The sequence below is a fragment of the Erythrobacter sp. A6_0 genome, from assembly GCF_017744235.1.
Taxonomy (GTDB): Bacteria; Pseudomonadota; Alphaproteobacteria; order Sphingomonadales; family Sphingomonadaceae; genus Qipengyuania.
In genome coordinates, this window is the sequence record NZ_JAGHQR010000002.1 from 395,129 (window position 1) to 452,291 (window position 57,163).

Annotated in this window: 51 protein-coding genes, 3 tRNA genes, 1 other RNA gene, 2 pseudogenes and 1 riboswitch (2 of these 58 cut by a window edge); of the genes and pseudogenes, 22 read left to right on the forward strand and 35 right to left on the reverse strand. The window is 63.7% G+C overall.

The genetic code is table 11. The features are described 5' to 3' along the window. The 3 genes in view from J7347_RS07590 to J7347_RS13435 are tightly spaced (at most 40 nt apart) and all read left to right on the forward strand, a layout consistent with a single transcriptional unit that may run on beyond the window. Positions 1-524: the end of an O-antigen ligase family protein gene (locus J7347_RS07590; protein WP_209161540.1), read on the forward strand. Its footprint begins 610 nt before the window's first position; 524 of the gene's 1,134 nt are visible here — the last part of the coding sequence; the start codon falls outside the window, past its left edge; the stop codon is at positions 522-524. A 40-nt stretch (positions 525-564) separates the two neighbouring features. After that, positions 565-1,455, forward strand: coding sequence for a glycosyltransferase family A protein (locus tag J7347_RS07595; protein WP_209161541.1), 891 nt, complete (start codon positions 565-567; stop codon positions 1,453-1,455). Positions 1,456-1,482: 27 nt separating this feature from the next. Then, complete coding sequence (locus J7347_RS13435) at positions 1,483-2,934, forward strand: oligosaccharide flippase family protein (RefSeq protein ID WP_280635694.1); 1,452 nt, start codon at positions 1,483-1,485, stop codon at positions 2,932-2,934. A gap of 64 nt (positions 2,935-2,998) precedes the next feature. On the opposite strand, the gene J7347_RS07605 is transcribed toward J7347_RS13435, so the two are convergent. From J7347_RS07605 to J7347_RS07630, 6 genes are all read right to left on the reverse strand, one after another. Next, positions 2,999-4,504 (reverse strand): SGNH/GDSL hydrolase family protein, encoded by a 1,506-nt coding sequence (locus tag J7347_RS07605; protein WP_209161543.1) that lies wholly within the window; start codon positions 4,502-4,504, stop codon positions 2,999-3,001. Continuing rightward, positions 4,504-4,908 (reverse strand): hypothetical protein, encoded by a 405-nt coding sequence (locus J7347_RS07610; RefSeq protein ID WP_233999306.1) that lies wholly within the window; start codon positions 4,906-4,908, stop codon positions 4,504-4,506. The genes J7347_RS07605 and J7347_RS07610 overlap by 1 nt, the downstream gene beginning before the upstream one ends. 179 nt (positions 4,909-5,087) lie before the next feature. Further along, positions 5,088-5,927 (reverse strand): hypothetical protein, encoded by an 840-nt coding sequence (locus tag J7347_RS07615; protein WP_209161544.1) that lies wholly within the window; start codon positions 5,925-5,927, stop codon positions 5,088-5,090. Then, complete coding sequence (locus J7347_RS07620; RefSeq protein ID WP_067681168.1) at positions 5,924-6,424, reverse strand: acyltransferase; 501 nt, start codon at positions 6,422-6,424, stop codon at positions 5,924-5,926. The genes J7347_RS07615 and J7347_RS07620 overlap by 4 nt, the downstream gene beginning before the upstream one ends. After that, positions 6,417-6,887 carry a glycosyltransferase gene (locus J7347_RS13475; protein WP_067681171.1) on the reverse strand — a complete coding sequence of 157 codons (471 nt, stop codon included), beginning with the start codon at positions 6,885-6,887 and terminating at the stop codon, positions 6,417-6,419. Before J7347_RS13475 ends, J7347_RS07620 begins: the two co-directional genes overlap by 8 nt. Then, positions 6,884-7,312, reverse strand: a complete 429-nt coding sequence (locus tag J7347_RS07630; RefSeq protein WP_348521585.1) for a UDP-N-acetylglucosamine--LPS N-acetylglucosamine transferase — start codon at positions 7,310-7,312, stop codon at positions 6,884-6,886. Before J7347_RS07630 ends, J7347_RS13475 begins: the two co-directional genes overlap by 4 nt. 410 nt (positions 7,313-7,722) lie before the next feature. Here J7347_RS07630 and J7347_RS07635 point away from each other — a divergent pair. Then, positions 7,723-8,542: pseudogene (locus J7347_RS07635) on the forward strand (NAD-dependent epimerase/dehydratase family protein). 91 nt (positions 8,543-8,633) lie between these two features. Here the strand turns inward: J7347_RS07635 and J7347_RS07640 are convergent. Both J7347_RS07640 and J7347_RS07645 read right to left on the reverse strand, forming a co-directional pair. After that, positions 8,634-8,828 carry a hypothetical protein gene (locus J7347_RS07640; protein ID WP_156502035.1) on the reverse strand — a complete coding sequence of 65 codons (195 nt, stop codon included), beginning with the start codon at positions 8,826-8,828 and terminating at the stop codon, positions 8,634-8,636. A gap of 337 nt (positions 8,829-9,165) precedes the next feature. Beyond that, positions 9,166-9,239: transfer RNA gene (locus J7347_RS07645), tRNA-Gly, on the reverse strand. Between the two features lie 169 nt (positions 9,240-9,408). Here J7347_RS07645 and J7347_RS07650 point away from each other — a divergent pair. From J7347_RS07650 to mmsB, 6 genes are all read left to right on the forward strand, one after another. After that, positions 9,409-10,932 carry a CoA-acylating methylmalonate-semialdehyde dehydrogenase gene (locus J7347_RS07650; RefSeq protein WP_209161545.1) on the forward strand — a complete coding sequence of 508 codons (1,524 nt, stop codon included), beginning with the start codon at positions 9,409-9,411 and terminating at the stop codon, positions 10,930-10,932. A gap of 5 nt (positions 10,933-10,937) precedes the next feature. Next, the gene (locus J7347_RS07655; RefSeq protein ID WP_209161546.1) at positions 10,938-11,258 is read left to right on the forward strand and encodes an I78 family peptidase inhibitor; all 321 of its coding nucleotides are present in this window, start codon (positions 10,938-10,940) and stop codon (positions 11,256-11,258) included. A 51-nt stretch (positions 11,259-11,309) separates the two neighbouring features. Next, entirely contained in the window at positions 11,310-12,455 is a 1,146-nt protein-coding gene (locus J7347_RS07660; protein ID WP_209161547.1) for an acyl-CoA dehydrogenase family protein, read from the forward strand. Positions 12,456-12,460: 5 nt separating this feature from the next. Beyond that, positions 12,461-13,510 (forward strand): enoyl-CoA hydratase/isomerase family protein, encoded by a 1,050-nt coding sequence (locus J7347_RS07665; RefSeq protein ID WP_209161548.1) that lies wholly within the window; start codon positions 12,461-12,463, stop codon positions 13,508-13,510. A 92-nt stretch (positions 13,511-13,602) separates the two neighbouring features. Further along, positions 13,603-14,400 (forward strand): enoyl-CoA hydratase-related protein, encoded by a 798-nt coding sequence (locus tag J7347_RS07670; protein WP_209161549.1) that lies wholly within the window; start codon positions 13,603-13,605, stop codon positions 14,398-14,400. A 259-nt stretch (positions 14,401-14,659) separates the two neighbouring features. After that, positions 14,660-15,532, forward strand: a complete 873-nt coding sequence (gene mmsB, locus J7347_RS07675; protein WP_067681342.1) for a 3-hydroxyisobutyrate dehydrogenase — start codon at positions 14,660-14,662, stop codon at positions 15,530-15,532. Here mmsB and J7347_RS07680 read toward each other — a convergent pair. The 11 genes from J7347_RS07680 to J7347_RS07730 all read right to left on the reverse strand — a co-directional run bounded on the left by J7347_RS07680 (position 15,523) and on the right by J7347_RS07730 (position 28,337). Continuing rightward, positions 15,523-16,263, reverse strand: a complete 741-nt coding sequence (locus J7347_RS07680) for a hypothetical protein (RefSeq protein ID WP_209161550.1) — start codon at positions 16,261-16,263, stop codon at positions 15,523-15,525. The genes mmsB and J7347_RS07680 overlap by 10 nt on opposite strands. 13 nt (positions 16,264-16,276) lie before the next feature. Then, entirely contained in the window at positions 16,277-17,953 is a 1,677-nt protein-coding gene (gcvPB, locus tag J7347_RS07685; RefSeq protein ID WP_209161551.1) for an aminomethyl-transferring glycine dehydrogenase subunit GcvPB, read from the reverse strand. Beyond that, a complete protein-coding gene (gene gcvPA / locus J7347_RS07690) occupies positions 17,950-19,311 on the reverse strand; it encodes an aminomethyl-transferring glycine dehydrogenase subunit GcvPA (protein WP_209161552.1) in 1,362 nt (453 codons plus the stop codon). Before gcvPA ends, gcvPB begins: the two co-directional genes overlap by 4 nt. Before the next feature lie 62 nt (positions 19,312-19,373). Next, positions 19,374-19,745 (reverse strand): glycine cleavage system protein GcvH, encoded by a 372-nt coding sequence (gcvH, locus tag J7347_RS07695; protein WP_209161553.1) that lies wholly within the window; start codon positions 19,743-19,745, stop codon positions 19,374-19,376. A 3-nt stretch (positions 19,746-19,748) separates the two neighbouring features. After that, entirely contained in the window at positions 19,749-20,939 is a 1,191-nt protein-coding gene (gene gcvT, locus J7347_RS07700) for a glycine cleavage system aminomethyltransferase GcvT (protein ID WP_209161554.1), read from the reverse strand. A 166-nt stretch (positions 20,940-21,105) separates the two neighbouring features. Next, a riboswitch (glycine riboswitch) is annotated at positions 21,106-21,214 on the reverse strand. A 104-nt stretch (positions 21,215-21,318) separates the two neighbouring features. Further along, entirely contained in the window at positions 21,319-22,257 is a 939-nt protein-coding gene (locus tag J7347_RS07705) for a sulfite exporter TauE/SafE family protein (protein WP_209161555.1), read from the reverse strand. Further along, a complete protein-coding gene (gene metH, locus J7347_RS07710; RefSeq protein ID WP_209161556.1) occupies positions 22,233-24,842 on the reverse strand; it encodes a methionine synthase in 2,610 nt (869 codons plus the stop codon). The genes J7347_RS07705 and metH overlap by 25 nt, the downstream gene beginning before the upstream one ends. Positions 24,843-24,855: 13 nt before the next feature. Next, positions 24,856-25,377 (reverse strand): GNAT family N-acetyltransferase, encoded by a 522-nt coding sequence (locus tag J7347_RS07715; RefSeq protein WP_209161557.1) that lies wholly within the window; start codon positions 25,375-25,377, stop codon positions 24,856-24,858. A gap of 10 nt (positions 25,378-25,387) precedes the next feature. Next, a complete protein-coding gene (locus J7347_RS07720; protein ID WP_067684626.1) occupies positions 25,388-26,434 on the reverse strand; it encodes a homocysteine S-methyltransferase family protein in 1,047 nt (348 codons plus the stop codon). After that, positions 26,431-27,357: a methylenetetrahydrofolate reductase [NAD(P)H] gene (gene metF / locus J7347_RS07725; protein WP_197465628.1), complete on the reverse strand. Its 927-nt coding sequence runs from the start codon at positions 27,355-27,357 to the stop codon at positions 26,431-26,433. Before metF ends, J7347_RS07720 begins: the two co-directional genes overlap by 4 nt. Continuing rightward, a complete protein-coding gene (locus tag J7347_RS07730; protein ID WP_067684624.1) occupies positions 27,354-28,337 on the reverse strand; it encodes a metalloregulator ArsR/SmtB family transcription factor in 984 nt (327 codons plus the stop codon). Before J7347_RS07730 ends, metF begins: the two co-directional genes overlap by 4 nt. Positions 28,338-28,613: 276 nt before the next feature. On the opposite strand from J7347_RS07730, the gene J7347_RS07735 reads away from it, so the two are divergent. Continuing rightward, positions 28,614-30,419, forward strand: coding sequence for a fibronectin type III-like domain-contianing protein (locus J7347_RS07735; protein WP_209161558.1), 1,806 nt, complete (start codon positions 28,614-28,616; stop codon positions 30,417-30,419). Position 30,420: 1 nt separating this feature from the next. Here the strand turns inward: J7347_RS07735 and J7347_RS07740 are convergent, their stop codons facing one another. Genes J7347_RS07740 through J7347_RS07755 form a run of 4 tightly spaced genes read right to left on the reverse strand, consistent with a single transcriptional unit; the run spans position 30,421 to position 35,132 of the window. After that, complete coding sequence (locus J7347_RS07740; RefSeq protein WP_067684644.1) at positions 30,421-31,620, reverse strand: ABC transporter permease; 1,200 nt, start codon at positions 31,618-31,620, stop codon at positions 30,421-30,423. 8 nt (positions 31,621-31,628) lie between these two features. Then, positions 31,629-32,345 carry an ABC transporter ATP-binding protein gene (locus J7347_RS07745; RefSeq protein WP_209161559.1) on the reverse strand — a complete coding sequence of 239 codons (717 nt, stop codon included), beginning with the start codon at positions 32,343-32,345 and terminating at the stop codon, positions 31,629-31,631. A gap of 19 nt (positions 32,346-32,364) precedes the next feature. Next, the gene (locus J7347_RS07750; protein ID WP_209161560.1) at positions 32,365-33,669 is read right to left on the reverse strand and encodes an efflux RND transporter periplasmic adaptor subunit; all 1,305 of its coding nucleotides are present in this window, start codon (positions 33,667-33,669) and stop codon (positions 32,365-32,367) included. Then, positions 33,666-35,132, reverse strand: a complete 1,467-nt coding sequence (locus tag J7347_RS07755) for an efflux transporter outer membrane subunit (protein WP_245173899.1) — start codon at positions 35,130-35,132, stop codon at positions 33,666-33,668. Before J7347_RS07755 ends, J7347_RS07750 begins: the two co-directional genes overlap by 4 nt. Before the next feature lie 207 nt (positions 35,133-35,339). Here J7347_RS07755 and rnpB point away from each other — a divergent pair. Continuing rightward, positions 35,340-35,761: RNase P RNA component class A (rnpB, locus tag J7347_RS07760), an RNA gene on the forward strand. 22 nt (positions 35,762-35,783) lie between these two features. On the opposite strand, the gene J7347_RS07765 is transcribed toward rnpB, so the two are convergent. Continuing rightward, complete coding sequence (locus J7347_RS07765; protein WP_209161561.1) at positions 35,784-36,563, reverse strand: thioesterase family protein; 780 nt, start codon at positions 36,561-36,563, stop codon at positions 35,784-35,786. A 161-nt stretch (positions 36,564-36,724) separates the two neighbouring features. Here J7347_RS07765 and J7347_RS07770 point away from each other — a divergent pair. Both J7347_RS07770 and J7347_RS07775 read left to right on the forward strand, forming a co-directional pair. Continuing rightward, positions 36,725-36,798 (forward strand) — tRNA-Cys (locus J7347_RS07770). Between the two features lie 29 nt (positions 36,799-36,827). Beyond that, positions 36,828-36,903 (forward strand) — tRNA-Thr (locus J7347_RS07775). Between the two features lie 233 nt (positions 36,904-37,136). On the opposite strand, the gene J7347_RS07780 is transcribed toward J7347_RS07775, so the two are convergent. Further along, positions 37,137-37,793, reverse strand: coding sequence for a TetR/AcrR family transcriptional regulator (locus J7347_RS07780; RefSeq protein ID WP_209161562.1), 657 nt, complete (start codon positions 37,791-37,793; stop codon positions 37,137-37,139). A 69-nt stretch (positions 37,794-37,862) separates the two neighbouring features. On the opposite strand from J7347_RS07780, the gene J7347_RS07785 reads away from it, so the two are divergent. Next, positions 37,863-39,299, forward strand: a complete 1,437-nt coding sequence (locus tag J7347_RS07785; RefSeq protein WP_209161563.1) for a DUF1254 domain-containing protein — start codon at positions 37,863-37,865, stop codon at positions 39,297-39,299. A 346-nt stretch (positions 39,300-39,645) separates the two neighbouring features. Here the strand turns inward: J7347_RS07785 and J7347_RS07790 are convergent, their stop codons facing one another. From J7347_RS07790 to J7347_RS07825, 8 genes and pseudogenes are all read right to left on the reverse strand, one after another. Next, complete coding sequence (locus tag J7347_RS07790; RefSeq protein WP_209161564.1) at positions 39,646-41,424, reverse strand: hypothetical protein; 1,779 nt, start codon at positions 41,422-41,424, stop codon at positions 39,646-39,648. Beyond that, entirely contained in the window at positions 41,421-42,503 is a 1,083-nt protein-coding gene (locus J7347_RS07795; RefSeq protein ID WP_209161565.1) for a chemotaxis response regulator protein-glutamate methylesterase, read from the reverse strand. The genes J7347_RS07790 and J7347_RS07795 overlap by 4 nt, the downstream gene beginning before the upstream one ends. A gap of 5 nt (positions 42,504-42,508) precedes the next feature. Further along, positions 42,509-43,366 carry a CheR family methyltransferase gene (locus J7347_RS07800; RefSeq protein ID WP_245173900.1) on the reverse strand — a complete coding sequence of 286 codons (858 nt, stop codon included), beginning with the start codon at positions 43,364-43,366 and terminating at the stop codon, positions 42,509-42,511. Positions 43,367-43,457: 91 nt separating this feature from the next. Further along, a complete protein-coding gene (locus J7347_RS07805) occupies positions 43,458-43,937 on the reverse strand; it encodes a chemotaxis protein CheW (RefSeq protein ID WP_209161566.1) in 480 nt (159 codons plus the stop codon). Continuing rightward, a complete protein-coding gene (locus J7347_RS07810; RefSeq protein WP_209161567.1) occupies positions 43,934-45,634 on the reverse strand; it encodes a methyl-accepting chemotaxis protein in 1,701 nt (566 codons plus the stop codon). Before J7347_RS07810 ends, J7347_RS07805 begins: the two co-directional genes overlap by 4 nt. A gap of 58 nt (positions 45,635-45,692) precedes the next feature. Beyond that, entirely contained in the window at positions 45,693-46,193 is a 501-nt protein-coding gene (locus J7347_RS07815) for a chemotaxis protein CheW (protein ID WP_209161568.1), read from the reverse strand. 4 nt (positions 46,194-46,197) lie between these two features. Beyond that, the gene (locus tag J7347_RS07820; protein ID WP_209161569.1) at positions 46,198-48,222 is read right to left on the reverse strand and encodes a chemotaxis protein CheA; all 2,025 of its coding nucleotides are present in this window, start codon (positions 48,220-48,222) and stop codon (positions 46,198-46,200) included. Next, positions 48,219-48,587 (reverse strand): annotated as a pseudogene (locus J7347_RS07825) (response regulator). Before J7347_RS07825 ends, J7347_RS07820 begins: the two are co-directional and overlap by 4 nt. Before the next feature lie 14 nt (positions 48,588-48,601). On the opposite strand from J7347_RS07825, the gene J7347_RS13290 reads away from it, so the two are divergent. Beyond that, on the forward strand, positions 48,602-48,910 hold the full coding sequence (locus J7347_RS13290) for a hypothetical protein (RefSeq protein ID WP_245173901.1): 309 nt from the start codon (positions 48,602-48,604) through the stop codon (positions 48,908-48,910). 425 nt (positions 48,911-49,335) lie between these two features. Here J7347_RS13290 and J7347_RS07835 read toward each other — a convergent pair whose 3' ends face one another. Next, complete coding sequence (locus J7347_RS07835) at positions 49,336-49,554, reverse strand: hypothetical protein (RefSeq protein WP_067677988.1); 219 nt, start codon at positions 49,552-49,554, stop codon at positions 49,336-49,338. A gap of 59 nt (positions 49,555-49,613) precedes the next feature. Beyond that, positions 49,614-50,828, reverse strand: coding sequence for a sulfotransferase (locus J7347_RS07840; protein ID WP_209161571.1), 1,215 nt, complete (start codon positions 50,826-50,828; stop codon positions 49,614-49,616). A 241-nt stretch (positions 50,829-51,069) separates the two neighbouring features. Here J7347_RS07840 and serS point away from each other — a divergent pair, with 241 nt between their 5' ends. The 6 genes from serS to J7347_RS07870 form a co-directional block, all read left to right on the forward strand. After that, positions 51,070-52,353 carry a serine--tRNA ligase gene (gene serS / locus J7347_RS07845; protein WP_209161572.1) on the forward strand — a complete coding sequence of 428 codons (1,284 nt, stop codon included), beginning with the start codon at positions 51,070-51,072 and terminating at the stop codon, positions 52,351-52,353. Next, positions 52,350-53,123, forward strand: a complete 774-nt coding sequence (gene surE, locus J7347_RS07850) for a 5'/3'-nucleotidase SurE (RefSeq protein WP_209161573.1) — start codon at positions 52,350-52,352, stop codon at positions 53,121-53,123. Before serS ends, surE begins: the two co-directional genes overlap by 4 nt. Continuing rightward, on the forward strand, positions 53,123-54,220 hold the full coding sequence (locus J7347_RS07855) for a potassium channel family protein (protein WP_209161574.1): 1,098 nt from the start codon (positions 53,123-53,125) through the stop codon (positions 54,218-54,220). Before surE ends, J7347_RS07855 begins: the two co-directional genes overlap by 1 nt. Positions 54,221-54,299: 79 nt before the next feature. After that, entirely contained in the window at positions 54,300-55,721 is a 1,422-nt protein-coding gene (gene rimO / locus J7347_RS07860) for a 30S ribosomal protein S12 methylthiotransferase RimO (RefSeq protein ID WP_209161575.1), read from the forward strand. A 55-nt stretch (positions 55,722-55,776) separates the two neighbouring features. Continuing rightward, complete coding sequence (locus J7347_RS07865) at positions 55,777-56,862, forward strand: serine hydrolase (RefSeq protein WP_197465429.1); 1,086 nt, start codon at positions 55,777-55,779, stop codon at positions 56,860-56,862. Between the two features lie 5 nt (positions 56,863-56,867). After that, positions 56,868-57,163, forward strand: partial view of a secondary thiamine-phosphate synthase enzyme YjbQ gene (locus J7347_RS07870; protein WP_067677976.1) — the 5' portion only. The gene runs 142 nt beyond the window's last position; the window shows 296 of its 438 coding nt (coding positions 1-296); it begins with the start codon at positions 56,868-56,870; its stop codon lies beyond the right edge, outside the window.

Consider the following 57,163-nt stretch of genomic DNA (forward strand, 5'->3'; position numbering starts at 1 on the left):
CGATGGCTGCATTTACCCGATCTGGAGACGTAAGCGAATTAGTCACCCTGACTGGACGAACGGTGGTATGGGACTACTCATGGAAGCTGATCGATAAATCGCCCCTCCTTGGCTATGGCTATGGCTCCACATGGTACATATTCAATGAAGCTGCGAATTTTCTGTCCCTATATACCCATGGGTATATCTTTCCTCATTCCCACAACCTTTACATCCAACTAATGTTGAATGGGGGTTACCCCGCACTCGCATTATTTTTTGTATTTATCTTCGTAAGTTTGAGGGCCTGTATTTTATACAAGAGTCCTTTTTCGTTTGCCCTCATTATTATGTATATCTCATTTTCATTTTCCGAGGCGGGCGGATTCTTCATGTATTATGACTTTTATTTAATGCCGCTCGGCCTCGCGATTGCCGAATTGGGTTATAGGCAGGCGTTTGCACGGAAGCTGAAAGCGTCCTCCCGGCGACGTCTGATTCGGGTTAATCCGGCTAAAACGCACAGGCGCATTGCGCGAGCCTGACGGGGCGCGATGTGTGTTACTTCATCTGAGGGGGCATTCCGTGATTACAGTATCGGTTATCATACCAGTAAAGAATCGGCCCAATTTATTGAGCAAAGCCGTTCACAGTTGCTTTTCACAAACTCATAAACCGGATGAAATAATTATTGTCGATGATGGGTCGACTGATACAACGGAAGAAATTATTGCGTTACTGAAGACGGAGTCGGATAGCGTTCGCTCGCTTCATAACGAAACGAGTGTCGGTGCAGCGAAGGCTAGAAATCAAGGCGCAGCGGCGGCTACCGGCGAATACTTGGCGTTCCTCGACTCTGATGATGTTTGGCATCCGACTAAAATCGCAAGACAGCTCGATCTCGCGCTCACTCACAGAGAGTCACCGCTAATTTGTTCAGGCGTGACCTACGTTTACGCTAATAGACCGCCCAAGGTCGTGAGGGCGAAAAGCCTTATCACAAGAAGTGATCTCGAGTACGAAAATAGAGTAGTTACATCTACTGCATTCGTCCACGCGGAGAATTTCGCAAAAGTAGGAGGGTTTGACGAATTCCTTCCGAACTGTGAAGATTGGGATCTTTGGCTTAGACTTGCTAATCTGGGTGATATTCGAGGTGTACCGGACACCCTGTGCGATTTTACGTTTGTGGCGCCGAATAAATTGTCACGGAACGTAGAGAAATTGACAGATGGCCATAAGCAGGTCTTTGCTAGAATTGCGGAATCAGTTACCCCGGATCGAGAGAGAGACGTCAAAGCTAATCATGCTCTGACTCAAGCTTCGAACGAAATACTTATTGGACAGAACTATCTTGCGGGGTTTCGCTCCATAGCTAACGCGCTTCGTTTGCGCATTTCGTTCTCGATACTGAAAAGGACTGCTCGTTTGTTCGTACTCACGCTCTTGCAGGTCAGCCACCTTCGCAAGGAGTAGTGGTTTCCGTAAATTGGATATTTCTTTCTGAAACTCGCCTATTTCTTCTGGTCCGGGGTTCGCAACTGGGGCACGCGCCTGGGCGGCGTGGTGCTGTTCCTGATCGTCGCGCGCATTCTGAGCGGGCACGAACTCGGCCTGTTCAGCGCCGCCATCGCCATTCTCGCCATCGCGGAACTGTTCGCCGATAACGGGATCGGCGATGCCGTGGTGCAGGCGCGCAAGCTGAACCCGGGCGCTCTGAGCGCGGCCTTTCTGGTCAATCTGGGGGCCGGGATCATTCTCGGCATCCTGCTGTTCGTCTTCGCCGAGCGGCTGGAGATATGGTTCGATGCCGATGGCCTGGCGCCGCTGCTGCGCGTCCTGTCGCTGGCGCTGGTCCTCAACGCGGCGAGCTATATCGCGCAGTCGATCTTCCGGCGCGAAATGGCCTTTCGCTGGCTGGCCGTGCGCGCGCTGATCGCCACGTTCATCAGCGGCGCGATCGGCGTGACCATGGCGTTGATGGGATATGGCGCGTGGAGCCTGGTGGCGCAGGCGATCATCCTGGCGACCATCAATTGCGCACTCATCTGGTGGCGCGCGCCGTTCAATCCGCTGGTGCGCCCCGATTTCGGTGCGGCGAAGGGATTGCTGCGTTTCGGCCTGTCGCTGCTGACCGGGCGGGTGCTGTATTATATCGGCACCCGCGCCATCGAACTGGTCCTGCTCTACCGCCACAGCGCCACGATCCTGAGCTATTACGTCATCGGATCGCGGCTGTATTTCGTGCTCGCCCAGATGATCATGGCGGTGCTGATCGATGTGAGCTTCGCCACGCTGTCGCGGATCGCGGATGATCGCGTGGCGCTGCAGAACGCTTTCCTGCCGATGATCCGAACCGCGTCCATCGTGGCGGTGCCGATCTTCCTCGGGCTGGCGGCGGTCGCGCCCGAAGCATGCGTGGTGGCGTTCGGCGACAAGGGAGAGGAGGCGGCGGTCTATCTCCAGATCGTGGCGCTGTTCGGCGCCTTGCAGGTGACCCAGCACTTCCTGTCGAGCATGTTGGGCGTCGTGGGCCGTCCCGGCGTCGCCACCGCGATCCTCGCGGTCCGCGCGGCGCTGGTCGCTCTGGTCGTCCTGCCGGGATGGGCGCTCGACCCGGTTCAGCTCGTCCTGCTGAGCACGGCGACGCTGCTGATCACGCTGCCTTGCGATTTCTACGCGTGCCGACGGGTCGCCTCGCTCGGCACGATGGCGATCCTGAAGGCGATCGCTCCGGCCTATCTCGCGGGGGGAGCCATGTTGCTGGCGGTTCTCGCCGCCCGCTGGGCCCTTGCGGGACAGGTTCCGGACGTTTTCCTGCGGCTGGCGGTGCTGGCCGGGATCGGCGCGCTGACCTATGCGGTGTTGCTGTTGCTCTTCGCGCCCAAACTCGTGCGCTCGCAGATCCAAGCCATTCGCGCCCGTATTCGCGGCAAGGCGCGGGCGGCGGGCTGAACGGTTTCGCGCAAAAACAAAGGTGGGCGAGCTGCGGCCCGCCCGCCCACCACAGGCGATCGCGTCAATTCAGGTTCCACGCGGGACGCGGATCGGCAATCTTGCGCAGGATCGGAGATCCGATCCTGACCGTCCCGGTGCCGCCCGCGCCCGTATCGAAGAACAGGCGCACGACGCGCGAGGCCCAGCGCAGCATGGTCGTGCCGGCGGGAATTTCCATCCGCGTCGTCAACCATGTCGATCGACCCGGCACGCTGGCGCTGTTTTCCGCAGTCCACAGATAGCCTGTATCATAGGCATCGTTGAACAGAGCCGCCGGCCCTTCACCTGTATAGAGGCGGCCGACCCAACCCGCCCACTCGTCGAACTCCACCGGCACGTCCATCTGGATCCAGTCGCCGCTTGCGAGGCCGAGCGAGGAGAGGGAGGGATTGGCGGTGCAGCGGAAATCGAAATACTGGTAATCGCTCGTGTCGCCAGGTGTGTTGGTTACGCTGACGATCTGGCGCTCGTTTTCGGGCGAGAGAACCTCCTTCGCGCCCACGGCGGTGGACTGGCCGCGACCGCGTGTCAGAGTCATCCCGGTCGCCACGGTGCCGCTGGCACCGGCTCCGAGAGTGCCCGAAACGCCCTTCAGCCCCTTGCGGATGAAGAGGTTGTCGGCGGCAAGAGGGTCGAGCGCGGCGCGGGCATCGCCATGCGTCACCATCGACCGAAGGATCGGCGGCAGGATCTCCGCCCGTAGCGCGCTCATCCTGATATTCGGATGGACGCCATCGGTCTCGAACAGCGCGCGGTCAGCCGATGCTGTCCCGTCGATCGCCACGGTGTCGCACAGCTTCACACCGGGTCGGGCAGCCTGCGCCCTGATCCACGCGTTGACCGCCTCGAGCGTCGAAAAGCGTGGATCGCCCTCAGGCCAGTCGAATCGCCACGCCACGCTTTGCAACACGACCCAGACGCCATGGCTGGTCAGCAGCGCGATCTGCCGGTCGAGCGCAGCTATGATCGTGGAAGCCGAATTGTCCGTACCATGAGCACCGCCGACTCCGGAATTGATGTCGTTGGTCCCGATATCGAGATAGACGATGCCGGGCCCGCGATTGAGGACATAGGGGGTTCGATTGATCGATCCGGGCACGCTCGATGTGGCTAGAAGATGCTCGCCGCCGATCCCGTGGTTCGCGCCGCCGGTCGCGTTGAACAGACTGGGCTTATCCTGTCCGAATGGCGCATCGGGCATGGCGAAAATGTCGAGATTGAAGCGCCCGTCCAGCGCGGCGATCACAGGCAGGACGCCGCGCGCACGCTCTTCCGTCCCGCTTATGGTGGAGCCGGAAAAATTCGCGCGATAACCGCGCTGGATGAAGCTGTGGCCCAGGCCAGCGATTTTCGTGCGATTGGGCAAGGGGAGCGCGGAGGGATCGAGCGGTGGAACGCGTGGCACGGGGGCGGCCTGTCCGCCGCCGAAGAGGATCGGAGCCGTCCCGACCGCCTGTGCCATCGCCATATGGCCCGCCACCAGTCCGCTTGCGCCGACGAGCCCGCCGACAAATTGCCGCCGCCGCATCAGGGCACCCGCGCGAGGATGGCGTTGCAAGCGCTCGATCCGCTCGGGGGCGCAATATCGACGACTGCGCCCGATCCCAGCGAAACCAATGTGCCCCCTCCCGTATCGCTTGTATTCAAGCTGTGCAGCGCCAGCATCGTCGCCCCGTCCGGCCCGCGATAGCGCAGCACCAGAGCGCCGCCATTGTAGGACGCGCAGGACTGCGACAGCGCATAAATGCCGCCATAAACGGTTGCGGGCGCGGCGGGTGCGTTCGCGGTTACGAGCTGGAACGCCTCCTGCTTGGCGGCCGTGGGCAGCGGTTCAGTCGAGCTGGCGGGCACGCAGCTGCCATCCGCCTGGGCAATGCAAGGGGCGTAGATCGGGGCATAGCCCGCCGGCGCCTCGATACGAGGGGCCGTCATCTGCGCTGCAAGCGGGAAGAGAGATGGGATGGGAAAGGCCGCCGCGACAATCATCGCGAGGGAAAGGGGTTTGGACGCTAGCATATCGGTATCTCCATTTTTGGAGTTCCCTATATGTTCCATAAAACCGCGTGTAGGAAAGCTGTTTTTCGAAGCCCCCCCTTGATCGTCAGCGATCGTCAGCCGCGCGCCGTCGTTGCCAATGCATCGCGATATTCGGAAACCGGCAGTTCCCCGCGCGCGACCAGCGCCGCCCCGACCAGCGTCTTGCGTCCCAGCGCCCACAGCCCGGCTGGCGAAGAACCGCCATAGCGACGAATCGCAAGCAGCGCCCCGCCGTAATATTTCGCTCGGATGGAGGGATCGAAATCGCGATGTCCGATCATGCGCGCATCGACGAATCGCGCCGTGCGCGCTTCCCGAAACGCGCGGAGGGCAAAACCGGTATCTTCTCCGCTGCGTGCCGGAGTGCCGAGCCCCAGAGTCTCGTCGAAGCGGCGGACCGACTTCAATATTCGCCCGCGCAGCAGCACCGTGTTAGACGATGCAAAGGACAGCACCTGTTGCAGCGAAGGCGTTTGCCATGGCGCATCGGGCTGCCACGTCGCCGCCGACCCATAGCGGCAGAACCACAGGTCGAGATCGCGGTCATCTCGGAACGCATCGTATACGGCTTCGAGCGTACCGGCCGGATACCAAGCATCGTCATCGGGGAAGCCGATCAAAGCATCGTCGAGATCCTCCTGCGCCAGAACGGTCTCAAGCATGCGATTGCGCGCCACCGATAAAGGCAATTGCGCCGTGTCCGATGTCACGCGGACATCGCCGGGCACGCCGATGCTATCGACGCTCGCCGCCGGATCGTTACAGCATTGGAGCAGCAGATGGTGATCGACCAGCGCTTGGGGACGAGCCTCGCGGAAGGCCGCGACCGAAGCGAACAGCCGCCGCAATTCTTCGTCCCGCCCGCCTTTGGCATTGGCGGTGGTAATCAGGATGACGCGATCGGAACTGCTCATAGGGAAGCGCCTTCCGAAGGGGATGTGAAAGTGTCGGGCGAAGAGCCCGGAGGCGTCGCCGGCGGCTGATCGGCCGACAGAAACCGACCGTAATGGCCGACCTCGATATCGCTTCTCACAATCTTGGCGGGATTGCCCGCGACGATCGATCGCGGCGGCACATCGCGCAGCACCACGGCCCCGGCGGCCACGATGCTGTTGTCGCCAACCCGCACACCCGGCATGATCAGGCTGTGCGCGCCGATGAAGCAATTCTTCCCGATAATGGTGTCCCGATAGATCCCACGTGTGCGATCGTGGCACAGGATCGATGTGCGAAAGGCGATATAGGTATGGGCGCCCACATGGACGCCCTTGGGGTAGGTGCGATCCATCTTGGCCGACAGCGACATGACCACCGTGGGATCGATGGTCATTCCCCAGAAGCGATTATAGAACGCGATCCGCGACCGATTGAGCGAGCGTTGCAACCAAAGCAGCTTGTTCAGGCTAGGCATGGATGAAATCCCGTAGGAAAGTGGTAAGCGCCGGCAGCTTGGGCCCTTCGCCGAGATGGAAAGGTTTGAGATCGGGGGTTTCGAGATGCGCGGCCAGCTCAGTCTCGTCCATAGCGACGTAAATCCCCTCGCGCGCTTCGACTGCGGCAACGGTCGCCAGTTGGTGCTCGTTGCGATGCTCGCCCAGGCTGGCGCGGCGCGGCATGAGGATCAGCGGCTTGCCCAGCCTGCCGGTGCCCAGGATCGTGCCGATGCCAGCATGGCCCACGATCACCGAAGCATCCCGCATCGCCCCGTCGAACTCCGCTGGCGCCATCGCCGCGAAGGTTTCCATATGCGCGTAATGGGCTCCGGGCTCACAGGTCTGGGCGGTCACCTTCAAGCCGCGTTCGCCGGCGATCCCATCCAAAGCCGCCAACATTCTCGGGAACGGCAACTGCGTTCCGACCGTGGCGAAGATCACAGGACCGATCCTTCGTACCGGCCGCCTTCGCGCAGCGCGACCTCCGGCCATTGCGACAGCCATTCGGTGGCATGCCGCTTGGCCTGGCGTCCGGCCATCGACGGCTCTTCCGCATTGGCGATACTGTCGATCCAGATCGTGCGCGTGCGCATCCGGCGCGCCAACATCATGGCCAGCACGCCGGGAAGCGCCCCCGTCGACACGAGGACATGCGGCCGTATCTTCAGGAGAAGCACCAACAGCTTCGCAGCGCACAAGGCTGCACGTAGCGGCTCGTGGCGGTTGCAATCGGGCACGATATGCACACTTTCGAGCCCGGCGCGCTCGCCAAGCCCTTCAAGCGTCGTCACGAAGGTGATCTGCGTGCCTTCGAAGGCGCTCCGCAGGAGCATCATCTGCTCCCAATGGCCCCCTCCGGAAGCCACGGCGACGACTCGGCGCTTTTGCCCCACGCGTGTCAAAAGGCCACCGTTTCACAACCTGAAACGTGCATTCCCCTGTATTTTCCGAACACTACCAACCACCCCATTGGATTGCTTCGCCGACCCCGGAGCCAAACCTAATTTCTCAATTTAACTTTGGCTTGTTCGCTGACATATTTGCGGCTGGACGATGGATCCGTCAAGGCAGGAAGACGGAGATTGAGCGTCTTGGCCTGGTAACATGGGAGGCAGATTGCGGTTTGCCAGAGGCCAATCGTGCTCGCCACACGACGCGCGTCCCTAGGGTTTGGGGGCGATTGCTGGCTCCGCGATTTGCGATCGAGTAGGCTCGGGCACGAGAATTTCTGCCTAAACAAAAGTAAAATCACGATAAACAGGATAGATTACTCAAGATGACGCCATCCAGAGTGCTTGTGCTGGTCACGGGCGGTGCTGGTTATAGCGGGAGCCATGCAGTGGCCGCGCTGCGCGATGCGGGCTGGGATGTGGCGGTTATCGACAATCTGCGGACGGGCTTTCGCTACGCAATCCCGGACGACGTGGCATTTTACGAAGACGGCATTGAGAACAAGGCCCTGAAGACGCAGATTTTCTCCGAGCGAGGTATCGGTGCGATCATGCATTTCGCTGGGTCGATCATCGTGACCGAATCCGTCGAAAAGCCGTTGAATTATTATCGCAACAACACAGTGAATAGCCACGGACTGGTTACCACCGCGATCGCGGCGGGGATCCGGCATTTCATCTTTTCGTCAACCGCGGTGGTTTGTGGAAGTCCGACCGCAATTCCGATCGGGGAAACCCATCCGACCGCGCCGATCAATCCGTATGGCAGGTCCAAGCTGATGACCGAGATGATGCTCGCGGACACGGCTGAAGCGCACGTTTTCAATTTCTGCGCACTGCGATATTTCAACGTCGCCGGCGCGGACCCCGATCTTCGAACCGGGCAGTCCACGGCGGGGGCGACCCACCTTATCGAGGTCGCGGTCGAGGCGGCGTTGGGCAAGCGAGACTATGTCGCGGTCTATGGCACCGATTACGATGCCGCCGACGGCACCGGCGTGCGGGGAACCTTCGGCTCTGGTCAGCGAAAATGCATCTATCCTGCGCGAGCTGAAATGGCAGCCGCGCCATGACGATCTGGAAACGATCATTCGTCACGCGCTCGCGTGGGAACGTAAGCTAAGCGAGATGCAAACAGGGCGTTGATGCCGCCCCCTTTCGATTGCAGCGCAAGTCCTATCGATTGGCCCGGCCGCGACCGGTCCAACCATGCTGTTTTCGCAGCTATCGGGAGCGGTCAGATAATGGCTGACGCCGCGAGTACGGCGCACACGGCCAGCGCCGCATATCCCGTCCAGCGCGATAAGACCGCTTCGATGTCCCGCAAGCGCGTGGTGATCGGAAGGACCGGGGTGGCGAAACCCTGTGGCCCACGCGCGGCGGCCGCAAACCCTTCGGCACGGATGAATTGTTCATGGTCTTGATGCATCATGGATCGGGTCCTCCAAATGCATGGTGCACGTCGAAAATTAAAATTTCGTATAGAACCAGACGCGGTGCGAGTTGGAAACCGGCGCGCTTCTCACCTGACGTTCGAGGGTCGGTTCGATCGCACACAGTAGAGCTTCGGGAAAAGCCTGCCCAAGCCTTCAACCCTGCTCGCGGCCATGAGTGAGCATTGCCGTCCCGTTCATACTCCTCGCGCCGCGTATCGCGTGGGCACGGAACTCGCACCTCGGCTGATGTGAGAAATTGGGTGAAAACTAAGAGCGACGAACCGCGCATCACCGCCTCAAAGAGTGCGGTTTTCTGCGGCTGTCTCAGGACAATGGAGCGGGTAGCGAGAATCGAACTCGCGCGTCCAGCATGGGAAGCTGGCAGGCTACCATTACATCATACCCGCGTACTGGCACCCTTTGCCGTGGGGGATTGGTTGCGTCAATCGGGATCGAGACGTCGAACGCATCAATGATGGCCCGAAGGCGGAACGGGCGCGCCCGGCAGGCTTTGACAGGGGGAGAGCTTGATTTCGCGCCGCCGTCCGGCAAGAGCGCGACCCAGAGGAGAATACAATGCGTCATATCGATCACGTCATTTCCGGCCATTCCGGTGGCCCGAACGGCAGTGGCGGCGGCAGCGGCCGCTCGCACAAGGTCTGGAACCCGTCCACCGGCGAGGTTCAGGCCGAAGTGCCGCTTGGCGATGCCGATCTGCTCGCAAAGGCGGTCGAAGTCGCCAAGAAGGTTCAGCCCGAATGGGCCGCAACCAATCCCCAGCGCCGCGCCCGCGTGATGTTCGAATTCAAGCGGCTGGTCGAAGAGAACAAGCAAGCGCTCGCCGAATTGCTGTCGAGCGAGCACGGCAAGGTGGTGGACGACGCGCATGGCGATGTGCAGCGTGGCCTCGAAGTGATCGAATATGCCTGCGGCATCCCGCAAGCGCTGAAGGGCGAATATACGCAAGGCGCGGGGCCCGGCATCGACGTCTATTCGATGCGCCAGCCGCTCGGTATCGGGGCGGGGATCACGCCGTTCAATTTCCCGGCGATGATCCCGATGTGGATGTTCGGCATGGCAATCGCGGCGGGCAACGCCTTCATCTTGAAGCCCAGCGAGCGCGATCCGAGCGTTCCCGTGCGCCTCGCCGAACTGTTCGTGGAAGCGGGCGCGCCGGAAGGCCTTTTGCAGGTCGTCCACGGCGACAAGGAAATGGTCGATGCCATCATCGATCATCAGGATATCGCCGCGATCAGCTTCGTCGGATCGAGCGACATCGCGCAATATATCTATTCTCGCGGCACCGCGAACGGCAAGCGCGTGCAGGCCTTCGGCGGCGCCAAGAACCACGGCATCGTAATGCCCGACGCCGACCTCGACCAAGTGGTGAACGACCTTGCAGGCGCAGCCTTCGGATCGGCTGGCGAACGCTGCATGGCGCTGCCCGTCGTTGTCCCGGTGGGCGAGGATACCGCCGATCGCCTGCGGGAGAAACTGATCCCCGCTATCAACGCTCTGCGTGTCGGCGTCTCGACCGACAAGGACGCGCATTACGGCCCCGTCGTCACGCCCGAACACAAGCAGCGCATCGAACAGTGGATCGACACCGCCGAGAAGGAAGGCGCCGAAGTCGTGATCGACGGGCGCGGCTTCTCTTTGCAAGGGCATGAGGACGGCTTCTTCGTCGGCCCGACCCTGCTCGACCGGGTGACGACCAAGATGGAAAGCTACCAGGAAGAAATCTTCGGCCCCGTGCTCCAGATCGTGCGCGCCAAGGATTTCGAAGAGGCGGTGCGGCTTCCCAGCGAGCACCAATACGGCAACGGCGTCGCCATCTTCACGCGCAACGGCCACGCCGCGCGCGAATTCGCGCACCGGGTCAATGTCGGCATGGTCGGCATCAACGTGCCGATCCCGGTGCCCGTCAGCTATCACAGCTTCGGCGGCTGGAAGCGTTCCGGCTTCGGCGATATCGACCAATACGGGCAGGAGGGCCTGCGGTTCTGGACCAAGACCAAGAAGGTGACCCAGCGTTGGCCCGACGGACTTGGGGGCGGCGGTGACGGGTCGAACGCGTTCGTCATCCCGACGATGGGATGATGGCGATGCGCAATCCCTCTCTTCTCGGCGCCGCTGCGCCCTTCGCTTTGACACTGGCGGGCTGCGCAGCGACGCAACCGGGCGGTCCGATCGAAGACCGCGAGGCAGGCGTCGCCAGTGGCAGCGAATGCACCGCCGAGCGCACTGAACGCTTCATCGGTCAGACCGCGTCGTCCGAAACCGGCGCGGCTATTCTTGCGGCCACGAATTCGCGCACGCTGCGCTGGGGGCCGCCCGACAGCATGTTCACCATGGATTACCGCCCGGACCGGGTCACCGTGATGTACGACGCCCAGTCGCGGATCACGGAAATCCGCTGCGGCTGAGCACGGCTCCGCCCCTTCCCACCGACAATCTCCCCCGCTAGAGCCCCGCCCATGACCGGACAATTTCAGCTTACTTCCGACCAGCTCGCCATTCAGGAAATGGCGCAGCGCTTCACTGCCGACAACATCACGCCCCATGCCGGGGAGTGGGACCAGACCAGCCATTTTCCCATCGACGTGATCAAGCGAACCGCCGAACTCGGCTTCGGTGCGATCTATGTCAGCGAGGAATCGGGCGGCATCGGCCTGGGGCGCCTCGAAGCCGCGCTGATCATGGAGGCGATGGCCTATGGCTGCCCCACAACCAGCGCCTTCATCTCGATCCACAATATGGCGAGCTGGATGATCGACCAGTTCGGCGGCCAGCACGTGAAGGACAAATACCTTCCCGACCTCGTCACCATGGACAAGGTCGCAAGCTATGCTCTGACCGAACCGGGCAGCGGATCGGATGCGGCGGGCCTCAAGACCAGCGCGGTGCTAGACGGCAATCATTACGTCCTCAATGGCACCAAGCAGTTCATTTCGGGCGCGGGCTATAACGATGTCTATGTCGCCATGGTCCGCACCGGCGAGCACAAGACGAAAGGCATCACCTGCCTTGTCATCGATAAGGACACGCCCGGCGTCAGCTTCGGTAAGCCCGAAAAGAAGCTCGGCTGGAACGCCTCGCCCACCGCGCAGGTAATCTTCGAGGATGCGCGCGTGCCAGTCGAGAACCGGGTGGGCGACGAAGGTGAAGGGTTCCGCTTCGCTATGATGGGGCTCGACGGCGGTCGCCTCAATATCGGCGCCTGTTCCCTGGGCGGAGCGCAACGCTGCCTCGACGAAGCGATAAAATACACCAAGGAGCGCCAGCAATTCGGCCAGCAGATCGCCGATTTCCAGAACACCCAGTTCATGCTCGCCGACATGGCGACCGAGCTGGAATCGGCGCGTGCCCTCCTCTATCTCGCCGCCGCCAAGGTCACCGACGACGCGCCCGACAAATCACGCTTCTCCGCCATGGCCAAGCGGCTCGCCACCGATGGCGGATCGAACGTGGTCAACAACGCGCTGCAATTGTTCGGCGGCTACGGCTATCTCAAGGAATACCCGATCGAACGCTTCTGGCGCGATCTGCGCGTGCATTCGATCCTGGAAGGCACCAATCAGGTCATGCGCATGATCGTGGGCCGGGACCTGCTGCGGCAGTAAAACAGATGACAGACGACATTTTGATCCGCACCCATGGCCGTGTCGGCCATATCTCGCTCAATCGTCCCAAGGCGCTCCACGCGCTGACGCTCGACATGTGCCACGCGATGAGCGCGGCCCTGTCGAAATGGGCGGATGACGACCAGATCGAAGCCGTGATCCTCGACCATGCCGAAGGGCGCGGCTTCTGCGCGGGCGGGGATATCAACCTGCTGCGGCATTCCGCGCTCAACGATGGGGGGACAAGCGGGCGCAAGTTCTTCCACGACGAATACCAGCTCAACCATCAGATGATGACTTATGCCAAGCCGATCGTGGCTTTCATGGATGGCGTCACGATGGGCGGCGGGGTTGGCATCGCCTTGCCCTGCAAATACCGCGTCGCGACCGAGAACACGCGCTTCGCCATGCCCGAAACGGGCATCGGCCTTTTCCCCGATGTCGGCGGCGGCTGGCACCTCTCGCGGCTCGGCGGGCGGCTCGGCCAGTTCCTGGCGCTGACCGGCGCGCGGCTGGACGGGGCGGAGTGTTTGTGGGCGGGTCTCGCCACGCATTACCTGCCCAGCGAAATGGTGGCCGAAGCCAAGGCGCGCATCCTCGACAAGCCGGGGCGGATTGCAGGCGTGCTTTCCGAAATGGTCGGCAGCCCACCCAAGGCGCGGATCGAGGAGAATGCCGACAAGATCGCGCGGCATTTCGCGTCCGACAGCTACGAGGATATCCTCGCCAGCCTGGAAGCTGCCGATACAGATTGGGCGGCCAAGGAGCGCGACACGCTCGGCACCAAGAGCCCGCAGACCTGCAAGGTGGCGCTACGCCAGCTGAAGGAGAGCGCCGATCTCACCGATTTCGCCGACAATATGCGGATGGAATACCGAATCGCCAGCCGCGTTCTGGTGCGACCCGATTTCGCCGAGGGCGTACGGGCGGTTATCGTCGACAAGACCAACGATCCCAAATGGAACCCGCCCACGCCCGAGGAGGTGAGCGAGGAGCTGCTCGACAGTATCTTCGCCCCGCTTCCCGAGGGTCAGGAATGGACGCCGCTGGTTTGATCGTCTTCCCAGCGAACGCTGGGATCTCTGTCCGCTTGGCCGGACTCACCCCAAAAAGATCCCGGCCCTCGCCGGGATGACGGAGACTTGAATTGGCCGATTACGAAACCATCACCGTCGAAACCGATGCGCAGGGCAAGAGCGGCGTCACCCTCATCACGCTGAACCGCCCCAAGGCGCTGAATGCGCTTAACTCGCAGGTTCTCGAAGATCTGATCGAGGCCTTCGCCGCCTATCAGGCCGACGAGACGCAGCTTTGCGCCGTCCTGACCGGATCGGGCGAAAAGGCCTTCGCGGCGGGCGCGGACATCAAGGAAATGAGCGAGAAGGAAGCGGCCGACTTCTATCTCCAGGATTTCTTCGCTCCCTGGACCAGCGAGATCGTGAAGAAGACCCGCAAGCCCTGGATCGCGGCGGTCAACGGCTTCGCCTTGGGCGGCGGATGCGAGCTCGCCATGATGGCCGATTTCATCATCGCGAGCGAAAACGCCAAGTTCGGCCAGCCCGAAATCAATCTGGGCGTTGCTCCGGGTATGGGTGGATCGCAGCGCCTGACCAAGGCGATCGGCAAGTCCAAGGCGATGGAAATGTGCCTGACGGGCCGGATGATGGGCGCCGAGGAGGCCGAGCGCAGCAATCTGGTGGTCCGCGTGGTACCGCATGACGAACTGCTGGCCGATGCGCTCAAGACCGCCGCGACAATCGCCAGCAAGCCGCCCATGGCAGCGATCGCCAACAAGGAAATGGTCAACGCCGCCTTCGAGACCTCGCTCGATCAGGGCCTGATCGTCGAACGCCGCATCTTCCAGATCCTCGCCGCAAGCGAAGACAAAAAGGAAGGCATGGCGGCCTTCGTCGAGAAGCGCGAGGGTAAGTGGAAGGGTCGGTAATCCTCAAAGGCCTTGGCCTGTTGATATTCGGCGCGATGTTTGTCTGGTTCGGTATCGACGGTTGGCGCCATCGCCGACAAGAACGGATTTCCCTTATCGAAGCAGCTATTCTCAAGGCGGGCGGAGACGACAATCCATTACCGCTGAATCGATGGGACCGGATGATGGCATATGTTCAACCGGTCCTGATGCTCATATTCGGACCGATGATGATACTGTTAGGGTGCTTGGCCCTTTTTGGCCTGACTGGAGAGAGAACATGAAAATCGCCTTCATCGGCCTCGGCAATATGGGCGGCGGGATGGCCGCGAATCTCGTGAAGGCGGGGCATTCGGTGAACGCCTTCGACCTGAGCGCGGACGCGCTCGACGCTGCGAAGGCGAATGGCTGCACGCCCTTCACCGATGCGGGCGAGGCCTGTGCGGATGTCGAGGCGGTCGTCACCATGCTGCCCAATGGCGAAATCGTGAAGTCGGTCCATGAGGGCAGCGTGATCGGCAAGGCACCGGCAGGTGCAGTGCTGCTCGACTGTTCGACCATCGACGTCGCTACCGCCAAAGAGACCACCGCAGCTGCCGAGAACGCGGGCTATGCGATGGTCGATGCGCCCGTTTCCGGCGGGATTGCGGCGGCGAATGGTGGCACGCTGACCTTCATGGTCGGCGGCAGCGAGGAGGCGTTCGAGCGGGCGAAGCCCGTGCTCGAAGCGATGGGCAAGGCAGTGATCCACGCAGGCGATGCAGGCGCGGGGCAGACGGCAAAGATCTGCAACAACATGCTGCTCGCCATCACCATGATCGGCACGTCCGAAGCGATGAAGATGGCCGAGAAGCTGGGGCTGGATCCGCAGAAATTCTACGAGATCTCGTCGCAGTCCTCGGGCTATAACTGGTCGCTCAACGCCTATACGCCACTACCCGGCGTGGGCGTCGAGAGCCCGGCGGACAACGACTATCAAGGCGGCTTCGCGACCGCGCTGATGTTGAAGGATCTGCGCCTCGCGATGGAGGCCGCCGAAAATTCCGATGCCCCCGTGCCGCTGGGCGCGCGTGCCGCCTCGCTCTACGAGGATTTCGCGGGTGCCGGAAATGGCGGGCTCGATTTCTCGGCGATTATCAAGACCTACAAGTAAGCGCTGTCGATCAGGTCGATCACCCGCGCGAGCCATTCGCGCGGCGCTTTTCTGCGCCCGATATCGGCGACGAATTCCTGCCCCCGCGCCACGCTTTTGAGCCGCCCGCCCGGCAGCCAGCGATCCGCGCGGTCGTGATAGCTGAGGCCGCCGGGTTTGAGCCATCGGGGTCGGTTCCAAAGGCTCGGCGGGCCTTCGGGCACTGTCAGGCGCAGCGCATCGCACGCGGTCTGCGCCACGCGCCCCGGCCCGCGATAGATCGTGTCGTTCTTCCCATGCATGGCAAGTGCGTGCGGATGACCGAGCGTGACGAGATCGTCGGGCACGCCGTCTGCCAGCGCGACCATCTCATCGACCTTCAGATATCCGAAAATGCGATGATGCGGTGTTTCGCCCTCCTTGCGGAACAAGCCGAAGAAAACGAACACGTCGCCCCGCCGCACCCCCTGATTGGCAAGATGGGTCTGCGCCGCGCCGACCTGCCCGAAAACGCAGGTGCCGTTGTCGAGAAACATCGGATCGTGATGGCATAGATCGTCCGGCCCGACCCGCCCCCGGCTCGCGCGCGAGGCATGGTCGCCCAGCCCGAGATCGGCATAGCTGGTGTGCGAGTCCGCGCCTGCCGGGATCGGAAGGCTGAGCGGAAAACCGCCGTTAAGGCCATCCACGATCGGCGAAGGCCCGCCGCCAGATCCGCTGTCGAATCCCTTGCGGCTGAAGACGATCCTCATGCCGCGCGGGACGTCACCGACCGCCGACCTCGCTCCTGACGGCACGGCCACTCGGCGCGAGCTCGCCTTCCCAGGCCAGCAGAGGCTTTCTCGCCGCCTGCGTTTCATCCAAGCGTCGGCGCGGGGCATAGTGCGGCGCGCCCTTCATGCTCTCATCGCCCGCGATCGCGCGCTCGGACACGCTGCGCAGCGCCATGATGAACTGGTCGAGCGCGGCTTTGCTTTCGGTCTCGGTCGGTTCGACCAGCATCGCGCCGTGGACGACGAGCGGGAAATACATCGTCATCGGATGATATCCCTCGTCGATCAGCGCCTTGGCCAGATCGAGCGTCGAGAGCCCTTCGGCAAAGCCCTTATCGCCGAACAGCGCCTCGTGCATGCACGGCCCGCTATGCGCGAATGGCGCGTGCAGCAGGTCTTCGAGGCTGCGCAGCACGTAATTGGCGTTGAGCACGGCGTCTTCGGCGACTTGCCGCAACCCATCCGCCCCGTGGCTGAGGATGTAGGTCAGCGCGCGGGTGAACATGCCCATCTGCCCATGAAAGGCGGTCATACGCCCGAAACTGCGCATCTTGCCGTCGAAATGCTCTTCGGAGAAGTTGTCCGCGTCCTCCTCTTCGACCAGATGCACCACGCCGTCCGCGGTTCGCGCGGTATAGGGCAGCGGTGCAAACGGGCTGAGCGCTTCGGACAGCACCACCGGTCCCGAGCCCGGACCGCCGCCGCCATGAGGCGTCGAGAAGGTCTTGTGCAGATTGATGTGCATCGCATCGACGCCGAGATCGCCGGGGCGCACCCGGCCGACGATGGCGTTGAAATTCGCCCCGTCGCAATAGACGTAACCGCCCGCCGCATGGACCGCGTCGGAAATCGCCTTCATATCCCGTTCGAACAGGCCGCAGGTGTTGGGATTGGTGATCATGACGCCCGCGACATCCGGGCCGAGCCGGGCCTTGAGCGCTTCCAGATCGACGCGCCCATCCGAATTGGCGGGAATGTCTTCCACCCGATAGCCCGCAAAGGCGGCTGTGGCCGGATTGGTCCCATGCGCGCTTTCGGGCACCAGGATGACTTCGCGCGCATCGCCCTTGGCTTCCAGCGCGGCGCGGATACACAGTATACCGCACAATTCGCCATGCGCGCCCGCCTTGGGGCTCATCGCAACGCCGTGCATGCCGGTGAGCTTGATGAGCCAATGCGCCAGCTCGTTCATGACCTCGAGCGCCCCGCGCACCGTATCGACCGGTTGCAGCGGATGCACATCGGCGAAGCCCGGCATCCGGGCGACCTTCTCGTTGAGGCGCGGATTGTGCTTCATCGTGCAGCTGCCGAGCGGGAAGAGCCCGAGATCGATGGCATAGTTCTGGCGGCTTAGGCGCGTATAATGGCGCACCGTTTCCGGCTCGGTCAGGCCGGGCAGGCCGATCGGTTCGCTGCGCGCGAGCTTGCCGAGGCGGCTCGGCACGTCCTCCGCAGGGGTCGGTGCCGCGGGTTGTTCGACGCCCGCCAGATCGAGCCGCGCGGCGAAGCCGAAATCGACGCCGGTCGTCTCGGTATTGCCGATCTCGAAGATCAGCGGCTCCTCCAGCATCAACGCGCGGTTTCCGGTGACGGTGTCCGGCCCGCTGACGGCATTGTGGCCTTCGACCGGAGTACCGGGCTTCCAGCCGGACTTGTTGGGCGCGTTCATGCCAGAACTCCTTCCAGAGCGGAGGCGAGCGTTTCGATATCCTCCTCGCTCGTCGTTTCGGTCACGGCCACCAGCAGGCCATCGGACAGCGCATCCTTGCCGGGGAACAGGCGGCCGAGCGATACGCCCGCCAGCACGCCGTCATCGGCCAGTTTGCGGACCACCGCGCGCGCATCCTGCCCGATACGGATGGTGAATTCGTTGAAGAACGCGTCGTTCAGCACGCTCACGCCCGGCACCTTCGCCAGCCTGTCCGCCGCGATGCAGGCGAGGCGGTGGTTCTCCGTCGCCAGCGCGCGCAGGCCCTTTTCGCCCAGCAGCGTCATGTGGACGCTGAAGGCCAGGGCGCAGAGGCCGGAATTGGTGCAGATATTGCTCGTCGCCTTCTCGCGCCGGATATGCTGTTCGCGGGTCGAAAGCGTCAGGACGAAGCCGCGCTTGCCCTCCGCGTCCACCGTCTCGCCGCACAGTCGGCCCGGCATCTGGCGGACATGCTTGGCGTCGCGCACTGCGAAGAGGCCGAGATACGGCCCGCCGAACTGAAGCCCGACGCCGATCGCCTGGCCTTCGCCCACCACGATATCCGCGCCCTGTTCGCCGGGCGATTTGATGGCTCCCAGCGCCACCGGCTCGGTATTCACGACGATCAGCAGCGCGCCCTTGTCATGCGCGGCATCGGCGATTTCCTGAAGGTTCGGCAGGCGGCCGAGGATGTCGGGATATTGCACGACCACGCAGCTGGTCTTGTCGTCGATCCGGGAGATCAGGCCGGCATTGTCGGGTTCGGACTGCAAGGCAGGGTGCGCCCCGGCAATCTCGTCCTCGGTGAATTTCGCCATGGTGCGTACAACCTCGGCGTAATGGGGGTGCAACGCGCCCGAAAGCACCACGCGATCGCGCTTGGTGATCCGCGCCGCCATGGCCACCGCTTCCCAGCAGGCGGTCGAGCCATCATACATCGACGCATTCGCCACCGCGCAGCCATAGAGGCGCGCGACCTGGGTCTGGAATTCGAACAGCATCTGGAGCGTGCCCTGCGCGATTTCCGGCTGGTAGGGCGTATAGGCGGTCAGGAATTCGCCGCGCTGGATGATGTGATCGACGCTCGCCGGAACGTGGTGGCGATAGGCCCCCGCCCCCAGAAAAAACGGCGCGTCGGCTGCGGCGAGGTTCTTCTTGGAAAGCCGCCGCATATGCTTTTCGACCGCCATTTCGCTGGCATGCATCGGCAGGCCTTCGATCGGGCCGCCGAGCCGCGCTTCTTCGGGAACGTCGACGAACAGATCGTCGATCGACGAAGCGCCGGTTTTTTTCAGCATTGCCGAACGGTCGGCATCGGTCAGGGGTAGGTAGCGCATGTTCTATTCCCGTCGTCCCGGCACGAGGCCGGGCTGTGCATTTCCAAGCTGGCTTCCAGACCTCAGAGCCCGTCGCAGAAGCTCTTATAGGCGTCGGCATCCATCAGACCGTCCAACTCGCCCTTGTCGGCGATGGTCAGTTTGAAGAACCAGCCGGATTCCTCGGGCGAGGAATTGACCAGCGCGGGATCCTCGTCGAGCGCATCGTTCGCTTCGGTGACTTCGCCGGTGATCGGCGCGTAGACGTCGCTCGCCGCCTTGACGCTTTCGACCACGGCGGCATCCTTGCCCTTCGCGACCTGGCTGCCGACATCGGGCAGTTCGACGAAAACGATATCGCCGAGCTGGTCCTGCGCATAGGCAGTGATACCGACGGTGGCGGTATCGCCCTCGACGTCGATCCATTCGTGTTCTTCGGTGAAATAACGAGCCATCGGTCAGTTTCCTCTGTGATAACGATGGGGGACGAAGGGCAGCTTCGCGACCTTCGCGGGCAGACGCTTGTTACGAACCTCGACGGTGAGTTCGGTTCCCGCTTCGGCATGGCCGCTCTTCACGTAAGCCATGGCGATCGGGTGGCCGAGCGTGGGCGAGAATCCGCCGCTGGTGACGCGGCCCACCTCGTCCTCGCCGTGATAGACGATGGCGCCCTCGCGCGCAGGCAGGCGGCCTTCGAACACCAGGCCGACGCGCTTATCGGCACATCCCTGTTCCAGCTTCACCGCGCAGGCGGAGTGGCCGATCCAGCCGCCGCTTTCGCGCCGCGTCTTGGTCAGCGCGAAGGTGAGATCGGCAGTGACGGGATCGATCTCGGCCGTGAGATCGTGGCCGTAGAGCGGAAGGCCCGCTTCCAGACGCAGCGAATCGCGCGCGCCCAGTCCGGCAGGACGCACTTCGATTTCCGCGCAGAGGCGATTGGCGAGCGATTCGACCAGTTCGGCCGGGACCGAAATCTCGAACCCGTCCTCGCCGGTATAGCCCGCGCGGGTGATCCGTAGCGGCCATTCTCCAAACTGGTAGAGAGTGGATTGCATGAAGACGAGATCGTCGGGCACGCCGCGCATCACCCGGCCCAGCGCCGTCGCCGCCTTGGGGCCCTGAAGCGCGATCAGCGCCTGCTCGTCCATGTGAGTGAGCGTGACATCGTCGGACAGATGTTCGCGCAGATGGGCGATATCGTCCCACTTCATCGCGCCGTTGACGACCACGTAATAGGCCGGTTCGCCCCAATGGCCTTTGGTGCCCGCCTCTTCGTCGCCTTCTATCCAGGGCGTGGCGTTGGTGACCATCAGATCGTCGAGGATGCCGCCCTCTTCGTTCAGCAGCAGCGAATAGCGCACCCGGCCCGGCTTCAGCGAAGCGATCGCGCCGGGCAGAAGTTTTTCCAGTTCCGCAGCGGCATTCTCGCCCGTGACCATCAGCTGGCCCATATGGCTGACGTCGAACAGGCCCGCCTGATCGCGCGTCCAGTCGTGCTCGGCCACGATGCCGCCGCCCTCATCCTTGTTATACTGGATCGGCATCTCATAGCCCGCGAAGGGCACCATGCGCGCGCCCTTCTGGCGGTGCCAGGCGTCCAGCGGCAGAGTCTCGGTGGTGTCGGGCGTATCGCCGGTGTCGTCGCTCATATCAGGCCCTGCAAGCATGGCGCACGCCGGGACGGCGCGCGTATGGATCCATGCCCCCTCTGTCGGGATACCTGAGAGACTGACGCGCGGCACAGCCTTGCGCGCTTACCCCTTCGGTGGTTCCGCCCCCGATCATGGATCGGGCGGAACGCTTTCCAGAGTGTCGACGGCGCGCGCGGTCCCTATCGCCTGAGAGTTTCCGGGGCGGTTGCTCCTTCGGCGCCGCCCGGCCACCCGAAAACGGCTGACCCGGCGAGCTCTCCCGCGCGCACCCGCCGCAGAATCGCTCCCACGGCAGACCGGTATCCGGTGAACGCTTCGTGCGCGCCGGTCAATCGGCAAACGGCGTCGCCAAGCGGTTTTGCACGCCGTATTCGCCCTAGGCGTTGAGCCACAGCAGGTAGAGCGCCGACAGGACGATCCAGCCGCCGTCGAGCGTCTTCAGGCGCTTCGCCCCCAGCCACATTGCGATCGGCCGCGCGAGGAAACCGCCGAGCATGGCGGCAGGCGCGGCAAGCAGGACGACTTCCCACACGATCGTGCCCGCCTCGATATGCCACACGCTGCCTGCGATCACGCTGATGGCGGAGATAACACAGGCCGCACCGGTGCATAGCAGGACCGGATAATGGCGGATGAAGAGATAGAGAGCGACGAGCTCGCCCACGCCGACCGAGAACAGAGCGGTGATCGGCCCGCCAACGAGGCCGATCGCAGCGAGCATCGCCAAATCCCCAGGCGCGAGCCGGTCCCGTTCCGCACGGCGGGCGTTCACCGTCCAGGTCGCGGCGATCAGGGCCGTGCCGAGGAGGATCGAGAACGCCTTGTAGCCGAGCAGGACGGCATGCTGATCGAAGCTGCCCAGTCGTTGCGTCAGCAGCATGCCCGGCACGGACAGCGCCAGCCCCCCGGCGACCACCAGCGCGAAGTCGCGCGTGCGGACCTGCGCTTCGAGCGCGCGAGGCTCCGGCTGATGCAGCAGCCGGTCGGTCCAGCGCAGCGCCCCCATGCTCATCCCGAAGCTCTGGATCGCCATCGACACGCCGACCACCTGCAACGGCGTGAGCGCCATCACATCGAGTTCGCGCAAGGCGTTGAAGACGGGCACGAACACCACGCCTCCGCCCGTGCCCGAAGTATTGGCGATGATCGCGCCTGTCAGGCCGACGCCGGGGAGAAACCACAGGCTCCCCATCAGGCCGCGCGACACCGGCACCAGCAGCCACAGCGCGGCATAGGCCGCGAGGAGCAAGGCACCTCCGATCAGGACCAGCCGCCCGGGCGGCAGTCGGCTCAGTCGAGATTGGGCCGCAGCCATCGTTCCGCCGTGGCGAGATCGACGCCGCGCCGCTCCGCATAATCCTCGAGCTGGTCGCGCCCGATGCGCGCGACACCGAAATATTCGCTTTCCGGATGGGCGAAATAGAACCCGCTCACCGCTGCGGTCGGCCACATGGCGAAATTTTCGGTCAGGGTCAGCCCGGCGTTTTCGGGCGCATCGAGCAGATCGAACAGGATCGGTTTCAGGGAGTGATCCGGGCAGGCGGGATAGCCCGGCGCGGGGCGAATACCGCGATACTCTTCCTTGATCAGCGCCTGATTGGTGAGCTGTTCGTGCGGCGCATAGCCCCACAGATCGGTGCGGACATATTGGTGCAGCCGTTCCGCGAAGGCTTCCGCGAACCGGTCCGCCAATGCCTTCAGCAGGATGTCAGAATAATCGTCCTTGTCGGCGCGGAAGCGCTCCGAATGCGGATCGATGCCGTGGATGCCGACAGCGAAACCGCCCATCCAGTCGCCCGCCGGATCGATGAAATCAGCCAGGCACATATTGGCCCTGTCGCGCGATTTCTGGACCTGCTGGCGCAGGAAGGGAAGCGTGACATGGCCGCTGTCAAGGTGGAGCGTGATGTCGTCCTGATCCCGCGCACACGGCCAGAATCCGCAGACGCCGCGCGCGGTCAGCCATTTCTCCGCGATAATGCGATCGAGCATGGCGTTGGCGTCCGCGAACAATTGCGTCGCGGTCTCGCCCACCACCTCGTCGTCGAGGATCTTGGGATAGGTGCCGTGCAATTCCCATGCGCGGAAGAAAGGCGTCCAGTCGATATAGTCGCGCAATTCCGCCAGATCCCAGTCGGGGAAGACGTGGCGCCCCGGCTGGAGCGGCGGCGCGGCCTTGTCCGAGAGGTAGACGTCGCAGAAATTCGCCCGAGCCTCTTCGAGCGACAGCAGCACGCTTTTCGACTGGCCCTCGCGCGCCCTCCTCACCTTGACGTATTCGCCCGCCGTATCGGTGACGAAATCGTCGCGCTGAGTGTCCGACAGCAGGCGGCTGGCGACGCCGACCGCGCGGCTCGCATCGAGGACGTGGATCACCGGGCCTTCATAGGCCGGATCGATCCTGAGCGCAGTGTGCACCTTGCTTGTCGTCGCCCCGCCGATCAGCAGCGGCATGGTCATCTTCGCGCCCTGCATTTCCTGCGCCACGGTCACCATCTCGTCGAGCGAAGGAGTGATCAGGCCAGACAGCCCGATCATGTCGGCCTGGTTCTCGTTGGCAGCTGCAAGGATCTGCGACCACGGGACCATGACGCCCAGATCCACCACCTCGTAGCCGTTGCACTGCAACACCACGCCGACGATGTTCTTGCCGATATCGTGCACGTCGCCCTTCACCGTGGCCATCACGATGGTGCCCTTGGCCTTGGCGCCAGGCTCTTTGCTTGCTTCGATGAAGGGGATGAGGTGCGCGACCGCCTTCTTCATCACGCGCGCCGATTTGACCACCTGGGGCAGGAACATCTTGCCCGATCCAAACAGGTCGCCGACCACGTTCATCCCGTCCATCAGCGGGCCTTCGATCACTTCGATAGGGCGGCCGCCTTCACTGGCGAATTGCTGCCGCGCTTCCTCGGTGTCGGCGACGACATGCGCGTCGATCCCCTTCACCAGCGCGTGTTCCAGCCGGCGCTTCACGTCCCAGCCGCGCCATTCCTCGGCCGCCTTCTCGTCCGCCGCGCTTGTGCCGCGATAGCTTTCGGCAAGGTCGATCAGTCGCTCGGTCGCGTCGGGACGGCGCATGAGGATCACGTCCTCGCAGGCCTCGCGCAGGGTCGGGTCGATCTGGTCGTAGACGTCCAGCTGCCCCGCATTGACGATCGCCATGTCGAGCCCGGCGGGAATCGCATGATAGAGGAACACCGAATGCATCGCGCGGCGTACGGTCTCGTTGCCGCGGAAGCTGAAGCTCAGATTGGACAGGCCGCCGCTGGTCTTCGCCTTGGGGCAGCGCTGCTTGATCTCGGCCACCGCCTCGATGAAATCCAGGCCGTAACGGTCGTGCTCCTCGATCCCCGTCGCGACCGCGAAGATGTTGGGATCGAAGATGATGTCCTCGGGCGGGAAGCCGATCCCGACCAACAAATCATAGGCGCGCGAACAGATTTCGACCTTGCGCGCCTTCGTATCGGCCTGCCCCGCCTCGTCGAAGGCCATGACGACCACTGCCGCACCGTAATCGCGGCAGATACGCGCGTGATCGAGGAAGGGCTCCTCGCCCTCTTTCATCGAGATCGAATTGACGATCGGCTTGCCCGATACGCATTTCAGCCCCGCTTCGATCACGTCGAATTTCGAACTGTCGACCATAACCGGCACGCGCGCGATGTCGGGCTCGGCGGCGATCAGCTTGAGGAAAGTGGTCATCGCGTGCTTCGCGTCGAGCAGGCCTTCGTCCATATTGACGTCGATGATCTGCGCGCCGTTCTCGACCTGCTCGCGCGCGACTTCGACGGCGGTCTCGTAATCGCCCGCCATGATCAGCTTCTTGAAGCGCGCCGATCCGGTGACGTTGGTACGCTCGCCGATATTGACGAAACGGGCGGTGGAAAGATCGCTCATGGAAATATCAGACCTATTCGAGATCGCGCGCGAGCACGACGTCATCGTAAAGAGTGCCACCGACATCGAAGCGGCGCGTGGCGATCTGGCGGAAGCCGTGCTTCGCATAGAAGCCGATCGCGCGGTGATTGTCGTCCTTGACGCCCAGCAGCAGGCGCGAGTGCCCTGCCGCCCCGTCAATTGTGCTGGTCAGCAGGCGCGCTGCCGTATCGCCGCCATGGAAGCGCGACAGAAGATAGATCTTCTTCAGCTCGATATCGCCGGGCTCTGCGGCATCCAGTTCGGGCTCCACCAGCAGCGCATAGCCGACCGGCGCGCCGTCGAGTTCGGCCAGCCAGGCCCGCGCTCCGGCGGCGAGGCCCGCGCGCAGATGGTCGGGCTCGTGATGGCGGGCGCAATGCGCCACCAGCGCCTCGCCATCGATCAGCCCCGCAAAGGTTTCGAGAAAGGTCGCATCGGCCACCAGCGAAAGGCGCGCCGCGTCCGTCGCGCTCGCCTCGCGAATGGCGATATCGGGTCGGGCGGTTTCGCTCATGCCGCTCCGATCACGCCGCGATCGTGAAGGATTCGAGCCCGGCCAACTGCATATTGGCGTCGATCTCCGGCACGGTGCGCGGCGTCACGCCTTGGACCGCGCGCGCCATCGCCGCGATATGATCGGGCGTCGAACCGCAGCAACCTCCCAATGCGTTGATCCGCCTGTTGTCAGCCCAGACGCGGGTCAGCGATGCGGTCGTTTCCGGCAGCTCGTCATATTCGCCCAGATCGTTGGGGAGGCCGGCATTGGGATAGGCCATCAGATAGGTGTCGGCGATATCGGACAGGAGCTGGACATGCGGGCGCAATTGTTCGGCACCGAAGCTGCAATTCAGCCCGATCGTCAGCGGCTTTGCGTGGCGCACCGTATACCAGAACGCCTCCACCGTATGGCCCGACAGATTGCGGCCCGAAAGATCGGTGAGAGTCAGCGAGATCATCAGCGGAATGTCGGTACCAAGCTCGCGCTCCAGCTGCTTGACCGCCATGATCGCGGCCTTGCAATTCAGCGTATCGAACACCGTTTCGATCAGGATGAAATCCGCCCCGCCCTCGATCAGCGCGGCGCATTGTTCGCGATAGACATCGACGATGGTGTCGAAATCGACCTCGCGGAAACCGGGATCCTCGACATCTGGGGACAGGGACAGCGTCTTGTTGGTCGGCCCCACCGCGCCCGCGACGAAGCGGGGGATACCGTCCTTCGCGCTGGCCTCGTCCACTGCCTCGCGGATGATACGCGCGGCGGACACATTGATGTCGCGCACCAGCCCTTCGGCCCCGTAATCGGCCTGGCTGATGCGGTTGGCGTTGAAGGTGTTGGTGGCGAGAATATGCGCGCCTGCATCGATATAGCTGTCGCAGATTTTACGGATCACCTGCGGCTGCGTCAGATTGACGAGGTCGTTATTGCCCTTCTGATCCGCGTTCAGCCCGGTATCGCCCGCATAATCTTCGGGCGAGAGTTTCGCGCGCTGGATTTCGGTGCCGTAGGGGCCGTCCTTGATCAGGATACGCGCCTTGGCGGCGGCTGCGAAGGCTTCGCGTTTGGTCATGATGCGACTTTCGGACGCAGGCCGAGCATGTGGCAGATGGCATAGCTCAGCTCGGCGCGGTTGAGAGTGTAGAAGTGGAACTGGCGCACGCCGCCTGCATAGAGGCGGCGGCAGAGTTCGGCGGCGATGGTGGCGCTGACGAGCTGGCGCGCTTCGGGCTTCTCGTCCAGGCCTTCGAACAGGCCCTCCATCCACGGCGGGATCGCCGTACCGCAAAGGCCCGACATCTTCTGGACCGCGGCGAAGCTCATCACCGGCATGATGCCCGGCACGATTTCGCCTTCGATACCCGCCGCCGCTGCGCGGTCGCGAAAATCGAAGAAACATTCCGGCTCGAAGAAGAACTGCGTGATCGCACGGGTCGCCCCGGCATCGAACTTGGCCTTGAGATTGTCGAGATCGGCCTGGCGATCTTTGGAATCGGGATGCATTTCGGGATAGGCGGCGGCGGAGATTTCGAAGTCGCCGACCTTTTTCAGGCCCTTGATCAGATCGACCGCGTTCTCGTACCCGCCGGGATGGGGAGAATAGCCCTTGTCGCTGTCGGGCGCATCGCCGCGCAGGGCGACGATGTGGCGGATGCCCTCTTCCCAGTAATGGCGCGCCACCGCATCGACCTCCTCGCGCGTCGCGGCGACGCAGGTGAGATGGGCAGCGGCGGGAATCTGCGCCTCGTTCTGAATGCGAACGACCTGTTCGTGCGTGCGCTCGCGCGTCGAACCGCCTGCGCCATAGGTGACCGAGACGAAGCGCGGGTCGAGCGGCTTCAGCGTCTCGACGCTCTGCCACAGCGTCTCGCTCATCTTCTCGCTCTTGGGCGGGAAGAATTCGAAACTCACTTCGATATCGCCAGCGAGGTCCGAAAACATCGGCGCTTCCAGCGCGCGCTGCGCTTCTCGCATCTGATTGAGAGTCGGGCTCACGATGCGGCCCTCCTGTCGATGCGCGAGGCCTCGTCATGGGCCAGCGCAATCCAGATCTTCACAACCAAAGAACCTCCGTCGAGCGATATGGGGGGCCGATGCGCCAGTCCGGCGTCGGTCAGCAGGGTCTGCATCTGCGCATCGGTGAAACCGAGGCGCGCATGGGCGTGGCGCTCGCGCAATTCCTCCCGGCGATGCGCGGCGAAATCGACGATCGCCACGCGCCCGCCAGGCCTCAGCACGCGCGCCGCTTCCGCTATCGCCAGCGCAGGATCCTGCGCGAAATGGAGCACCTGATGGAACAGGACGGTGTCGAAGCTGGCATCGTCGAAAGGAAGATGGGCGAAATCGCCTTGGACCAGTTCCACGCGCTCCGTCGGCAGATGTTGAAGCTTGGCGCGTGCGACGCGCAGCATGGCGAGGCTCTTGTCGAGTGCCACGATGCGATCGGCGGAGCGGGCGAACAATTCCGCCATCCGGCCCGTTCCGGTGCCGATATCGAGCAGGCGACCGAGCGGATCTTCGCCCAGAGCCGCTGCCAGCGCATCTTCAACCTGTTCGTCCGAACTGTGGAGCCGCCGAACCTCGTCCCAATCCCCCGCATGCTCGGCAAAATAGGAGGCGGCCTCCTTCTCTCGCGCAGTGCGGATCTGGGCGAGCTGGCGCCGGTCCTGCTCGCACACGGCGCCGAAATCGCGATCCTCGCCCTCGCAGGCCTGGAGCAGTCCCTCGATGCGTTCACCCACCGCGTCCGAAACATCGCCCCCGTGGCGTGCGCGCAGGAAAACCCAGCTACCTTCCTTGCGCCGTTCGACGAGACCGGCGGCGCTCAATATCCCGACATGGCGCGATACGCGCGGCTGGCTCTGCCCGAGAACCTGCGCCACTTCGCCCACCGATAGCTCCATTGAGCCGAGCAGGCGCATGATCCGCAAGCGCGTCCCATCCGCCAGAGCCCGAAAGATCGCCTCGATGTCCATCGGACGCAATATAAAGATATCTGCAAGTCTGTAAATCGGCTTTCAAGTCGATGGATTTGACTGCGCGCGCGGCAAGCTGAACAATCGAAAACGATGGAAAAACCGTCTGTTAAACTTCCTTCCCCTATCGGATGGAAACGCTTCGGCCTGCGACGCGATGATTCGCGGGGTCATGTCGATTGGCGCTCGGATCACATGCGAAGGGTGGGGAAAATGCTTTCAGCGATGCAAATCGACACGAAATTCTCGCGACCCGCAGCGGAGGTTCGCTGAGCCTTGCCGCTGACTGCCGCCCTGCGATCCAATCTGCTGCACTTCGTCGAGGATCTGTTGTCCTACATGACGACGGCGGAAAAGCGCGGCCAGCTGGAAACGGCGATGCTGCCCTTGCGGGAGAGTGAAAATGCCCTCGATCATCAAACGCTCCGCAAGCTACGCGCGGGGCAGGTTGGGACAGTCATTGGGCCACGCTCGCCCGCAGAGGCGACGGAATTGCAGCGCCTTGCGGTTGAAGAGACACGGCTTGGCATTCCCCTTCTCTTTGCCGACCGGATCGACGAGGCGGCCTGGCCTTCTCCTCTTGCCATGGCAGCGAGCTGGGACGTCGAGGCGGTGGAAAATCTCGCACGGCACAAGGCGATCGAAGCCAACACGCGCGGCGTGACATGGGTCGCGGCACCGTCTTTCCGCTCCCTTGCCACGACCTCACGCTATCGGTCCTCCAGCGAGTTCACTTTTCTGGCACGGTATTTGCGCGATGCGGTCGTGCGTGGGCTCTCCGGTAGCGAAAATGGCAGAGATCTCGCTCGCTTCGGCCATGCCCTGGTTCTGCTGCGCGATGGCGATCTTGGATCGTCCGGTATCACTCGGCCGGACGATGAGCCCACGGAGGCGCCTAGCGAAGCTTTCATCGGCCGCGACTTTTCCAGCTGGCATGCGGATGTGGGTGCGGATGGTCCGAAGCTGGATCAGACGGTCCGCCGAATCCTGATGGCAAAGGCCCAGCTCGGCCTGTTCCGCGATCCGTTCAAACGCGTCGAAGGATCCCGCCTGGCCGTTTCGGGAGATTACGCCGCCGCAAGAGCCGCGCTGGCCCGCAAGTCGATGATATTGCTGCGCAACGAAGACTCCGTACTGCCCCTGCAGGTCCAGTCCGAGCCGGTGCTGTGCGTCGATTGCGGCAGCGGCATGGGCGAGGCAGTGGGCGAACGGCTCGCTGCGCGAGGCATCGCGTATCGCAAGTTGACCGGGCTGGCCTTGCGGCAGGAAGCCCTCGATCAGCCGAACGCGCTTTTCGCGGCAGATGGCATGGCGATCGGTATCGCCGCCAATGCGGCATCGCGCGCGCGGGCAGTGATGCTGTTCGTGGGCGAGGCGGATTGCGAGCCCGGCCCCGGCCTGCCGCGCCTCGGCCCGGCGGCGAAGGCCTTGCTGGCCGGGCTGGTGCACGCCAACGCGCATTGCTTGCTCATATCGGCGACCGCGCTGCCGCTCGATCCGACATGTCTGCCCAAGGATCTTGCCGCGCATCTGCATGCCTGGTCGCCGGAAACCGGCTTCGAGGAGCCCATCGCCGCAATCCTGACCGGAGAGAGCCCACCGCAGGGCAAGCTTCCCATGGCGCTCGGCGAGCCGGAGCAGCCGCAGTTTCATCCCTTTGGCCACGGCCTGACCTACGGCACGCTCCAATCTTCGCCTCTGACGGTCGAATTCGGCTGCGACAGCGTGATCGCGCATGTGAAGCTGACCAATCCGCACCCCCATCCGGTCTGCGAAACGGTTCAGCTTTATGTACGCACACCCCACACGCCGGACCTACGCCTGCGGGGTTTTCAGCGTCTCGAAGTTCCCGCAGGAGGCAGTCAAGAAGCGCGTTTCCAGCTAAGCGCCGCGCATCTGGGCGAGGCAAATGACAGTGCGCCTTGGCGGGTTCAATCCGGACGGTTTGCGATTTCCATCGGGTGCGACAGTGTGTCGGGGCAAACCGGCGAAGTAGATATCCCCGCCGATCTGGCTCGCGCGATTTCGGTCCCCGCGGCGTTACGCGGCTTGGACTATATAGGGGCCAGAAACAGCGGCTGATCTATTCGTGGCGAAGCGCGTCGATCGGGTCGAGCTTGCTGGCCCTATGGGCGGGATAATAACCGAAGATCACGCCCATGATCGCGCTGAATACGAAGCTGACGATATTCACGACCGGATCGAACAGGAACGGCAGGTCGATCGCATTGGCCAGCGACATCGACAGGCCGAGCGCCAGCAATATGCCGAGCAGTCCGCCGAAACAGCACAGCACCACCGCTTCTGTCAGGAACTGCATTCTTACCTCCTTCGCCAGCGCCCCGATGGCGAGGCGGATGCCGATCTCGCGCGTTCGCTCTGTCACGCTGACGAGCATGATATTCATGATCCCGATCCCGCCGACCAGCAGGCTGATCGCGGCGATCACGGTGACGACCGCCGTCATCGTGCCGGTCACGTTGTTGACCGTCTCGTTGATATCGGCGGTATCGACGATGTTGAAATCGTTGGCCTCGCCTTCCTGGATCACGCGGCGTTCGCGCAGCAGGTCGATCAATTGCTGCTGGATCGAGGAATTGGTGTAGGAATCGTCGTATTTCACCACGAAGAACTGGACGTTGCCCGATCCGGTGAAGCGCCGCTGCACTGTCTTCAGCGGCATGAACACGACGTCGTTGGCATCCTGCCCGCCGCCGCCTCCGCCGGAAGACCGCTCCCCAACCGTGCCGATCACCTGGCAGCTGACATTGCCGATCCGCATCTGTTCGCCCAGCACTTCGCCCTCGACGAAGATCTCGTCGACCACCTTGGTGCCGAGGATGCAGACCGCCTCGCCGCTTTCCACTTCCTGAGCGTTGAAGCTGCGTCCTTCTTCCACGTCGATCGATTGCGCGGCGAAGAATGCGGGATCAGCGCCCTGGACGCTGGTGCGCCAGTCCTGCCCGTTGTGAAATGCAGTCGCGCCTGCCTGTGCGGTACCCGCCGCGCTCACGACGCCGGGTATTTGCCGCTCCACGGCGCGAATGTCGTCGTCCTCGAACGGCGGCGGGGCGCGGCCTTCGACGCTTTCGGGAAACACGATGAAGACGTTGGAGCCCAACCCGGCGATATCTTCCTGCACATCTGCGGTCAGGCCCCGCCCCAGCGTCACCATGGTGATCACGGCGGCGACGCCGATGATGATCCCCAACGTCGTCAGGAAGCTGCGCAGCAGATGCCGCCGGATCTCGCGAAAGGCGAGCAGCAACGTGGCGCCGAACATCCGCAGCCTCATGGCCGCACCTCCGCCCCGGCTCGCGCGCCCGCCTCGCTGCGTTCGACCAATCCGTCACGGAAGTGGACGATGGTACGCGCGAAAGCGGCCATCTCTTCCTCGTGCGTCACCATCAGCACGGTGATGCCCGTTTCGCTGAGGCCGCTCAGAAGTTCCATGATCTCGACCGATCGTTCGGTGTCGAGATTGCCCGTCGGCTCGTCCGCCAGCAGGACATCGGGATCGGTCACGAGCGCGCGGGCGATGGCGACGCGCTGTTGCTGCCCGCCCGACAATTCAGCGGGCGTATGGCTGGCCCAGGGGAGCAGCCCGACCTTGTCGAGCGAGCGCTCCGCCGCCTCGCGCCGCGCCTTCTTGGTCTCGCCGCGATAGAGCAGCGGCAATTCGACGTTTTCGAGCGCGCTGGTGCGGGCGAGCAGGTTGAAGCCCTGAAACACGAAACCGAGATAGCGGCGGCGCAGCATGCTGCGCTGATCGCGCGACAGCGATTGCACTTCGACCCCGCGAAACCGGAACGTCCCGCTGGTCGGCGTGTCGAGGCAACCCAGAATGTTCATCGTGGTCGACTTGCCCGAACCCGATGGGCCCATCACCGCGACGAAATCGCCGCGCGCGATCGACAGGTTCACGCCCTTCAGCGCCTGGAACGCCGCCGCCCCGGTGCCGAAGGTCTTGGTGATCCCTTCCAATTCGATGATCGGTGCATCGCTCACGCTACGGGAATGCCTCGCGTCACTGCGGCCCCGCCGCGATGCCGGTGACGACGTTCATGCCGCGCTTCAGCTCCTCGGACGCGACCACGGTGAAGCGCCCGTCGCTCTGGCCAGTGACGACCTCGATACCGCGCAGGGATCCATCGCTTTCGACGACATAGACCGTCTGGCGGCTGCCCACGCCGATGCCGGCTTCGCTTTCCTGCTGGAGCCCGATATTGGGATTGCCGAAGATGCCGCCGCCCTCGTCCTCGCTCTCGGGCTCGAACCGCAGCGCGGCGTTGGGCACGAGCAGACGATTGCCGGTGCTCTGCGTCGCGATCGTGGCGGTGGCGGTCATGCCGGGGCGAAGCAGGCCCTGCGGATTATCGACCGTCAACCGCGCTTCATAACTGACCACGGACTGGCCCTGCTGCGCGCTTTGTTGCTGCTGGGTCTGCGAGACCGTGTTCGAAGCGAGGTCGACCCGCTCCACCTGCGCCGGGAAACGGCGGCCGGGATAGGCATCGACGGTGAAGGTCGCGCGCTGCCCCTGCTCCACCTGGCCGACATCGGCTTCGTCCAGATTGACGCGCAATTGCATCGTCGCGAGATTTTCCGCGAGCACGAACAGCGTCGGCGTGTTGAAGCTGGCAGCCACGGTCTGGCCCGGTTCGACCTGCCGCGCCAGCACCACGCCGGAAACGGGCGCGCGGATAACGGCGCGCTGCGACTGGGTCTGCGCGGTCGAAAGCTGCGCTTCCACTGCCGAGGCGTTGGCGCGTGCCGAGGCGACCGCCGCCTGCCCGCGGCGTACCGCAGCGACGGCCTGCTCCATTTCCGCATCGGAAGGCACGCGCCCGCCGGACAGCCGCTCCACCTCGCGCAACCGTTCTAGCTGCGCGCTGTCGGCAGAAAGCGTCGCCTGCGCCTGCGCGATCTGGGCGCGCGCGGCGTTGAGGCTGGCACGGTTCTGGTCGATCTGATCCTGAATCACGTCCGTGTTGATGACGGCCAGCACCTGGCCGCGCGTGACCTGGTCGTTCACATCGACGAGGATGCGATCGATCCGTCCCGATATTTCAGAGCCCACCTCGACCTGATTGGTCGGGCGCAGATTGCCCGTCGCCGTCACGGTCAGGTCAAGCGAGCGCGACACGACTTCCGCCGTCACGTAATTGGGCGCAGGCTCCTCGCCCATGCAGCGCGAAAGGGCGAAGACCAGCAGGATCGCCACGACGATGCCGCCCCAGACCCGCTTGCGCCTGTACCATTTGCGCGGCTTTCCGGTGTCGAGATAGCTCTCGATTTCCTCTTGTGGGCTTGCGGCTTCGGGATCGCTCATTCGGCTGTCCTAGCTTGGCCCTGCGCCGCATAGGGTGCGGGCAGGGGAAAATCGTAATCGCTCGCGCTCCATCCGCCGCCCAGCGCCTGGGTCAGGCGGACGAAGGCCGTGGCGCGATCGGCCTGAGCGCCCACCAATTGGTTGCGCGCGGACAGAAGCTGGTTTTCGACCACCAGCAGCGTCTGGAAATCGGTGAGGCCGGCCTCGTACTGGCTGCGTGCGAGAAACGCGGAATTCTCCGCCGCGTCGAGCGCTTCTTCGGTGATCGCCACCCGCTCGTCCGCCGTGCGCTGATCGACGGCGGCAGTCTCGACCTCCTCCAACGCCGACAATACAGTGCGCTCGTAACTGGCGAGCGAAGCCTCGGCGATCGCCTCGGCGCTGTCGATCCGCGCCCGCGTGCGCCCGCCATCGAAGATCAGCTGAGTGAGGCCTGCGAACAGATTGCCGGTGATGATGTCGAACAATCCGCCGAGCGAGGTCGCTCCGGTCGCGATCGTCCCACTGATGCGTGCGGCGGGCAGCAAATCGGTCCGCACCACGCCGATACGGGCCGCGGCGGCGATCAAATCCGCTTCCGCCGCGCGCAGATCGGGGCGGCGGCGAAGCACATCGGCAGGTGCGGCGAAGCCGGAGGCGGCGGGTGGCACCGGGACCGGCTGCGGTTCGGTTTCGGTCAGCGCTTCGTACGTCCGGCCCGGCGGCTCTCCGATCAGCGTTGCGATGGCATTGGCCCGGGCGACGAGATTGCTTTCGAGAAGCGGGATCGTCGCGGCGGTCTGCGCCCGCTGCGCCCGCGCCTGCTCGACATCCAGACTGGAGACCAGCCCTGCCTGATTGCGCCAGCGCGCGAGTTGGAGATTGTCGTCCTGAAACACTAGCGTCGAACGTGCGATGGCGAGCTGTTCGGCGAGCGCGCGCGCCTGTACCGTCTGGATCGCGACCTGGCCCACGATCAGCCGCTGAACGTCCGCCAGCGAATAGCCCGCCGCCGCCAGATCGGCGCGGCTGGCGGCAATCTGGCGCGAGATGCGGCCGAACAGATCGGCTTCCCAGGCGATATCGGCACCGACGCTGAGATCGAATTCCTCGCGCGCGAAATCGCCCACATCGCGGCTCACGCCCGCCCTGCCCGATACGTTCGGGAGATAGCCTGCGCGCGCCAGACGCAATCCGGCCCGCGCCTGATCGAGGCGCGCGATCCCCAGCGCAATGTCGCGATTTTCCGCGATCGCCTGACGGACGAAATCGTCGAGCAGCGGATCGCCTAGAGCGGTCCAGTATTCGGACAGATCGACAGCGATCGGCGCAGTGTCGGAAAAGGCCCAATCGGCCGGAACGGGCACGGAGGCTTCCTCGATCGCCCCATCGCGCGTCCCCGCGAATGTCGCACAGCCGCCCAGCGCCAGCGTCGTCAACGCCAGCCCGCCCCTACGGAACAGCCTGCCCACCCCCGTTTTCAAATCGAAATCACCCCCAAATTCGCCCCCTTTTCACGATCCTTCGCCAATCGCGCAAGTCCAAAGCCGACCCATTTTTTAATCTAAACACGAACGATTACGTCGGTCAGGCGTGCATCGGCGGACATGCGACAGTGTTCGATGAGCCACCCCCACGGCTACTTTCAGGACATCTTGGCGAACGGGTTCGGATGGCCTATCGCGCCCCTGCCAGGGGGCTGGGCAGCCGCGGCATTTCGATGTCGAGGAAAGTCCGGGCTCCACGAAACGAGGGTGGCGGGTAACGCCCGCCAGAGGCAACTCTAGGGAAAGTGCCACAGAGAGCATACCGCCGATGGCCGGCCACGTACCGGAACAGGCAAGGGTGAAAGGGTGCGGTAAGAGCGCACCGGGGCTTCGGCAACGCGGCCCGCATGGCAAACCCCACCCGGAGCAAGGCCGAATAGGGGCGGCGCGCCGGCTCGTCCGGCAGGGGTGTTTCGCCCCTGGCCTTCGCGCTGCGACCGCCCGGGTTGGCTGCTCGAGCCGTGGAGCGATCCACGGCCCAGACGAATGGCTGCCGCCGCAGATACGGTCCGCCTGTCGGATACCGTCTGCGGATACAGAACCCGGCTTACAGGCCCCCTGGCATCTGCAATCCGCCGCCGTTCGAATTCAGCCGAAGATCGCGGCGCACTGCATCCCGTCCAGCACCTGCTGGCCGTCCGTGTTCCACAGCCGCAACCGCTCGCTCGAATACCCGCCATCGGCGTGCTGGCTTGCATTCTGAGACAGCCACCAGCCATCCTGCGTCCGGGGTTCGGGGTCGAGCAGGTTGAAGGACCAGTTGATCGAACTGAGCGGCCCCGGGCGCTGCATCGCGCGCACGGCGCCGGGCGGCAGCACGTCGCCAAGCAGGATAAGCTCGGACACCGGATCGAGCCCTTGGCGATCCGTCACGCGCGCCCAGCGCTGCACCACCGGCTCGCCCGGCCCGCGCTGGTCCTGCGCCCGCCGCAATTCGAAATTATTGCGGATGAAGGCCGGACCCTTGTCGGCGAGGACCGTCTCGTTCTCTTCCGGTCCACCGGGCCAGTCGGCAAGCTTTTCCGCCGGGTGGACCGCATTGGACTCGCGCGCGGCGCCAAACAGCCAGAAGGCGGTCAACGTGCATTGTCCTTCACACCAGATCTCGCTGCGGACCTGAGTGACGTTGCGCCCCCGCCGCACGATCTCGCGCCGCAGATCGACCTCGCCAGACGAAGGCGCGACGAAGGCGATCTGGCCCGCACGCAGGGGCGGCAGATCGGGAAAGGCCCGGATCGCGGCAGTATAGGCGATGAGCGCGGAGGCGCCTCCATAGAGCGTGCGGCCCTGCATCCAGTCTTCGGCATCGGGAAGCGTGCAGGAACCGCCTTGCGCGGTGATCGGAGCGAGTAGATCGGCAATGGCCATCCGGTCGCCATAGCGCGCCTACCGTCGAGGTCCAGCCCATCCGAGCTTCGCCCACATCACGAAACCGGAAAACAGGCGATTGCCTTAGGGCGCGCCATTCGCTAGGGGGCCGCTTCCCTGTCGCGCGCGCTTCGAGAGAGGCCTCCGGTGGCAAGGGACGAGGCCCGATGGCGGAGTGGTTACGCAGAGGACTGCAAATCCTTGCACGCCGGTTCGATTCCGGCTCGGGCCTCCATAATTTCCCGGTTCATGCCGGGCTGGAATGCCGCTTTAGCTCAGTTGGTAGAGCACATCATTCGTAATGATGGGGTCACGTGTTCGAGTCACGTAAGCGGCACCACCACTTTCACTAGGAATAATTCGGTAGATCCGGTGGAATTGCCGTAGCATTCAACCACGAATGCGGGTCCTGTCTGGGACACATTGGCTGGAACCATGACCGCGAGCCTTGCGCCGCCGACCCAAACTCCGAATTGCGTTTTCGCCGATCGCCCATTCGTTCGACCAACGCCGCTCTTGAATACAGGCCTTCGACAGCCGCACCAATTCGCCGTGAAATGGTATTCCCGCGACCTATCCTTCGCCCCCATTCAATAAGAGCCGCACCATTGCGTCGCTCATTCGGCGGGTGATTTCGTCCGTCGGATATGAGGTCGACAGAGCAGCGAGCGCGGAGGCGACGCGATCGGGCTGGCCGAGCGACAGGTTGAGGATCACGAAGACGATCGTCGGGTCTCTGATCGGAACGATGCCTGCGTCGATTCCCTGCTGGATCAGCGGGCGAGCCCCTTCGTACAGGGGCTTGAGCAGTCGTTCCGAGACGATGTCGCTGCGCGGCGGCGGCTCTACGCTGGCACGCGCGACGAAGCCGCGCAGGTCCGGATGGCGCTCGTAATAGCCCGCAGTCATCCCGATCGCGAGCCGCAGCCTTTCGCGCAATGGCGTCTTCGCGTCCTCGGCCATCGCGGTCAGCGCGGCGATATTCGGCGCGAAGGTCTCTGCAAGCAGATCGACGCAGGCGAGCCACAGCCCTTCCTTATTGCCGAAATGGACCGCGACGAGGTTGGGTGCCGCCCCCGCGCGGCTCGCGATCATCCGCACGCTCGCCGCCTCGAACCCATAATCGGCGAAGCACCGCGTTGCCGCACGCAACAGCGCATCGCGCCCTGCGGGAGCATCCGCCGTGCGCCGTCCGCGGCGCGGGGCCAATCCGTCTTGACCTTCGCTCATCATACTTCATATATGTACGGACGTACATATAATGCCGGGTCAGGTTTTTCGGGCGAAAGGATCATTCTCATGCGTCATGGTATCACCCGCCGCGCCGCGCTTTTCAATCTTTCGGCAGCATCGCTCATCGCATTGCCCGGCTGTGCGCCGATCCAGCCGGACCCGAATTCGCGCGAGGATCAGCTGACCGGCGCGCTCGACGGGACGGTGATCGACGCGTTCTTCTACGCCTTCGGGCCTTACGAGTTTGCGCGTTCGATGCAGGCGCTGTCGGGCCAGATCGACGTCGGCGATACGCTGGTATCCGAAGAGGCGCTGGCCGATGCTGCGAAGCGGGCGGGCGATGATACCAAGGTGCTCATCAACCGCCACATCCACGTGCGCGATCTGGCAGACGAGCGCATCCGCTCGGTTACCGCACCCAATAACGACACGCTCTATACCTCAGCGGTGCTGGAGCTTTCCAAGACTCCGGTGCGCCTGACGCTGCCCAATTCGGGCGACCGCTATCTGTCGGTGGCCTTGATGGACATGTTCACCGACCAGACGATGGTCGGTCACGCCGAGAATGGTGGCAGGGCGGGGACCTACCTTATCGTCGGGCCCGACAGTCCGGTGAAGGACGGCCCCGATGTGATCCGCATGCCGTCGAACGATGTCTGGCTGCTCGCGCGCACTTTCGTGGCCGGGGTCGACGATCTCGATGCCGCGCGCGCGGTGCAGAGCGGGATCGTGGTGGAACCCGTGGACACGAAGGCGAAGCCGCGCCTGTTCAACACGGTCGCCCCGTCCGAAATGGAGCCGCGCAGCTTCCTCGCGCTGACCAACGAAGTGCTCGGCCGTTCACCGAGCCACCCGCAGGTCGCGCGCGCCGCGACGTTTACGGACAAGGGCATAGTTCCGGGCGACACGAGCGTATGGGACGGCCTCTCCCTGCGTTCGCGCGCGGCCTGGAATGCTTGGCTGCCCCGCTCGCTCGACATGCTGCGCAAGGGCCTCTCGCGCTCGCAGGATAGACCGGGCTGGAATGCGCCGCCGCTGATCCTTGGCGATTACGGGAATAACGACCTGGTCCGCGCCGCCATCGCGTTGATCGGCTTCGGCGCGCTCAAGACGAAGGACGCGCGCTATTTCCGCACCGAGACCGATGCCGCGGGCGATGCGCTGAGCGGCACGTCTTCCTACCGGATGGTGATCCCGCCCGCAGGCGTGCCGGTGAAGGCGTTCTGGTCGCTCAGCGTGTACCAGCCCGATGCCGACGGGCGGCTGTTCTTCTTCGAGGTGCCCATCGACCGGCACTCGATCAATTCGGGCTCGTCCGATCTGGTCAAGCGCCCGGACGGATCGATCGGCCTCCACCTCTCGCGCGAGCGCTCGGAGGAAGAGGACGTGGTCTGGGTGCCGACACCCGAAGGACCGTTCGAAGCTATCTTCCGCACCTATCGCCCCGCAGAGCCGGTGATCGACGACAGCTGGAGCGTGCCGTCGCTGGAAAAGCAGAGATAAAAGTCCCGCCTCTCGACGCACGGAAAGCACGCCATGATTGTCTGCTTCCCGGCCCACAAGCTGCTAGTCGGCAAAGCGCCAATTCCGGGTATTCGCCCCCTCCCCGAGCGTCCCGAAAAGCGCGCCTTAAGCACGGCCTCGCAACTGAGCGAAATGGTCCGACAATGCCTGGAAAGCAGCCATGTTGGTTCTAGGACGGACGCGGCTTTGGCTTCGGCGTGGCTGGCTCGGCTTCGTAGACCAGCCACGTTACCATATGGGCCTGCTTCTCGGACCTTGGGCTGCGTCCCTTTGGCGAAGAAGCGGGGCAGTCGCGATCATCCGGCCACCGCTTGCGCTTCACGGTCTAGAAAAGGCCGTCGTCGTCGTCATCAGCATCGCCGAACAATCCATCGCAAGCATCCTCGACTGGCACGTCCAATTCGGCTCCTCCCGGCACGTGCCGCCGATGGACCTCGCGTTCCTGCGCCATGGAATAACGCCCGGCGATTTCGGAAAGGATCGCGGTAATCGCGTTCAGCGCTTCGGCAGAGGGGGCCGCCTCCTCCCCATCCGAAATCCCCTGCGACATCGCAGAGAGGAATTCGCTTGCGACTGTCATGTCGCGCTCGAGCGACAGCTCCTCGGCCAGGTCGGTGTCGACGCTGTCGAGAAGGGCTATCAGATCGACCGCCTCGAGCCTGCCCTGCTCTATTCCGCTTTCGTTACTGCTGCATCCCTGCCTGACGATCGCCAGCGCGTCCGCAAGATCGGGCCGCGTTTCCAGCGTCGTGGTGGCCTGAATCGCCGGGCCGACCCTGGAAAGATTGGCGACCAGTTCGATCATGCCCTCCAGCGCCTCGCCCAGCTTGACGCAAAGGCAATCGATTTCCTTGGCGATCACGAACACGGCGCGCCCCGTATCACCGGTCCGACGGCACAGGACGAGCATGTTCATTGCGATATTGCGGACATCGATCCTGAGATCGGAAAAGATCTTGAGCTTGAGGCCCAACTGGACCAGCGCTTCGGCCACCGCGCCCATGAGAAGACTGGATTGCCCATCGGTTTCGCGGAGCCGGGTGGTCAGGCCCTCCATTTCCGCGATATTGTATTCGACCTCCTGGAGAAGCGTACGCTCCCCCCTTTCGGCATCGCCTGTCGAAGCCTCGTCTTCCATCAGGGACACCAGCCGTTCGGTCAGCGGGCCGATACCGCGCAGCGATGTCAGCAGTGTCGTGGACCCGGTGGTGAAATCCATCGCCGCCGCATCCAGCAGATCCGCCAGAAGCCGGTGGATGTGCGCTTGCACCGCGCGAACCGCATCTTGATCGGAAGCGATCGGAGCGGTGTGCCGGTCGAGAATTTCAAGCGCTTCGACCACATGCTCGATCCGCTGGCGCGTGCTATCACCGACCTGCAGCGCTCCGAGGACGAGCGCGACTTCGCCTTGGATCTGCTGCGCGATCGTCAGGACGCTTGCTGCCAGATTTCCCATCGCCTTCATGTGGTCGCGAAGCACCAGCGCATTCTTCGCCAGCAATTCGGGCACCGCAGGCACGGTCCGTGCGCATTCGAGGCGGAGCGGTTCTATCAGCTGGTCGGCATCCGACAGGCTGGGGGCCAATGCCTTCAGCGTGTCGGAAATTGCGCCCAGATTCTCGCGACCATACGTCACCCGGCTGCCGATATCGGAAACAAACCGAACAAAATCGTCCTGCCCCTGAGAGGCGATCTTCGTGTTCACGCCATAGATTTCGAGTGCGTAGAAGAGGTTCTGCACTTCTTCGACCCGGTTGCAGAGCATCGTCGAATCGTTCCTGGCCGTCTGCAGATCCCCCTCGCGGGCCTGCAGCTTTTCCGGCAGGTCGGTCAGGAGATCCGCCATGCCGGTCAGCGTCGCGACAGCCTCATCCACCGCATCTTCGTCCAGCGCGCCGCTGATAGCCTTGAGAACCGCGATCAGACGGTCGATCGTTTCGATCGCGGTCATCAGGGTTCTGCCTGCCGCGACGAAGCGGACGTCCATGCCCGCCGCCAGCTCGCTCAGATCGTGTGCCAGGCGCCGGGTCGAGCGTGGCTCTTGCCCAGCGCATGGCACCCGCGTGGCGGTTTCGAGAACGGGTAGAGCGCTGTGATAGGTCATCGTTCGGTTGCCCGTAAGAGTTCGTTGGCGATGTGGCCCAGCGGCACGATCCGGTCGGCCGCGCCACGGGCGATCGCTTCCTTCGGCATACCGAAGACGACCGATGTCGCCTCGTCCTGAGCGACAGTGCGCGCCCCGGCCTGCTTCATTTCGAGCAAGCCGCGCGCCCCATCGTCTCCCATGCCGGTCATGATGATGCCGACCGCATTCGACCCGGCGGTGCGGGCGGCAGAGCGGAACAACACGTCCACCGATGGCCGGTGACGCGAGACCAGCGGCCCTTCGCGAACGGACACGTAATAGCGCGCGCCCTGCCGCTCCAGCATCGTGTGGCGCAGACCGCCAGGCGCGATCAGCACGTGGCCGCGCATTACCGTGTCGCCGTCTTCCGCTTCCTTCACATCGACCTTGCACAGCGTGTTGAGGCGCTTTGCGAAAGCCTTGGTGAAGCTTTCGGGCATGTGTTGAACGATCACGATACCGGGCGAATTGGCCGGCAACGCCTCCAAAACTTCGCGCAGCGCTTCGGTGCCGCCGGTGGAGGCACCGATGCACACCACCATTTCGGTGGTGCGACGCATCGCATTGGCGCCCGGGGGCGGCATCATGGCATCGGCGGTCAGCTTGGCCTGGGGCGCTGCGTCCTTGCGGGCGGCGGAACGGCGGCCGAGGCGCGCCTGCGCCGCGCCCTTCACCGTTTCGCGGATGCGCATGTGCGATTCCAGCAAATGGTCGGCCACACCCATGCGCGGCTTGAGGATGATGTCCACGGCGCCCGCTTCCAGCGCCTGGAGCAGCGTTTCGGACCCTTCCTCAACCAGCGATGAGCACATCACCACCGGCACCGGGCATTGGCTCATCAGTTTGCGAAGGAAGGTGATCCCGTCCATGCGCGGCATTTCGACGTCCAGCGTCACCACGTCGGGCAATTCGGCCTGAATATACCGTGCGGCGGCGAAGGGATCGGATGCGGCGGCGATCACCTCGATGTCCGGGTCGGCCGAAAGGATCGAGGTCATCGCCTGACGGACGCTGGCACTATCGTCGATGACAAGGACGCGGATGCGTTTTTGCGCCATGATCGTCAGACCTTCTGAAATGTAGTGAAGCCCACCTGGCGCAGCGGCAAGTGCATGTCGGCGATGGTTTCCGAATGCCCGAGCATGATCCAGCCGCCCGGCTTCAAATTGCGGCACAAACGGCCCAGCACCGCTTCCTGCGTGGGCCGATCGAAATAGATCAGCACGTTGCGGCACAGGATGATATCCATGGGATCGCCCACCGGATAGCGCGCATCCATGAAATTGAGCTGCGCGAAGCCGATGGCCGATCGCAGGGCCGGAACGATGCGAACGTCTCCGCTGCCGCGATCAACCGGCTCCATCACATATTGCCTGCGCAAAGCCGCCGGGGTGGGATCGAGCAGCGCGCGCGGATAGATGCCGCGGCGCGCGGTTTCGAGGACGTCGCTGTCGAGATCGGTGGCGAGGATGCCGTATTCGGGTCCACCGTGCCGCGTTGCGAAATCGTCGAACACCATCGCCATCGTATAGGCCTCGGCACCCGTGGAGCAGCCTGCGCTCCAGGCGCGCAGGCGGCGAATGCCCGCAGCCTTGATCGCAGGCAGAGCGGTACTTTCCATGAACTCGAAATGCTTGGGTTCGCGGAAGAAATCGGTCTTGTTGGTGGTGACCGCATTGAGAAGAAACTCGGTTTCGCTGCTGGCGACTCCGCTTTCGAAAACGGCTTCGCAATACGCGTCGAGATCTTCCAGACCCGTCGCCCGCACGCGTCGGCGCAAACGTCCTTCGAGCATGGTCTGCTTGGTCTGCGGGATCTTGATCCCCGACAGGTCCTGAATGAGTGCCGAGAGCCGGGCGAAATTCTTCGGGGACATGCTGTCCTCGGTCATCGGCCTTGCGGCAAGAGCAGTATTAGGCATGGAGCGTTATCCGAAGAGCACGGGCGACGCCCCTGTGGAGCCGACGCTACGCAGATTGCTTTAACTCGGCGAAAGGCGCCCGGCGGGCAGCTCAGGCTGCCTGAAGGCCGGGAAGAAGGCTTGCGTCCTCGCTGGAGAAGAATGCGGCCAGGTTCACCAGGATGACGAAGCCGTCATCCTGCCGCACCACCCCTTCGATATAGTCGGAACGCCAGCGCATGCCGATGTCGGGGGCAGGCTCGATCCGATCGGCCGGAAAGGCGCTGACGGCCAGGACACGATCGACCACCAGCCCCAGCGCGACATTGCGGTCCGCCAGCGTTAGATCGACGATCAGGATGCGGGTTGCCAGGGTCGGCTCCTGCACGGGAAGACCCATGCGGGTGCGCAAGTCCACCGTGGGAATGCCCGCCCCGCGCAGCTCGGTCAGGCCCAGGAGCCACTCGGGCCCCTGGGGCACGCGAAACACCGGCGCATAGTCCAGTATTTCGCGCACCATCCCGACAGAGACCGCGAAGACCTCGTCTCCGAGCCCGAAGGTGACGACCTGGGTTTCGGACCCGCTCGTCATGCCGCCTGGCCGAATTGAGCGTCGTCTTCATCCGGTCCGCCGCTCGACAGATCCAGGGCGAAGCCGCGCGCCCGATCCTGCTGGTGTGCCACGCTGCCCGATTTGAAGCCGGGTGCCTTGGCCTTGGCTTTCGCAGGAGCGAGCTTGGCAGCCGCCTTTTTCGCCTTGGGAGCCGCGACAGAACCCGCCGCATCCTCGGCGGAGACCTGGAAGAAGGCGATCGCCGTCTGAAGGTTCTCGGCCCGGCTTGCCAGCTCCTCGGACGTGTTCGAGATCTGCTCGGACGCGGTGGCGTTCTGCTGGGTCACGGTATCGAGCTGCTGAATCGCCTCGTTGATCTGGCTGGCGCCGATATCCTGTTCGCGGCAGGCGGCGCTGATCTCGGAGACGAGTTCGGCGGTGCGGCGGATATCGGGGACCAGCTTGGTCAGCATCTCGCCCGCTTCGGTGGCGGCGGTGACGGTTTCGGTCGACATCGAGCCGATTTCCGCCGCTGCGGCCTGGCTGCGTTCGGCAAGCTTGCGCACTTCCGAAGCGACCACCGCGAAGCCGCGACCATGTTCGCCCGCCCGCGCCGCTTCGACTGCGGCATTGAGCGCCAGGAGATCGGTCTGACGTGCGATTTCCTGCACGATCTCGATCTTTTCGACGATGGTGCGCATCGCGCCGACCGCCTTTTCCACCGCGACGCCGCTTTCCTGGGCATCGGTGGACGACTGGCGAGCGATCTTCTCCGTCTGGGCGGCGTTGTCGGCGTTCTGTTTGATGTTGGCAGCCATCTGCTCCATCGAGGCGGAAGCCTCTTCGGCGGAGGCGGCCTGTTCGGTCGCACCTTGCGAAACCTGTTCCGCGCTGGCCGACATCTGCTGGCTGCCCGAGGCAACGGCATCGGAAGCCGAAGTGGTGTCGCCGATGACCTTGCGCAGGCGATCGACCATCGTGGCCACCGCTGCGAGCAGGCTGTCGCGATCGTTCGCTTTCACGTCGACATCCACGGTCAGATCGCCATCGGCAACCTGACGCACCACGTCACGGACCACGGCGGGTTCGCCGCCAAGCTGTTTGAGGACCGAACGCGTCACCAGGAAGGCGGCACCCACGCCGATCGCCAGAGCGATGGCGATCAGGACCATGAACATCGTACGAGCGCTGTTGAAGATCTCGTCACCCAATTCGCTGGCAGCTGCTCCCCCATCGATGTTCAGTTGCACGATGGTGTCGAGCTTTGCTCCGAGATCACGATACATCGGGACCGAAGACGTAAGCAGGTTCTCGCCCTCTTCAAGCTGGTTCTGTTGAACTAGGACCATCAATCGATCGTGCATCTCTCGATAGCGGGCAAAGCCTGCCACGTAGGCATCGTAAGCTGCCTGTTCTTCGGAGGAAGAGATCAGAGCTTCATACTCATTCTGAACCTTTTCGAGTTGTTCCAGGCCTTCGGAGATGCGTTGTTCTTCATCTCGCATTTCGGCGGCGGTATCCGCTTGTATGTATCGATATTCGCGGACGCGAAGGTCGGCCATGCCAGTATTCATCCGGTGGGCATGATCCATAGAGGGCAACCAGTTTTCGGTGATGACCGTCGATTGATCGTTGATGGAACTCATTTGCGTGATGCCGAGCCAGCCGAGCGCTCCGGTCAGGAGCAGGATGGCCGAAAAGGCAGCCGCCAACTTCGCTTTAAGTGTCATGTTCATGGCTGTTCACCTGGTTCGAAAAAGGAAAACGGGAAAAATTATCTACAAAAAGAACGATCTAAGCGGCCGCAGCCATGCCGGGTGCGACAGATCGCAAGGTCGGCTCGAAGATTGCGGGAAGATCGGGAATGACGATGACGCCTTCGCCCCGTCGGGCGAGGCAGCGGACATGATTGCGATTCCAGCGCATCCCCACCATTGGCGGCTCTTCGCAGGACGACGGGGCGATAGCGGCGACTTCGAGCACCTTGTCGGCCCGGAAGCCGAGCCAGTGCTCTTCCCCGTCGATCGCGGTCTCGATCACCACGATGCGGCTGTCGATGGTCGCCGGCGATGCTTCCATGTCGAAGGCCAGTCGCAGGTCCGCGAGCGGGATGATCTTGCCGCGAAAATTGATCACTTCGTGAACCAGTGCGGGCGTGCCGGGCACCGGGGTTGCCGCGATCACGTCGAGAATTTCCCGCACCATCGTCGCTTCCAGCGCGAAAACCTCGCTCTGGAGTTCGAAGTGGAGGAATTCCTCACCGTCCGGTGATTTTTCGGATGTCTGGTCGGTCATCGGTCTATCCGGCGGCCTGAAGCCGCTCCTCCTGTTGCTGGGCGAGGGAGACGAGCTGGGGCACGTCGAGTATCAGTGCGACGGTGCCGTCCCCCAGAATGGTCGCCCCGGAGAAGGAGGCGGCGCTGCGGTGGAAGGCGGACATCGATTTGATGACCGTCTGATGGTTGCCGATGATCTGATCGACCACGAGGCCGACCCGTTCCGCACCGGTCGAGACAACGATGATCTTCTGATAGGGATCGGGTTTCGTGCCGCTGGCGAACACTTCGCGCAGTCGCAGGAAGGGCACCAATGCGCCGCGCAACGAGATCAGACTGCGGCCGCGATGACGCATATCGTCTTCCAGAGACAGCTCGATACATTCCTCGACGCTGGAAAGCGGGATGACGTATTGCTCCTCGCCCACGCGGACGAGCAGGCCTTCGATAATGGCCAGCGTCAGCGGGATGCGCAGCGCGATGGTCGATCCCTCGCCCGGTTCGCTGGCCACTTCGATAGTGCCGCGCAGGCTTTCGATGGTCCGCTTGACCACGTCCATGCCCACGCCGGGTCCCGAAAGATTGCTGACCTGTGCCGCAGTCGAAAAACCCGGATGGAAGATCAGCTGGAACAGCTCCTGATCGCTCAGCACCTGATCGGGCTTGATCAGGCCGCTTTCTTCCGCTTTGGCACGCACGCGATCGCGGTCGATCCCGCGCCCGTCATCGCGGATGGTGATGACGACTTCCCCGCCCGCCTGATGCGCCGAAAGCGTGATATTGCCCGATTCCGGCTTGCCGGCGGTTCGGCGCTGATCCGGCGTTTCCAGCCCGTGGTCGCAGGAATTGCGGACCAGATGGACGATGGGATCGAACAGGCGCTCGATCACGGTCTTGTCGACTTCGGTGCCCTCGCCCTCGGTCGAAAGGGCGATCGCCTTGCCGGTTTCCTCCGACAGATCGTGGATCAGGCGGCGGAACCGGCCGAACAGGGTCGATACGGGAACCATGCGCATCACCATCATGGTGTCGCGCAATTCGCCCGAAAGCCGCTCGATCTCTTCCGAAACGGACCGCAAGGCGAGATCCACATTGCCATGGGCGATCTGCGACAGGCGGCTTTGCGCAATGACCAGCTGGCCGACCCGGTCCATCAATTCGTCGAGCCGTTCGGCAGGCACGCGCAGCGTATCTCCCGCAGCCTTGCCGGGCTGTGCCTTGCCGTCCGCCGGCGCGGCACCGGCGGTGGCGTTCGTTTCGGCGGAAGCCCTACCTGCCTCGCGCGTCGAAGAAGACGGCTGTTCCAAAGCCTTCTCGCGTTCCGCGCCGATCGGTTCGATCGACAATTCCATGTCGTCCATCACGAAGATAAAGACATCTTCGATATCGTCCCGGTCGATCGCGCCCTTCAGCGTGACGTCCCAGCCGAGATGGCATTCGCGCGGGTCCAGTTCGGCCAGCGGCGGAATCCTGTCGGTCAGCAGCGCGATTTCGCATTCGCCAAGCTCGCGCAACTCGTCGAGCAGGAAGAGCGGGTTGGTACCGTTCGCCATGCAATCGGCGGGCAGGCGGAAGCGTACGCGCCACCCACCGGCCTCACCCGCGCCGGGCGTCTCGGCCTGCGCCCCCCCTTGATCCGAAGCGTCTTGATCCGAAGCGCCTTGATCCGAAGCGGCGGCAACGGCCTCGCCAAGCTGGGCGAGGATGCGGTTCTGCTTCTCTTCGTCGACTTCGCCAGCCACCAGCGCCCGCATCCGATCCTGCGCGCTCAGTACGATGGAGATCAGTTCCGGCGTCGCCGCGACCGCGCCCTTGCGGACCTGATCGAAAGCGCTTTCGCAATGATGGGTGAAGCCCGCCAGATCGTCGAACCCGAACATCGCGCCCGAACCCTTGAGCGTATGCAGCCCTCGGAACACCGCGTCGACGAGATCCTTGTCGTGCGGATTCTGTGTGAGGTCGAGCAGAGCCTGTTCGACTTCGTTCAGGACATCCGCCGCCTCGACGCGAAAGGTGTCTGCCGGATCGGGAAAGCCGGGGCCGCTCACCGGCCGAGCACCTTGCGCGCGACCTTGGTCAGCTGCTCGGGCACGAAGGGTTTGACGAGCCAGCCGGTCGCGCCCGCCGCCTTCGCCTGCGCCTTTATGTCGGCATCGGATTCGGTGGTGAGGAAGATGATCGGCACACCGGCCTACGCGGGCTGCTTGCGCAATTCGCGGATCATGGCGAGGCCGTCCATCTTCGGCATGTTCAGATCAGTCACGATCATGTCGAACTTGGTCGCGCTGGCCGTGGCCAGGCCCTCTTCGCCGTCACCCGCTTCCGTCACGGTGTATCCGGCACCGCTCAGCGCGATGCGAATGGCCATGCGAATGGACGGGGAATCGTCGACCGTGAGAATGGAAGCGGTCATTGGGTAGCATCTCCATGGAACCAGAAATCGATATCGGCGGGTGTCGCGGACTCGAGAAAGCCCGCGCGCTGCAGAAGCTGCGCGACGGGCTGGGAAGCGGGATGGGAAAGGCCGATTTGCCGTCCATCGGCGGCAGCCGCCTTGCGAGCGGCTTCAACGAGCTGCACGAAGCCAAGATCGACGATCTCCACATTGCGAATGTCGAATTCGATCGCCCCGTCCCGCGCGAACGCGGCGGTTACATCGTCATGGATTTCGCAAATGCTGGAGAGCGTGACTTCACGCGGAAACGGCACCGATTCTCCGGCGCGAGACACAGCTGACTTGTTGATTGAGACCCGTCCTGTTGCATTCGCAGTGCTAGGACAGAAAGGTCTAAAAGGTGGTTAAAACCGGCTTGCCGCCGAAAATTTTACTTCGGTTCAGAGGCAATCCATGAGGATAGCCCTCGAGATGGCTAAAAAGCGTGACTTTTAGGGTTTCGAGCTTCGGCAGACCCGGAAGCGGTCAGAAAAATTTATTTGCAAGCCGTAAAAGGTGACGTCCGAAGGCTGCCTTCTGAAAACGGCGCATCAGGCCCTCGCCTAGGCTCGCAATTGTGCGTCAGCCGGGTCTTTCCGCTTCGAAGATTATGGATCAGGCCTTGGCGGTAGTGCGCAGGAAACTATCCGCGGCCCGGTGGCCGTGAGCCGTGTATCGAAGGTCAGCGCCGGGCCTTTGGTTCGGACCCGGCGCCTGATTCGTTCATTTACGGCGTTGTGGCGCGGTTGGGGGCCGTGTCTGCACGTTCCGAAAGGCGCTTGGCGGCGTAGCCACCGGCCAGGATCGCCAGCATGCTGGGGAGGCTGAGGCGCGCGATGAGCGAGGTGGCGACCACGCCCAGGGCTGCGCCGGTGGCGCCGCCGACGCCGCTGGTCTGCTTGGCCAGTTTGTCGCCCACGAAGGCGCCGATAATCTTGCCGATCATTTCGAATTCTCCTTTAAAGGATTGAACGGTGTATCGGCGGGCCGGTTCCGGATCGCGGTTCAGGCGGAGGCGGTGCGGTTTTCGCGCGGGACGTCGAACGAGCGGACGTAATCGCCCAATTCCTCGTGCACGCGCTCGGGCGTGAGGCCGAACTGTTCGAGGCTGTAGCGGTGGGGGCGGCGCTTCAGCGCGTTCGAGCGCTGGATGAAGTCCTCCATACCCGTCACGGCGGGCTCCATGTCGAGATCGAGGAAGCGATAGACCCGCTCCATCGTGCCGCGCCAATCGGCGTCCATCGCCTCGTACTGGACGTCGATCATGCGTTCGGCGGGAATCGCGGCGCGCGCGGCCCGCATCCGCTCGATCTCCAGCCGCGTCTTGCGCAGCCATTCCTCGCCGATCGTCTTGGGATCGACGTGGTCGGAATAGATGATCGTCTGGTTCCAGGCGAGCGAGGCGGCGCTGCCCACCACCGCTTCGGGATCGCGGTGGGTGAAGATCAGGCGCGCATCGGGAAACACGGTGAGCAGCGCGGGCAGGTCGAGCATGTGCTGCGGCGTCTTCAGTATCCACGGGCGAATGCTGGAGACCTGCTGCGACCAGCCGATCAGGCGCAACAGATCCTTCATGTGGCGATAGGCGGGCGTCGCGTCCTCGCTCTCGCACCAGCGGCCATAGCTCGGCACATGCCACTGCGCTTCGTGCTTCATCCCCCAGAAGCTGGCGACGAGGAGGCCGAGCTCTTCTTCGGGCTCGAAGGGCCCGGTCGGATGGATCGAAAGCGTGCGCGGATTGGCGAGCCGGGCGACCTTCATGATCCGGCTGGCGAGGACGGGGCGGAAATCTTGCTTTTCGCCCTTCACCACCTCTTCGAATTCGGGGCGCGGCACCGGGCTGATCGTCTCGAAGCTGCGCATGTGGCTGAAGCGATGATCGGCGGCGAGCAGTCGGTGCAACCGCGTGGTGCCGGACCGCATCGGGCCGACGATGACGACCGGCCGCTTGACCGGACGGGCGAGAATCTCGGGATGGCGCGCGAACCACCATTGCGTCAGCAGGCGATCGCGCAGCACGTGATGGAACTGTTTTTCCGCCGCGAGCTTGCCCGCCGGATTGAGCCGCGCTTCGGCGTGGATCGACTGGAGCAGCACGTCGAGCGGGCGTTCGAACCAGGGATCGCCGAAATTCTCGAGCCCGGTGGCTGCGCGCGCTTCGGCCATCAGATGGGCTTTCTCCAGCCGCGGCGGATCGACCAGCCCCAGTCTGCGCCCCATTTTGACGGCAGCATTCAGACCATCGATGAATCGCGTCCGCTTCGGCGGGTCGCTGGGAAGCGGTTTCGGCGTGGCTTGCAAGTCTGTTCTGCCCAATCTGCTGCAATCGTCCCCGACGCATCGCGCCGACCGACCATAGGGTGCACAATGCGCAGGTTCGGCCAAGGTGCCCGCCCCGCCCTCATGCAGGCCAACCGCAGGGTCTGGCAAATCGGATAGGGAGCGGGCATAGGCCCAAGCCATGCACGACATCGCCTTCATCCGTCAGAACCCCGGTGCGTTCGATGCGGGGCTCGCCCGGCGCGGGGCCGAACCGCAAGCGGATCGCATCCTCGCCCTCGACGCGCGCCGCCGCGAAACGACCACTGCATTGCAGCAGGCGCAAAGCCGCCGCAACGAAGCCTCCAAGGCCATCGGGCAGGCGATGGGCCAGGGCGACTCCGACAAGGCCGAAGCGCTCAAGGCCGAAGTCGCCGAGATCAAGCAGCGTATGCCGGAAATGGAGGAGCAGGACCGCACGCTCGCAAGCGAGCTGACCGATCTTCTGGCGCGCCTCCCCAACCTCCCCGCCGAGGATGTGCCCGAAGGCGAGGACGAGGATGGAAACGTCGAAGTGTCGCAATGGGGCGACCGGCGCGAATTCACCTTCGAGCCCAAGGAGCACGCCGATCTCGGCCCGGCGCTCGGCCTGGATTTCGAGACCGGCACCAAGCTGTCCGGCGCGCGCTTCACCTTCCTGCGCGGCGACATGGCGCGGCTCCACCGCGCGCTGGCGCAGTTCATGTTGGACCGGCAGACGCGCGAGAACGGCTATACCGAATGCAATCCCCCCGTGCTGGTCAACGACGATGCGATGTACGGGACGGACAAGCTGCCCAAGTTTGCCGATGACAGCTTCCGCACCACCGACGATCGCTGGCTCGTCCCGACATCCGAAGTTCCGCTGACCTATTCGGTTGCAGGCGAGATCCTCGACGATCTTTCGGACCCGATCCGCATGACGGCCCATACGCTCTGCTTCCGGTCCGAGGCCGGATCGGCCGGGCGCGACACGCGCGGTTTCATCCGCCAGCACCAGTTCGAAAAGGTCGAGCTGGTCAGCATCTGCCGCCCCGAAGACAGCGAGGCCGAGCATGAGCGGATGACGCGCTGCGCCGAAGGGATCCTCGAAGCGCTCAACCTGCCCTATCGCCGCATGCTGCTGTGCACCGGAGACATGGGCTTCGGCGCGAAGAAGACCTTCGATCTCGAAGTCTGGCTGCCCGGCCAGAACGCCTGGCGCGAAATCAGCTCGTGTTCCAACACCGGCGATTTCCAGGCGCGGCGCATGAACACCCGCTACCGTCCGGAGGGATCGAAGAAGACCGAATTCGTCCACACGCTCAACGGATCGGGCCTCGCTGTCGGGCGCACGCTGGTGGCGGTGTTGGAAAATTGCCAGGAAGAAGACGGCAGCGTGGTCGTTCCCGAAGCGCTGCTGTCCTATATGGGCGGGGTATCGCGGCTGGAGGCGCAGAGCCGATGAAGATCCTTCTCACCAATGATGACGGCGTCCACGCCCCCGGCCTCGAAGTGCTGGAAGCGATCGCGCGCGAATTCAGCGACGATATCTGGATCTGCGCGCCGGACGAGGAACAGTCCGGCATGGGCCACGCCCTCACGCTGACCCGGCCCGTGCGCCTGCGCCAATATGGCGAGCGGCGCTTCGCCGTGACCGGCACGCCCACCGATTCCGTCACCATGGGCCTGCGCAATGTGATCGACGGCGTGCCCGACCTGATCCTGTCCGGCGTCAATCGCGGCGCCAATCTGGGCGACGACATCACCTATTCGGGCACCGTGTCCGCCGCCATCGAAGGTGCGCTGGCGGGCGTCCGCTCGATCGCGATGAGCCAGGTGCTGGGCCCTGTCAGGGGTCGCGAGGACGGATCGCGCGAGGATTACTTCGCCGCGGCGCGCGCCTGGGGGACCAAGGTGCTTGCCCCCCTGCTCGACACGCCCCTGCCCGATCGCACGCTGGTCAATGTCAATTTCCCCGCCCTCGCCCCCGATGCGATCAAGGGCATCCGCGCGGTGCGGCAGGGCTTTCACGATTATTCGCGCGGCACGGTGGTCGAAGGGCGCGATCCGCGCGGGTTCAAATATTACTGGTTCGGCCTAGAAGCGATCGAGCATACGCTGGACCACGGCACCGATCTGGAGGCCATCGACGAAGGCTATATCGCGGTCACGCCGCTCCAGCTCGATCTGACGCACCACGCCTCGCTCGGCGCATTGGCGGACCGGTTCGCGTAATGAGCTCGGACAAGCAGGTCGACCGGATCGTGCAGCAGCGCAAGCCGCGCGCCTATCGCGGCCCGCGCCACAAGCCGCTGCGCCGCGCCGTGAAGCTGCCAGTCTGGGGCGATCTCGGCATCCGGCTGGGCCTGGCCCTGCTCCTCATCGCCATCGTGGTCATGATCCACTGGTGGGACCGCGAAGGGCTGGTCGACAATCTCGACGGCGAGGTCAGTTTCCTCGACGTGATCTATTTCACCATGATCTCGATCACCACTACCGGGTTCGGCGATATCGCGCCGATTTCGGACCGGGCGCGGCTGGTCGAGGCGGTCATCGTGACGCCGATCCGCTTCGCCGTCTTCTTCATCTTCGTGGGCACCGCCTACAATTTCATCATCAAGCGCAGCTGGGAGAAATGGCGCATGGCCCGCATCCAGGAGCAATTGTCGCAACATATCGTGGTGCTGGGCTTCGGCATTTCCGGATCGCAGGCGGTCGACGAACTGATCGAGCGCGGCACCGATCCGAGCTGCATCGTCGTGATCGACCCCAGCGAAGAGCGGCTGCACGACGCCGAATCGCTGGGCTGCAACGTGATGGCGGCGGACGCCACGCGGGACGAGACGCTGAAGGCGGTGCACATCAACCAGGCGGCGAACGTGCTGGTTTCCGCCGGGCGCGACGACACTTCGATCCTGATCGTCCTGACCGTGCGCGCGCTGGCACCCTACGTGCCGATCAGCGTTGTGGTCCGCGCAGACGACAACGAATCGCTCGCGCGGCAGGCTGGGGCGAACATCGTCATCAACCCCGTGCGCTTCACCGGCCTGCTGCTGGCCGGCAGCGCCAAGGGCGAACATATCAGCGAATATCTCTCCGACCTCGCCAGCGTTTCGGGCCGCGTCCATCTGGTCGAACGCAAGGTGACCGAAGACGAATGCGGCAAGTCGATCGGCGAATTGTCGAGCGGCGGGCGGGGCCTGCGCGTCTATCGCAACGGACAGGCGCTGGGCTTCTGGGAAACCGAGTGCCAGGCCCTGCAGACCGGAGACGTGATCGTGGAAATCGTGCCCACGCCCAATGGCGAGAAAAAGGGCGACGGCGCGGACTGAAACCGCCCGCATTGCGCCAACAGTAGCGCCCGGCGCGCTAAGGGTGTAGGGGCGCGCCGGAAAAACCCCGGACACTGCCATGAACACCCCCAACTCCACGGCCATTCCCGACCAGAAGAAAGTCGGCATGGTCTCGCTCGGCTGCCCCAAGGCGCTGGTCGATTCCGAACGCATCCTCACCCGCCTGCGCGCCGATGGCTACGCGATGAGCCCGGATTATGCCGGGGCCGACGTGGTGCTCGTCAACACATGCGGCTTTCTCGACAGCGCCAAGGAGGAAAGCCTCCAAGCGATCGGCGAGGCGATTGCGGAAAACGGTCGCGTGATTGTGACGGGCTGCATGGGCGAAGAAGCCGATGCGATCCGCGCGGCGCATCCGCAAGTGCTCGCGGTGACGGGCGCGCACCAATACGAACAGGTTGTGGACGCGGTGCACACCTTTGCACCGCCGTCGCAGGGGCCTTTCGTCGATCTGATCCCGCAGCCGGACGCGCTCAAGCAGCGAAGCGATAGCGCAAGTGAATACGTGAAATTAACGCCGCGCCACTACAGTTATCTCAAGATTTCAGAGGGTTGCAATCACTCCTGCGCCTTCTGCATCATCCCCGATCTGCGTGGAAAGCTCGCCAGCCGGCGCATCGACGCGGTTCTGCGCGAAGCGGAAAAGCTGGTCGCGGCGGGGACGAAAGAGCTGCTGGTGATCAGCCAGGACACCAGCGCCTATGGCGTCGATACGCGCCACGAACAGCGCGACTGGAAGGGCCGCGAAGTCCGCGCCCACATGACCGATCTCGCCCGCGAACTGGGCGGCCTGCGCACCGCAGACGACGCTCCGCCCTGGGTACGGCTGCATTACGTCTATCCCTATCCCCATGTCGATCAGGTCATCCCCCTGATGGCAGAGGGTCTGCTGACGCCCTATCTCGACATTCCGTTCCAGCACGCCGCGCCCTCGGTCCTGAAGCGCATGAAGCGCCCGGCGAACGAGGCGAAGGTGCTGGAAAGATTGAAGAACTGGCGCGCGATCTGCCCCGATATCGCGATCCGCTCCAGCTTCGTGGTCGGCTTCCCCGGCGAGACGGAGGACGATTTCCGCTATCTCCTCGACTGGCTGGAAGAAGCGCAGCTCGACCGGGTCGGCGGCTTCCGCTTCGAACCGGTCGAAGGCGCACAGGCCAATGCGCTGCCCGATCAGGTGCCCGAGGCCATCAAGGAAGAGCGCTATGCCCGCCTGATGGAAGTGACCGAGCGCATCTCCACCGCCAAGCTCCAGGCGAAGATCGGCAAGGTTCTCAAGGTGATCATCGACGAAGTCGGCGCGCCGGACGAGGATGGCGATATCGGCGCCACCGGCCGCAGCCAGGCCGATGCACCGGAGATCGACGGGCAGGTGTTCCTGCGCGATGTCGGCGCGGACGTGGCGCCCGGCGACATCGTCGACGTCGCGATCGAGGATGCCGACGCGCACGACCTGTACGGAGTGCCGGCGACGCGCCGCTAGAACCTTCGGGACCGTTCAGCGTGGATCAGGCGTTCATGCGCTAATGCGCGCAGTCATGAAGCCTTTTCCCGCCTTTCTCCTCGCCGTTCTCGCCGCCTGCGGGACCGCGAATGCTCCACCTAGCGAGGGGCCGCGCGAAGGGAATTCGACCGTCAACGGCCAGGCGCCGGTCGCGACCACGGGTCTCGACGCCACGCGCATGCAGGCCGCGATCGCGCAAGCGGAACGCCTCGGGCCGCTCAACGCCATGGTCGTCATGCGCGACGGAGAGACGCTTTACGAAAGCACTTTCAACGACGGCCCGCCTTTGTCGCGCGCGGTGAATATCAAATCCGCCTCCAAATCCGTGTTGTCCGCTTTGGTCGGTATCGCGATCGAACGCGGCGTTCTGGAAGGGGTGGACCAGCGGGTGGTCGACGTGCTCGGCCCCGAGGCCGCCGCCAACTCCGATCCGCGCATTAACGATCTCACCGTCGGCCATCTGCTGTCGATGCAGGCTGGACTCGAACGCACGTCCGGCGCGAATTACGGCGCGTGGGTTTCCAGCAGCAATTGGGTACGCGATGCGCTGTCCCGCCCCTTCGTGGCCGACCCGGGCGAGCGGATGCAGTATTCGACCGGGAGCAGCCATATCCTGTCCGCCATGCTGACTCGCGCTTCGGGCCGTTCCACGCTCGAGCTTGCGCGCGAATGGCTGGGCGAACCACTGGGGATCGAGATTCCGGAATGGCTTGCCGATCCGCAGGGTATCTATTTCGGCGGCAACGATATGCGGCTGACTCCAAGCGATCTCGCTCGTTTCGGCGAGCTTTACCGGCTGGGTGGAGAAATCGACGGCCAGCGGATCGTGCCCTCCGACTGGATCGAGGAGAGCTGGACGCCGCGCACCCGCTCGCCCTGGAGCGGAGAGAGTTATGGCTACAATTGGTTCCTGAGCCAAGCGGGCGAATATGCCGTCAATTACGGCTGGGGTTATGGGGGGCAGATGGTCTTCGTCGTGCCGGAACTTGACCTGACCGTGGTCATGACGTCGGATATCGATGTCGAACGGGGCAGCGACCATATCGGCGATCTGCGTGCATTGCTGCGCGATCATATCGTCCCGGCAGCCGCGGCAGGCGGCGATTTCACGCAAAGCTAGGCCCGATGCACTGCACCACGATCCTCACTGTCGATACGCCCGGCCGCGCGATGCTGGAGATCACGGGCGACGTCACGGACTGGGTGAGCGGCTCGGGTGTCATTGAAGGGCTTCTGACGGTCTTCTGCCGTCATACTTCGGCCAGCCTCGTCATTCAGGAGAATGCGGCTCGCGCAGTCCGCTCCGATTTTCTCGCCTGGCTGGACCGCATCGCGCCTGAAGGCCCCGATTACGACCACGACGATGAGGGGCCGGACGATATGCCCGCCCATCTCAAGATGGCGCTGACGGGCGTTTCCTT

Bases quoted from the DNA above. Each gene is read 5' to 3' on its own strand.
- J7347_RS07605 (WP_209161543.1), bottom strand. From the start codon at position 4,504: ATGCGGCGGCGGCAATTTGTCGGCGGGCTCGTCGGCGCAAGCGGACTG.
- J7347_RS07610 (WP_233999306.1), bottom strand. From the start codon at position 4,908: ATGACGGCCCCTCGTATCGAGGCGCCGGCGGGCTATGCCCCGATCTAC.
- J7347_RS07615 (WP_209161544.1), bottom strand. From the start codon at position 5,927: ATGAGCAGTTCCGATCGCGTCATCCTGATTACCACCGCCAATGCCAAA.
- J7347_RS07620 (WP_067681168.1), bottom strand. From the start codon at position 6,424: ATGCCTAGCCTGAACAAGCTGCTTTGGTTGCAACGCTCGCTCAATCGG.
- J7347_RS07640 (WP_156502035.1), bottom strand. From the start codon at position 8,828: ATGATGCATCAAGACCATGAACAATTCATCCGTGCCGAAGGGTTTGCG.
- J7347_RS07650 (WP_209161545.1), top strand. From the start codon at position 9,409: ATGCGTCATATCGATCACGTCATTTCCGGCCATTCCGGTGGCCCGAAC.
- J7347_RS07655 (WP_209161546.1), top strand. From the start codon at position 10,938: ATGCGCAATCCCTCTCTTCTCGGCGCCGCTGCGCCCTTCGCTTTGACA.
- J7347_RS07660 (WP_209161547.1), top strand. From the start codon at position 11,310: ATGACCGGACAATTTCAGCTTACTTCCGACCAGCTCGCCATTCAGGAA.
- J7347_RS07665 (WP_209161548.1), top strand. From the start codon at position 12,461: ATGACAGACGACATTTTGATCCGCACCCATGGCCGTGTCGGCCATATC.
- mmsB (WP_067681342.1), top strand. From the start codon at position 14,660: ATGAAAATCGCCTTCATCGGCCTCGGCAATATGGGCGGCGGGATGGCC.
- J7347_RS07680 (WP_209161550.1), bottom strand. From the start codon at position 16,263: ATGAGGATCGTCTTCAGCCGCAAGGGATTCGACAGCGGATCTGGCGGC.
- gcvPB (WP_209161551.1), bottom strand. From the start codon at position 17,953: ATGAACGCGCCCAACAAGTCCGGCTGGAAGCCCGGTACTCCGGTCGAA.
- gcvPA (WP_209161552.1), bottom strand. From the start codon at position 19,311: ATGCGCTACCTACCCCTGACCGATGCCGACCGTTCGGCAATGCTGAAA.
- gcvH (WP_209161553.1), bottom strand. From the start codon at position 19,745: ATGGCTCGTTATTTCACCGAAGAACACGAATGGATCGACGTCGAGGGC.
- gcvT (WP_209161554.1), bottom strand. From the start codon at position 20,939: ATGAGCGACGACACCGGCGATACGCCCGACACCACCGAGACTCTGCCG.
- J7347_RS07705 (WP_209161555.1), bottom strand. From the start codon at position 22,257: ATGGCTGCGGCCCAATCTCGACTGAGCCGACTGCCGCCCGGGCGGCTG.
- metH (WP_209161556.1), bottom strand. From the start codon at position 24,842: ATGAGCGATCTTTCCACCGCCCGTTTCGTCAATATCGGCGAGCGTACC.
- J7347_RS07715 (WP_209161557.1), bottom strand. From the start codon at position 25,377: ATGAGCGAAACCGCCCGACCCGATATCGCCATTCGCGAGGCGAGCGCG.
- J7347_RS07720 (WP_067684626.1), bottom strand. From the start codon at position 26,434: ATGACCAAACGCGAAGCCTTCGCAGCCGCCGCCAAGGCGCGTATCCTG.
- J7347_RS07730 (WP_067684624.1), bottom strand. From the start codon at position 28,337: ATGGACATCGAGGCGATCTTTCGGGCTCTGGCGGATGGGACGCGCTTG.
- J7347_RS07740 (WP_067684644.1), bottom strand. From the start codon at position 31,620: ATGTTCGGCGCCACGTTGCTGCTCGCCTTTCGCGAGATCCGGCGGCAT.
- J7347_RS07750 (WP_209161560.1), bottom strand. From the start codon at position 33,669: ATGAGCGATCCCGAAGCCGCAAGCCCACAAGAGGAAATCGAGAGCTAT.
- J7347_RS07765 (WP_209161561.1), bottom strand. From the start codon at position 36,563: ATGGCCATTGCCGATCTACTCGCTCCGATCACCGCGCAAGGCGGTTCC.
- J7347_RS07780 (WP_209161562.1), bottom strand. From the start codon at position 37,793: ATGAGCGAAGGTCAAGACGGATTGGCCCCGCGCCGCGGACGGCGCACG.
- J7347_RS07785 (WP_209161563.1), top strand. From the start codon at position 37,863: ATGCGTCATGGTATCACCCGCCGCGCCGCGCTTTTCAATCTTTCGGCA.
- J7347_RS07790 (WP_209161564.1), bottom strand. From the start codon at position 41,424: ATGACCTATCACAGCGCTCTACCCGTTCTCGAAACCGCCACGCGGGTG.
- J7347_RS07795 (WP_209161565.1), bottom strand. From the start codon at position 42,503: ATGGCGCAAAAACGCATCCGCGTCCTTGTCATCGACGATAGTGCCAGC.
- J7347_RS07800 (WP_245173900.1), bottom strand. From the start codon at position 43,366: ATGCCTAATACTGCTCTTGCCGCAAGGCCGATGACCGAGGACAGCATG.
- J7347_RS07805 (WP_209161566.1), bottom strand. From the start codon at position 43,937: ATGACGAGCGGGTCCGAAACCCAGGTCGTCACCTTCGGGCTCGGAGAC.
- J7347_RS07810 (WP_209161567.1), bottom strand. From the start codon at position 45,634: ATGAACATGACACTTAAAGCGAAGTTGGCGGCTGCCTTTTCGGCCATC.
- J7347_RS07815 (WP_209161568.1), bottom strand. From the start codon at position 46,193: ATGACCGACCAGACATCCGAAAAATCACCGGACGGTGAGGAATTCCTC.
- J7347_RS13290 (WP_245173901.1), top strand. From the start codon at position 48,602: ATGGAACCAGAAATCGATATCGGCGGGTGTCGCGGACTCGAGAAAGCC.
- J7347_RS07835 (WP_067677988.1), bottom strand. From the start codon at position 49,554: ATGATCGGCAAGATTATCGGCGCCTTCGTGGGCGACAAACTGGCCAAG.
- J7347_RS07840 (WP_209161571.1), bottom strand. From the start codon at position 50,828: ATGGGGCGCAGACTGGGGCTGGTCGATCCGCCGCGGCTGGAGAAAGCC.
- serS (WP_209161572.1), top strand. From the start codon at position 51,070: ATGCACGACATCGCCTTCATCCGTCAGAACCCCGGTGCGTTCGATGCG.
- surE (WP_209161573.1), top strand. From the start codon at position 52,350: ATGAAGATCCTTCTCACCAATGATGACGGCGTCCACGCCCCCGGCCTC.
- J7347_RS07855 (WP_209161574.1), top strand. From the start codon at position 53,123: ATGAGCTCGGACAAGCAGGTCGACCGGATCGTGCAGCAGCGCAAGCCG.
- rimO (WP_209161575.1), top strand. From the start codon at position 54,300: ATGAACACCCCCAACTCCACGGCCATTCCCGACCAGAAGAAAGTCGGC.
- J7347_RS07865 (WP_197465429.1), top strand. From the start codon at position 55,777: ATGAAGCCTTTTCCCGCCTTTCTCCTCGCCGTTCTCGCCGCCTGCGGG.